Source organism: Anaerosalibacter massiliensis (genome assembly GCF_024623155.1).
Classification (GTDB): Bacteria; Bacillota; Clostridia; order Tissierellales; family Sporanaerobacteraceae; genus Anaerosalibacter; species Anaerosalibacter massiliensis.
Genome location: NZ_JANJZL010000013.1, coordinates 1 through 57,671 on the forward strand (window position 1 = coordinate 1; position 57,671 = coordinate 57,671).

55 protein-coding genes, 2 pseudogenes and 1 riboswitch (1 of these 58 running past the window's edge) are annotated in these 57,671 nt (G+C 28.0%); of the genes and pseudogenes, 47 read left to right on the top strand and 10 right to left on the bottom strand.

The genetic code is table 11. From position 1 onward, the window contains the following. Positions 1 to 259 precede the first annotated feature (259 nt). From nhaC to NSA23_RS13840, 4 genes are all read left to right on the top strand, one after another. The gene (gene nhaC / locus NSA23_RS13825; RefSeq protein ID WP_042683178.1) at positions 260 to 1,693 is read left to right on the top strand and encodes a Na+/H+ antiporter NhaC; all 1,434 of its coding nucleotides are present in this window, start codon (positions 260 to 262) and stop codon (positions 1,691 to 1,693) included. 27 nt (positions 1,694 to 1,720) lie between these two features. Then, complete coding sequence (locus tag NSA23_RS13830; protein ID WP_042683179.1) at positions 1,721 to 2,947, top strand: M20 family metallopeptidase; 1,227 nt, start codon at positions 1,721 to 1,723, stop codon at positions 2,945 to 2,947. A gap of 161 nt (positions 2,948 to 3,108) precedes the next feature. After that, a complete protein-coding gene (locus tag NSA23_RS13835) occupies positions 3,109 to 4,650 on the top strand; it encodes an amidohydrolase (protein ID WP_042683180.1) in 1,542 nt (513 codons plus the stop codon). Between the two features lie 14 nt (positions 4,651 to 4,664). Beyond that, entirely contained in the window at positions 4,665 to 5,966 is a 1,302-nt protein-coding gene (locus tag NSA23_RS13840; protein WP_042683181.1) for an AfsR/SARP family transcriptional regulator, read from the top strand. 41 nt (positions 5,967 to 6,007) lie between these two features. On the opposite strand, the gene NSA23_RS13845 is transcribed toward NSA23_RS13840, so the two are convergent. Together NSA23_RS13845 and NSA23_RS13850 are read right to left on the bottom strand one after the other, a co-directional pair. Further along, positions 6,008 to 6,253 carry a GIY-YIG nuclease family protein gene (locus NSA23_RS13845; RefSeq protein WP_042683182.1) on the bottom strand — a complete coding sequence of 82 codons (246 nt, stop codon included), beginning with the start codon at positions 6,251 to 6,253 and terminating at the stop codon, positions 6,008 to 6,010. Positions 6,254 to 6,303: 50 nt separating this feature from the next. Next, entirely contained in the window at positions 6,304 to 6,915 is a 612-nt protein-coding gene (locus NSA23_RS13850; RefSeq protein ID WP_042683183.1) for a YidC/Oxa1 family membrane protein insertase, read from the bottom strand. Positions 6,916 to 7,348: 433 nt separating this feature from the next. On the opposite strand from NSA23_RS13850, the gene NSA23_RS13855 reads away from it, so the two are divergent. The 3 genes from NSA23_RS13855 (at position 7,349) to NSA23_RS13865 (ending at position 8,610) form a co-directional block, all read left to right on the top strand. Beyond that, the gene (locus tag NSA23_RS13855) at positions 7,349 to 7,897 is read left to right on the top strand and encodes a hydrolase (protein WP_042683185.1); all 549 of its coding nucleotides are present in this window, start codon (positions 7,349 to 7,351) and stop codon (positions 7,895 to 7,897) included. 122 nt (positions 7,898 to 8,019) lie between these two features. Next, complete coding sequence (locus NSA23_RS13860) at positions 8,020 to 8,232, top strand: MBL fold metallo-hydrolase (protein ID WP_050069885.1); 213 nt, start codon at positions 8,020 to 8,022, stop codon at positions 8,230 to 8,232. 186 nt (positions 8,233 to 8,418) lie between these two features. Beyond that, the gene (locus NSA23_RS13865) at positions 8,419 to 8,610 is read left to right on the top strand and encodes a hypothetical protein (protein WP_050069886.1); all 192 of its coding nucleotides are present in this window, start codon (positions 8,419 to 8,421) and stop codon (positions 8,608 to 8,610) included. Between the two features lie 53 nt (positions 8,611 to 8,663). Here the strand turns inward: NSA23_RS13865 and NSA23_RS13870 are convergent, their stop codons facing one another. Both NSA23_RS13870 and brnQ read right to left on the bottom strand, forming a co-directional pair. Beyond that, positions 8,664 to 8,903, bottom strand: coding sequence for a hypothetical protein (locus tag NSA23_RS13870; protein WP_042683186.1), 240 nt, complete (start codon positions 8,901 to 8,903; stop codon positions 8,664 to 8,666). A 26-nt stretch (positions 8,904 to 8,929) separates the two neighbouring features. Beyond that, a complete protein-coding gene (gene brnQ / locus NSA23_RS13875) occupies positions 8,930 to 10,225 on the bottom strand; it encodes a branched-chain amino acid transport system II carrier protein (RefSeq protein WP_042683187.1) in 1,296 nt (431 codons plus the stop codon). A 201-nt stretch (positions 10,226 to 10,426) separates the two neighbouring features. On the opposite strand from brnQ, the gene NSA23_RS13880 reads away from it, so the two are divergent. After that, a complete protein-coding gene (locus NSA23_RS13880) occupies positions 10,427 to 11,143 on the top strand; it encodes a CPBP family intramembrane glutamic endopeptidase (protein ID WP_042683188.1) in 717 nt (238 codons plus the stop codon). Positions 11,144 to 11,278: 135 nt separating this feature from the next. Then, the gene (locus tag NSA23_RS13885; RefSeq protein ID WP_257490629.1) at positions 11,279 to 12,397 is read left to right on the top strand and encodes a DUF362 domain-containing protein; all 1,119 of its coding nucleotides are present in this window, start codon (positions 11,279 to 11,281) and stop codon (positions 12,395 to 12,397) included. A 240-nt stretch (positions 12,398 to 12,637) separates the two neighbouring features. Here NSA23_RS13885 and NSA23_RS13890 read toward each other — a convergent pair whose 3' ends face one another. Then, entirely contained in the window at positions 12,638 to 13,126 is a 489-nt protein-coding gene (locus tag NSA23_RS13890; RefSeq protein ID WP_257490630.1) for a superoxide dismutase family protein, read from the bottom strand. Between the two features lie 97 nt (positions 13,127 to 13,223). Here NSA23_RS13890 and NSA23_RS13895 point away from each other — a divergent pair, with 97 nt between their 5' ends. The 30 genes and pseudogenes from NSA23_RS13895 to nifJ all read left to right on the top strand — a co-directional run bounded on the left by NSA23_RS13895 (position 13,224) and on the right by nifJ (position 49,000). Next, entirely contained in the window at positions 13,224 to 13,988 is a 765-nt protein-coding gene (locus tag NSA23_RS13895) for a sugar phosphate isomerase/epimerase family protein (RefSeq protein ID WP_042683191.1), read from the top strand. Positions 13,989 to 14,003: 15 nt separating this feature from the next. Further along, positions 14,004 to 14,216 carry a hypothetical protein gene (locus NSA23_RS13900; protein WP_042683192.1) on the top strand — a complete coding sequence of 71 codons (213 nt, stop codon included), beginning with the start codon at positions 14,004 to 14,006 and terminating at the stop codon, positions 14,214 to 14,216. 205 nt (positions 14,217 to 14,421) lie between these two features. After that, entirely contained in the window at positions 14,422 to 14,883 is a 462-nt protein-coding gene (locus NSA23_RS13905) for a ribonuclease H-like YkuK family protein (protein ID WP_042683193.1), read from the top strand. Between the two features lie 120 nt (positions 14,884 to 15,003). Beyond that, the gene (locus NSA23_RS13910; protein ID WP_257490631.1) at positions 15,004 to 15,867 is read left to right on the top strand and encodes a patatin-like phospholipase family protein; all 864 of its coding nucleotides are present in this window, start codon (positions 15,004 to 15,006) and stop codon (positions 15,865 to 15,867) included. Positions 15,868 to 15,948: 81 nt separating this feature from the next. Then, entirely contained in the window at positions 15,949 to 16,887 is a 939-nt protein-coding gene (locus NSA23_RS13915; RefSeq protein WP_257490632.1) for a DUF5700 domain-containing putative Zn-dependent protease, read from the top strand. A 196-nt stretch (positions 16,888 to 17,083) separates the two neighbouring features. Further along, positions 17,084 to 17,572 carry a PTS sugar transporter subunit IIA gene (locus tag NSA23_RS13920; RefSeq protein ID WP_042683196.1) on the top strand — a complete coding sequence of 163 codons (489 nt, stop codon included), beginning with the start codon at positions 17,084 to 17,086 and terminating at the stop codon, positions 17,570 to 17,572. Between the two features lie 161 nt (positions 17,573 to 17,733). Continuing rightward, the gene (gene murQ / locus NSA23_RS13925) at positions 17,734 to 18,636 is read left to right on the top strand and encodes an N-acetylmuramic acid 6-phosphate etherase (protein ID WP_257490633.1); all 903 of its coding nucleotides are present in this window, start codon (positions 17,734 to 17,736) and stop codon (positions 18,634 to 18,636) included. 38 nt (positions 18,637 to 18,674) lie between these two features. After that, positions 18,675 to 20,027: a PTS transporter subunit EIIC gene (locus NSA23_RS13930; RefSeq protein ID WP_042683197.1), complete on the top strand. Its 1,353-nt coding sequence runs from the start codon at positions 18,675 to 18,677 to the stop codon at positions 20,025 to 20,027. Between the two features lie 101 nt (positions 20,028 to 20,128). After that, positions 20,129 to 21,175, top strand: a complete 1,047-nt coding sequence (locus NSA23_RS13935) for a MupG family TIM beta-alpha barrel fold protein (RefSeq protein ID WP_050069887.1) — start codon at positions 20,129 to 20,131, stop codon at positions 21,173 to 21,175. A 1-nt stretch (position 21,176) separates the two neighbouring features. Further along, the gene (locus tag NSA23_RS13940) at positions 21,177 to 22,031 is read left to right on the top strand and encodes a MurR/RpiR family transcriptional regulator (protein WP_042683198.1); all 855 of its coding nucleotides are present in this window, start codon (positions 21,177 to 21,179) and stop codon (positions 22,029 to 22,031) included. 113 nt (positions 22,032 to 22,144) lie between these two features. Then, positions 22,145 to 23,245: a metallophosphoesterase family protein gene (locus tag NSA23_RS13945; protein WP_257490634.1), complete on the top strand. Its 1,101-nt coding sequence runs from the start codon at positions 22,145 to 22,147 to the stop codon at positions 23,243 to 23,245. Then, positions 23,242 to 25,974, top strand: a complete 2,733-nt coding sequence (locus NSA23_RS13950; protein WP_257490635.1) for an ATP-binding protein — start codon at positions 23,242 to 23,244, stop codon at positions 25,972 to 25,974. Before NSA23_RS13945 ends, NSA23_RS13950 begins: the two co-directional genes overlap by 4 nt. Before the next feature lie 88 nt (positions 25,975 to 26,062). Next, a complete protein-coding gene (locus NSA23_RS13955; protein WP_042683201.1) occupies positions 26,063 to 26,746 on the top strand; it encodes a metallophosphoesterase in 684 nt (227 codons plus the stop codon). A gap of 28 nt (positions 26,747 to 26,774) precedes the next feature. Beyond that, complete coding sequence (nagB, locus tag NSA23_RS13960) at positions 26,775 to 27,509, top strand: glucosamine-6-phosphate deaminase (RefSeq protein WP_257490636.1); 735 nt, start codon at positions 26,775 to 26,777, stop codon at positions 27,507 to 27,509. 31 nt (positions 27,510 to 27,540) lie between these two features. Beyond that, complete coding sequence (nagA, locus tag NSA23_RS13965; protein ID WP_257490637.1) at positions 27,541 to 28,701, top strand: N-acetylglucosamine-6-phosphate deacetylase; 1,161 nt, start codon at positions 27,541 to 27,543, stop codon at positions 28,699 to 28,701. Next, positions 28,686 to 29,234: a class IV adenylate cyclase gene (locus NSA23_RS13970; RefSeq protein WP_257490638.1), complete on the top strand. Its 549-nt coding sequence runs from the start codon at positions 28,686 to 28,688 to the stop codon at positions 29,232 to 29,234. Before nagA ends, NSA23_RS13970 begins: the two co-directional genes overlap by 16 nt. Positions 29,235 to 29,327: 93 nt before the next feature. Continuing rightward, positions 29,328 to 29,483 (top strand): hypothetical protein, encoded by a 156-nt coding sequence (locus tag NSA23_RS13975; RefSeq protein WP_187116709.1) that lies wholly within the window; start codon positions 29,328 to 29,330, stop codon positions 29,481 to 29,483. A gap of 124 nt (positions 29,484 to 29,607) precedes the next feature. Then, a complete protein-coding gene (locus NSA23_RS13980) occupies positions 29,608 to 30,999 on the top strand; it encodes a TldD/PmbA family protein (RefSeq protein WP_257490639.1) in 1,392 nt (463 codons plus the stop codon). 1 nt (position 31,000) lies between these two features. Next, complete coding sequence (locus NSA23_RS13985) at positions 31,001 to 32,353, top strand: TldD/PmbA family protein (RefSeq protein WP_257490640.1); 1,353 nt, start codon at positions 31,001 to 31,003, stop codon at positions 32,351 to 32,353. A gap of 128 nt (positions 32,354 to 32,481) precedes the next feature. Next, the gene (locus NSA23_RS13990) at positions 32,482 to 33,870 is read left to right on the top strand and encodes a L,D-transpeptidase (protein WP_257490641.1); all 1,389 of its coding nucleotides are present in this window, start codon (positions 32,482 to 32,484) and stop codon (positions 33,868 to 33,870) included. 130 nt (positions 33,871 to 34,000) lie between these two features. Then, positions 34,001 to 36,361: a phosphoenolpyruvate synthase gene (gene ppsA / locus NSA23_RS13995; protein WP_257490642.1), complete on the top strand. Its 2,361-nt coding sequence runs from the start codon at positions 34,001 to 34,003 to the stop codon at positions 36,359 to 36,361. A 417-nt stretch (positions 36,362 to 36,778) separates the two neighbouring features. Then, a complete protein-coding gene (locus NSA23_RS14000) occupies positions 36,779 to 38,218 on the top strand; it encodes a radical SAM/SPASM domain-containing protein (protein ID WP_257490643.1) in 1,440 nt (479 codons plus the stop codon). Positions 38,219 to 38,275: 57 nt separating this feature from the next. Then, a complete protein-coding gene (locus tag NSA23_RS14005) occupies positions 38,276 to 38,485 on the top strand; it encodes a hypothetical protein (protein ID WP_257490644.1) in 210 nt (69 codons plus the stop codon). A gap of 99 nt (positions 38,486 to 38,584) precedes the next feature. Next, positions 38,585 to 39,751 carry a hypothetical protein gene (locus NSA23_RS14010; protein ID WP_257490645.1) on the top strand — a complete coding sequence of 389 codons (1,167 nt, stop codon included), beginning with the start codon at positions 38,585 to 38,587 and terminating at the stop codon, positions 39,749 to 39,751. Position 39,752: 1 nt separating this feature from the next. After that, positions 39,753 to 41,582: an ABC transporter ATP-binding protein gene (locus NSA23_RS14015; protein WP_257490646.1), complete on the top strand. Its 1,830-nt coding sequence runs from the start codon at positions 39,753 to 39,755 to the stop codon at positions 41,580 to 41,582. A 159-nt stretch (positions 41,583 to 41,741) separates the two neighbouring features. Continuing rightward, the gene (locus NSA23_RS14020) at positions 41,742 to 42,611 is read left to right on the top strand and encodes an ABC transporter ATP-binding protein (protein ID WP_042683216.1); all 870 of its coding nucleotides are present in this window, start codon (positions 41,742 to 41,744) and stop codon (positions 42,609 to 42,611) included. Next, positions 42,604 to 43,806, top strand: coding sequence for an ABC transporter permease subunit (locus tag NSA23_RS14025; protein ID WP_257490647.1), 1,203 nt, complete (start codon positions 42,604 to 42,606; stop codon positions 43,804 to 43,806). The genes NSA23_RS14020 and NSA23_RS14025 overlap by 8 nt, the downstream gene beginning before the upstream one ends. 21 nt (positions 43,807 to 43,827) lie before the next feature. Further along, positions 43,828 to 45,066, top strand: a complete 1,239-nt coding sequence (locus NSA23_RS14030; RefSeq protein WP_042683218.1) for an ABC transporter permease — start codon at positions 43,828 to 43,830, stop codon at positions 45,064 to 45,066. A gap of 56 nt (positions 45,067 to 45,122) precedes the next feature. Continuing rightward, positions 45,123 to 45,308: pseudogene (locus NSA23_RS14035) on the top strand (putative PEP-binding protein); the annotation flags it as partial. 161 nt (positions 45,309 to 45,469) lie between these two features. Then, complete coding sequence (gene nifJ / locus NSA23_RS14040; RefSeq protein ID WP_042683219.1) at positions 45,470 to 49,000, top strand: pyruvate:ferredoxin (flavodoxin) oxidoreductase; 3,531 nt, start codon at positions 45,470 to 45,472, stop codon at positions 48,998 to 49,000. A gap of 25 nt (positions 49,001 to 49,025) precedes the next feature. Here nifJ and NSA23_RS14045 read toward each other — a convergent pair whose 3' ends face one another. Beyond that, on the bottom strand, positions 49,026 to 49,223 hold the full coding sequence (locus NSA23_RS14045; protein ID WP_042683220.1) for a CDIF630_02480 family spore surface protein: 198 nt from the start codon (positions 49,221 to 49,223) through the stop codon (positions 49,026 to 49,028). Between the two features lie 144 nt (positions 49,224 to 49,367). Between NSA23_RS14045 and NSA23_RS14050 the strand changes: the two genes are divergently transcribed. Beyond that, complete coding sequence (locus tag NSA23_RS14050) at positions 49,368 to 49,964, top strand: HD domain-containing protein (RefSeq protein ID WP_042683221.1); 597 nt, start codon at positions 49,368 to 49,370, stop codon at positions 49,962 to 49,964. A gap of 26 nt (positions 49,965 to 49,990) precedes the next feature. Here the strand turns inward: NSA23_RS14050 and NSA23_RS14055 are convergent, their stop codons facing one another. From NSA23_RS14055 to NSA23_RS14070, 4 genes and pseudogenes are all read right to left on the bottom strand, one after another. Next, positions 49,991 to 50,791 (bottom strand): MetQ/NlpA family ABC transporter substrate-binding protein, encoded by an 801-nt coding sequence (locus NSA23_RS14055; protein WP_257490648.1) that lies wholly within the window; start codon positions 50,789 to 50,791, stop codon positions 49,991 to 49,993. A 13-nt stretch (positions 50,792 to 50,804) separates the two neighbouring features. Next, positions 50,805 to 51,370 (bottom strand): annotated as a pseudogene (locus tag NSA23_RS14060) (methionine ABC transporter permease). Beyond that, positions 51,371 to 52,375 carry a methionine ABC transporter ATP-binding protein gene (locus NSA23_RS14065; RefSeq protein WP_042683224.1) on the bottom strand — a complete coding sequence of 335 codons (1,005 nt, stop codon included), beginning with the start codon at positions 52,373 to 52,375 and terminating at the stop codon, positions 51,371 to 51,373. It lies immediately after the preceding pseudogene. Between the two features lie 118 nt (positions 52,376 to 52,493). After that, positions 52,494 to 52,592, bottom strand: a riboswitch (SAM riboswitch). A gap of 97 nt (positions 52,593 to 52,689) precedes the next feature. Further along, entirely contained in the window at positions 52,690 to 52,962 is a 273-nt protein-coding gene (locus NSA23_RS14070) for a YkuS family protein (protein ID WP_042683225.1), read from the bottom strand. Positions 52,963 to 53,064: 102 nt separating this feature from the next. Between NSA23_RS14070 and NSA23_RS14075 the strand changes: the two genes are divergently transcribed. The 7 genes from NSA23_RS14075 to NSA23_RS14105 form a co-directional block, all read left to right on the top strand. After that, positions 53,065 to 53,304, top strand: a complete 240-nt coding sequence (locus tag NSA23_RS14075) for a hypothetical protein (protein ID WP_257490649.1) — start codon at positions 53,065 to 53,067, stop codon at positions 53,302 to 53,304. 16 nt (positions 53,305 to 53,320) lie between these two features. Then, a complete protein-coding gene (locus tag NSA23_RS14080; RefSeq protein WP_042683227.1) occupies positions 53,321 to 53,584 on the top strand; it encodes a spore coat protein in 264 nt (87 codons plus the stop codon). A gap of 235 nt (positions 53,585 to 53,819) precedes the next feature. Beyond that, a complete protein-coding gene (pyrB, locus tag NSA23_RS14085; RefSeq protein WP_042683228.1) occupies positions 53,820 to 54,743 on the top strand; it encodes an aspartate carbamoyltransferase in 924 nt (307 codons plus the stop codon). Beyond that, positions 54,743 to 55,174 (top strand): aspartate carbamoyltransferase regulatory subunit, encoded by a 432-nt coding sequence (locus NSA23_RS14090; RefSeq protein ID WP_257490650.1) that lies wholly within the window; start codon positions 54,743 to 54,745, stop codon positions 55,172 to 55,174. Before pyrB ends, NSA23_RS14090 begins: the two co-directional genes overlap by 1 nt. Positions 55,175 to 55,176: 2 nt before the next feature. Further along, complete coding sequence (locus NSA23_RS14095; RefSeq protein WP_042683230.1) at positions 55,177 to 56,379, top strand: dihydroorotase; 1,203 nt, start codon at positions 55,177 to 55,179, stop codon at positions 56,377 to 56,379. After that, positions 56,366 to 57,235: an orotidine-5'-phosphate decarboxylase gene (gene pyrF, locus NSA23_RS14100; protein ID WP_042683231.1), complete on the top strand. Its 870-nt coding sequence runs from the start codon at positions 56,366 to 56,368 to the stop codon at positions 57,233 to 57,235. The genes NSA23_RS14095 and pyrF overlap by 14 nt, the downstream gene beginning before the upstream one ends. Continuing rightward, on the top strand, positions 57,216 to 57,671 hold the 5' portion of the coding sequence (locus NSA23_RS14105; protein ID WP_042683232.1) for a dihydroorotate dehydrogenase electron transfer subunit. Its footprint extends 279 nt past the window's final position; only the first 456 of its 735 coding nucleotides appear in the window; it begins with the start codon at positions 57,216 to 57,218; the stop codon falls past the right edge of the window. The genes pyrF and NSA23_RS14105 overlap by 20 nt, the downstream gene beginning before the upstream one ends.

Consider the following 57,671-nt stretch of genomic DNA (forward strand, 5'->3'; position numbering starts at 1 on the left):
TTTGCTTTATAATTAATTTTAGTATGTGATTTCATTGCAGATAAATTATACTAAAAAACAGGTCGAAGAGCTACCGCTCTTCGGCCTGTTTTACTTTTATGGGCTTTTTATTTTGAAACAGCCCCATTTTTATTTAATAAGCGTTTAAAAAATAATGAAAATATTCTCATTAAAATAAAAATAAACATTTTTTAAAACAAGAGTTACCACATTTAACTGATATTCTGTAGCTGAACATATAAATAAGGAGTGATAAATAATGGGTAATGAAAGAAACAATAAGGAAAAAAAACCTAGTTTTTTAGCTGCATTATCAGTTATAGTGTTTCTCTTTGTAATAATGGTTATACAAATCTTTGTATTGCATGAAGAATATGTAACACATATTACATTAATAATAGCGGCTGTATATGCGACTATTATAGCGTTTATATCTGGTTTTACTTGGGAAGATGTACAGAAAGCTATTCTTTATGGTTGTGAAATCGCAATGTTACCTATGCTAATCTTAATGCTTGTTGGTATTCTTATTGCTTCTTGGATACTAGCAGGAACTATCCCCACATTGATTTATTATGGACTTAAGGCTCTTTCTCCATCAGTTTTTTTAGTTACAGTTTGTTTTATATGTGCAGTTTCTTCAGTATCTACTGGAAGTTCTTGGACAACAGCGGCTACGTTTGGAGTAGCGTTTATGGGAATTGGATATGGACTTAACATTCCACCAGCTATGACTGCAGGTGCTATTATATCTGGAGCAATATTTGGAGATAAAATGTCTCCTTTATCAGATTCCACAAATTTAGCTGCAGGTGTAGCAGAGGCTAATTTGTTTGAACATATAAAATCAATGTTATATACAACAGGCCCAGCCTTTATAATTTCTCTTATACTTTACGCTATTTTAGGATTGAGATTTAAAGGTGGAATAATTGATACAAAAGAAATAGATATTATCTTAAATGGACTTAAGGAAAACTTTTTCATAAGCCCTGTAACTATAATACCAGCTATTGTTGTAGTGATTTTGGCAGTGAAAAAAGTTTCAGGTTTAGCAGTAATGGTTATAGCTTCTTTAGTTGGTGGGGTTTTTGCAATAGTTTTCCAAGGATATGGATTAGGAGAAATTCTTAGATTTATGAACGATGGATTTGTTTCAACTACAGGAATTGAACAAATAGATTCATTATTAAGTCGTGGTGGATTACAAAGCATGATGTGGACAATATCTCTTGGATTTATAGCATTAAGTTTCGGAGGGATTTTAGAGAAAACCAGAGTTTTAGAAGTATTATTAGAAAAGATGTCAGGATTAGTAAATAATGTTAGAGGGCTTATAACAACACATGTTTTATCAAGTATAGCAGTTAATCTATTTACTGCTAGTCAATTTATGGCTATACTTCTTCCAAGCCGCATGTTATTACCTGCTTATAAAAATTTAAATATACTTCCTCAGGTAAATTCTAGAACTTCAGAAGACTCTGCAACTGTTACATCACCATTAGTTCCCTGGGGACTATGTGGAGTGTTTTTTACTGGAGCATTAGGCGTACCTACAGTAGAATATATGCCTTATGTATTTCTCGCTTATATAACACCAATAATAGCTATTATATATGGAATAACAGATAAATTTATATTTAGAGAAGGAGATATAGAATCGTCTCAAACTTACAATGCTTTAGATTAATCAATGATGGAGGTGACATATTTAATTATGGATGTATCAACTATTTATAATATAAATAAATACATTAATCGTTTTAAGGTAGAAAAACTTTTAACTAAACTTATAGGGATATATAGTCCTTATCTTCAAGAACAGGAAGCTATGAACTATGTCTATAGTTGGCTTAAAGAAAAAGATATAGCTGTAAAATATCACAATTATACTGAAGATAAAATTCTTAATTATAAGGGTATCAATGTGATAGGAAGAATTAAAGGTCAAAAAAAAGGTCCAGTAGTTTTATTAAATGGACATTTAGATACAGTGAAAATATGTGAAGGTTGGACAAGAGAACCTTTAAAAGCAACAATTGAAGGAGATAGGCTATATGGATTGGGAGCTCTTGATATGAAATCTGGGGTAGTTGCTATAATGTTAGCTTTAGAAGCTTTTGTAAATACAGTAGGTGAATTTAATGGTGAAGTGTTATATACATTAGTATCTGATGAAGAAGGACCTTATGGTTTAGGAACAGATTCACTTATATTAGATGGAATTACAGATGATGTAGACGTAGCAATTGTTACAGAACCAAGTAGTGGATTTACAGGTATTGATTTTCCATGCTTATGTTTAGGGGCTAGAGGAGGCTGGAGTTATACAGTTGAATTTATTGGGAAATCTGCTCATGCAGCAAATCCAGAAGAAGGTATAAGTGCAATAAATGATGCGGCTAAAGTACTTTTGGAACTAGAAAAAGTTGAATTGAAAGAGGATGAAAAGCTTGGTAAAGGATCTAACTGTGTAATAGGAATATCTGGAGGAGGAGCTGCTTGTAGTGTTGCAGATAAGGCAGAATTTACTATTTTTAGGCATATAGTAAGACATGAAAATAAAGAATATATTATAAATGAAATCAATAAAGCAATAAAAAGAGCAAATATAAGGAGTAAAACTAATATAAAGTTTAGACAGTCACCTCATGAAGATAATGGTGGATTTCAGCCGTATATTGTAGACAAAGACAATCCATATACAAAAATTATTCAACAAAGTATAAAAGAGATTACTAATACTGAAGCTACAATTAGTTACTTTTCAAGTATAGGCGATTTTAATTACTTAGGTTCTAGGGTTAATGTACCTACTTTTGTATTTGGACCTTCTGGTGCCAATTATCACACAGCTGATGAATATGTATTACTAGACACAGTAGTTGAAACTTCACAAATAATATATGATTTTCTGGTTAAAACTCTAGTTAAAGATTTATAACTTCAATATATTTTAACCCTTTGTATTGCAATACAAAGGGCTAAAATATATTATTTTGAATATTATTGATCTTTATTTTTTCCTAAACGATGATAAAATAAAATATGTAATAATAATTTGATAAGTTTTTAGAGTTTAGTACTTAAGAAAGGGAGATATTGATGAAGGAAATGGATCTGCTTTTATATAACGGTACCATATTGACCATGGATGAGAAAAATACAGTTAAAGAATGGGTCGTAATTAAGAATGGTAGAATTTTTGATTTAGGAAATGGTGATGGATTTAAGAGATATATAGAAATTTCAAATGAAGTTATAGATTTATATGGAAAAACTCTATTACCAGGATTTTATGATAGTCATGTTCATTTGGTTCAAACGGGATTTAATCTTTTGTCGTTAGATGCAAGTAAAATAAAGTGTATACCTGAATTATTAGAGCTAATATGTAGTAAATCTAAAAAAACTGTAAATGGGGAACTAATAAGGGTAATTGGCTATGACGAATCTAAAGTTGCGGAAAAAAGGCTACCTACCAGGTATGAACTAGATAACTGTAGTCAAAATAATCCAGTTTGGGTGAATACAATTGAATACCATACTAGTGTTGTAAATTCTTTAGCTTTACATATGTTAAAGTTACCTTTTAATTTAGAAGGGGTAATGAGAGATGAAAGAAACCTTCCAGATGGTAGATTTATAAGCAAAGCTAGTTCAATGGTAAGAAATAATATATTTAATATGATTGATGATAATGTGAGAAAAGAAGGGGTTTCTAAAGCTTTAAATCTAGCTATAGAAAATGGAGTAACTTCCATCAATGCAATGGAAGGAGGATTTACATTTCATGATAAGGATGCAAAATTTATCTCTAGAAATAAAGATTTTTTTCCAATTGATATAATATTATTTTATCAAACAGTAGATGTAAAAAAAGTACTGAATGAAGGATTAAATAGGATAGGAGGTTGTATTTTTTTAGATGGATCATTTAATTCAAGAACAGCAGCTTTGTCTGAATCTTATTATGACGATAGTTCTACTAGTGGAATTCTTTATTTTAGTCAGGATGAGTTAAATAAATTTGTTTTAGAAGCTCATAAAAACAATATGCAAATAGCTATTCATGCCATTGGAGATAAAGCTATTGATCAAATTTTAAATGCTTATGAATATGCGTTATATTTATACCCTAAAAAAGACCATAGATATCGAATTGAACATTTTGAATTAGCAACAGAGAAACAGATTAACAGGGCAAAAAAATTAAATCTTATACTTTCAATGCAACCAGCTTATGAGTATTTTTGGGGAGGCGTTGGAGGAATGTATGATTTAAGATTAGGACCAAAAAGAAGTAAGACAACTAATCCTTTAAGAAAAATTGTTGACAAAGGTTTAATAATTGCAGGAGGTTCAGATAGTGATGTAACTCCTATAAGTCCAATATTAGGTATACACACTGCAGTTAATCATCCTACTGCTGAAAGCTCAGTTAGTGTTTTAGAAGCGATTAAAATGTTCACTATAAATGGAGCTAAATCAGTTTTTGAAGAAAATATAAAAGGTAGTATAGAGATAGGGAAATATGGAGATTTTGTTATTTTGGATAAAAATCCTTTGAACATTGAAAAAACTGACATTAAAGATATAAAGGTGGAAGGAACAATAAAGGAAGGTAATATACTTTTTATTGAGTAAAGGTGTGTTATAAAATGAAAAAATTAGAAATGTATATGCTTGGAAATTTAAAAATTATACTAGATGGAAAAGCAATAACTGATAATATAAGTTATAAAAGTGCAGGTCTTTTATCTTATCTTGCTGTAAATGAAGAAAGAACTTTTAGTAGGGACAAACTATCTTCACTATTTTGGGGAACCAGTAGTATGGAAGCTGCCAGGTATAATCTTAGATATAACCTCTGGTCTTTAAGAAAGATATTAGGTGATAATAAAAAGAAACTTAAGATTATAGATAGCCAGAAGGATACTTGTAAATTTAATTTACATAATAATATATATATTGATGTTTTCCATATGGAATCTATTTTAAAAAAATCATCAAAGCATGATATTAAAGAATATATAGAGAGTTTAGAAAAAGCTAAAAATATTTATAAAGGAGAATTTCTTGAAGGATTTTATATAAAAGATTGTCCAGAGTTTAATGATTGGATTTTTTTTGAGAGAGAGAGATTTCAAAGAACTTATTTTGATACCCTTTATAAGCTATCTGAGATATACAAAGAGAAAGGAAAATTTCTTAAAAGTATTGATAATTTAGAAGAGATGCTAACTATAAATCCATTACAAGAAGAAATATATGTAAAGTTAATTGAAATATATTTAGAAATGGGAGATCGAAGTACTGCATTATATCAATATGAAAGATGTTGTAGAATACTTAGAGAAGAGTTAAATATAAGTCCGATGGATGAGATAAAAGAAGTGTATAAAAGCATTAGAAATCATAGTGGACCAGCATTAGAATGTAAAAAGACAGAAGATAAAGAACTGTTAGAAGATGAAAATAAATGGATTATTTATAATGAGAACTTTACTGATAAGGATACTAAAATCCTCGCTATAGATTGTTATCCTATTAAAAATATTCAATACTATTGGATTTCCAATCTAGTAAAAGAAATAATAGATAATTATAATATTCAGGTTTTAGAAGGATTTCCAAAATACTATTGGAAAGATGTATATAGAATTGAAAGCTCTGTAGGTAGAATTACGGAAGGAATAGATTTGCAGGATAATTTAACAGTTATGACAGAAAAAAATAAAATTTTTTCTGCTGTTTTAGAATTATTATATAATATTACAAAAGAAAATTCTCTATCAATTTTTATAAAGAATATTCAATGGATGGATGAGATTTCATTTGATTTTTTTAAACTTATACTGTTTAAATATGAGAGGTTAAATTTACAGTTTACAATAACAGGAGATAAAAGTCATTACAGATTTAAAGAAATTAAAACATATTTTGATTTAAAAATGCTTTAATTATAGTATTTCAGTACCTTTTAATAGAAGTAAAGATATAATTAAGATAAACCATTTATTAAATCAAGCTTTTCTTTTCTAGTTAACTGTTTTATTTCATATTCTCTTTTTTGGGCAGAAATTTTGTCAGTATATTCCTCATAATATACAAGTTTTATAGGAAGCCTAGCTCTAGTATATTTAGCTCCTTTTCCTTTTGAATGGGTTTCTACTCTTTTATTTAGATTATTAGTCCAACCAGTATATAAAGTATCATCGGAACATTTAAGAATATATACATAGCACATTTTAATCACCAATAAAGATTATACCATAAAAGCCCCTTAAGGGGCTTTTATTAATTTGAAATAGGTATTAATTGTTCAACATTTGATATTATATTTGATATTATAAAGTATAAACCTAAAGCGGCAGGTGATTTAGTCAAAAACAATAGAGCAATTATAATACTAGGAATTAGCATTGATGCTGATAGTTTTGGTATTGTAGAATTTTTTATTGCTCCCATAGTAACTAATAAGCTAGGTAGTGCTTGACTTACTATATATATTATGGGAATTAAAAAATAAGGGTCTGGATGAGATAAATTATCTATCCAAGGTAATATAACTGTTGGAGCATTTACTATATTAGTAGAAAAAGCTCTATACATTGCTATGAATATAGGCATTTGTGCAAATAATAGTAAAAAGCCTATTCCACTACCAGGATTTTTCTTATATAAAGCTACCATTTCCTTATTAAGTGTTTCTTCATCATCTTTATATTTGGCTTTTAGTTCACTCATCTCTTTAGATAATTTTTGTTGTATTTTCATAGATTTTTTTTGTTTAATGCTGAAAGGCAATAGTGCTAGTTTAACTAAAATAGTAAAAACTATTATAGCAATACCATAGTCATTAGTAAAATTAAATATCATATTAAATAACTGGTTAAAAAGATTTGTCATAGTATTTTAAACCTCCCATTTAATTAATTAGTTTAGAGCTATAAATACTATGACTTAAGATTCAGACACAAATAGCCATATTAAGAATTTATTATATATGTTATAATTATCAACAGTAAGATTATTTATCCTTGTATATCTATTTAATACTTTATCAGCAGAATAATTTCTATATATAGGCCTATTAAAGCCTTTTAAAACAGTTTTAGAAATACATAAAAATAAAGTAAAAAATACAGAAAACAGAAATATTAATTGAATTATATCTACTTTAATCATAATATCACCAATCTATTATTTTTCATTATATATATTATACTAGATATAGAAGAATATTGGAATGGAATATTCAGTTTAAGATAGAGTTTAAATTAGTACTGTTTGGGTAGAAAAAATGTATTAAGTATTTAAATTCAGATAGGAGTGTGATACTTTGGATAAGTTTAAATTAAATAGTGAAGAAACTTTTTTACTTATTATTGATATTCAAGAAAGATTGGTTAATGCTATGAAATATGGAGAACAGGTAATAGATAAGACTGATATTTTAATATCTACTGCAGAAGAATTGAATATGCCAGTGATAGTTACAGAACAATATCCAAAAGGGTTAGGAAGTACAGTTCCACAATTAGAGTCTAAACTTAAAAGTGGGAAGAAGTTTGAAAAAATGAATTTTTCAGTTTATATAGATGAAATTAAAAATGCTATAGAAGAAACAGGTAGGAAGAAAGTTATAATTACAGGAATGGAAACACATGTATGTGTATTTCAAACAGCAAGGGATTTAATCAATAATGGCTATGAAGTATTTATAGCAAGTGACGGAGTTTGTTCAAGAACTAAACAAAATCATTTAAATGGTTTAGATTTAATAAAGTCCATGGGGGCTGTGATAACTAATACAGAAACAATTATATTTGATTTATTGGGGAAGGCTGGAACACCAGAGTTTAAAGTATTATCAAAACTTATAAAATAAATAAGAACTAAAATAAAACTACTAGACAAGGGTGTAAAATGCTAGAAAAGGATTTAATAGAAAAGAATGTAAAGAAGTTTTCATGGAAGGTATTGATTTAGAAAAGGAAAACGTATCTTTTAATGATCACCCAGGATATAAATACCCCTAAAGAATCTATTGATTTTATTCCTCTTGAAGAAGGGAATAAAATAGAAATAGGAGATTATTCTTTTGAAGTAGTTGATATACCTGGACATACTCCTGGTCATATTGGACTATATGAAAGAGATAAGAAAATATTTTTTTGTGGAGACTATGTATTAGATAGGATAACACCAAATATTGCATTTTAGGGATTTGAACAAGATATATTATCCACATACTTTGAAAGTTTAAAGAAATTATATGACTATGATATAGATTATCTTTTTACAGCCCATAGGAATATTATTAGAGATCATAAGAGAAGAGTTGATGAATTATTTAAACATCATAAAGAACGTCTTGATGAAATTAGAGAAATAATAAAATATGATAAAATGACTGTAAGAGATACAGCAGCTAAAATGCACTGGGATTTAAAAATTAATGAATGGAGTGAGTTTCCAAATCCACAAAAATGGTTTGCTTCAGGAGAAGCTATGTCCCATTTAGAACATCTTTACTCTATTGGAGATGCAGAAAGAACTAATAAAAATGGAGTTCTATATTACAAACTAAAGAAAGATTAGATAATTATAAATGTGATATTCTATTTAATAGAATATCACATTTATAATTATCTCTAAGAATTTTCAATTCCAAAGCCTATAAGACCACCCAATATTATTAACATAAGTATTATCAACATAAGAACTCTATCATATTGATTATTTCTTATATTGATTAGTAGAGATTTTATACACAGAAAATATATACTTCCTACAATGATGATAGTATAGCTAAGAAGACCATATTTATATATATACCACTTTAGTATTTCAGTAATAAAATTTAAACTAGGCGTTATTGAACTTAACCCCAATATATATTCCTCCTAAAAACCATTCCTTATGCAAAAACATTTTCTTTAATTTTTGTAATTAAATGGGCTAGTATAATTCCTAAAACTGCAGGGAACATCCAACCAAAACCACTATCAGCAAATGGAAGTGTTTGCACAATTTTTCCTATAAAAGAAGTATTAATGCCCATAGCAGATAGTCCATCTACTAGACTTACACAGAATGTTCCAATGGTTGCACCTAGATAAATCCTTTTATTTTCAATTAAATTATCAAATACATTTATAATTACTAATACAATTGCAATTGGATATACTATTTTTAATATAGGATCTGCAAATGTAATTATACTTTCAACACCTGTATTGGAAATTATTATGCTTATTATAGTCGATATAATGACAATAGTTTTATATTTCAATTTTCCTTTACTTACTTTGTTAAAGAAATGTCCCATAGTAGCAGTAAGACCAATAGATGTAGTAAGACAAGCAGAATAAACACATATACCTAATACTATTTCTCCTAAACTGCCCAATACTGTATTTGTTATATTAGTTGTTAGAGATACTTTTTCTATGCCTTGTGGGAAAACAGAACTACCTGTAGCTCCTAAGTATAAAAGTCCTCCATAAACAATTCCTAAACCAATGGCAGCAATAAATCCTGTTTTTGCAACTACTTTAAATTGTTCTTTTTTTGCAGTTATACCCCTATTTTTAATATCATCAACTATTATGCTGCCGAAGACTATTGCAGCAAGTAAATCCATAGTTTGATATCCTTCTCCAAAGCCTATAGAAAAGGGTTGGGACATTTTGGTGTTAATAGGTACTCCTATAGGGTTAGAAATTCCTTTGAAAATAATAGTTGATATCATAATTAAAAGTATAGGTGTTAAAAATTTTCCAATGACATCTACAATACTAGAAGGTTTTATTGTTAGAAATAGAGTAAGTCCAAAAAATATAATAGAACTTATAAATGGAGTTATTGAAGGAAATAATGGTTTTATTCCTAGTTCATAAGCAGTAGCTCCAGTTCTGGGTGTAGCTAGTAATGGTCCAATTAGTATTACTATTAATATACCGAAAACTATAGAAAATTTAGGACCAACTTTATTTAACAAGCTGTCAATAGACCCACCTGATATAGTTACAGACAGTACTCCAAGTATTGGAAGGCCTATGCCAGTTAGAGAAAAGCCTAGTAAGGCAGCTTTCCATTTTTCTCCTGCTCCTAAGCCAATAGATGGTGGAAAAATTAAATTTCCCGCACCAAAGAACATTGCAAATAATGCGAATCCAATAACTAGTATTTCTTTAGAGCTAAGTTTCTTCATCAACACATCCTCCTTAATTAAAGCCTTTTTCAATGCTATTTTTTATTATACCACAAATTGTTTTAAAATTCTAACATATGAATATTTTCAGACTATTGTTAAAAATATATCAATATTATGTAAAAAATATAGGATGAAATATCTATATATCTTTATGATAAAATAAAAGAATAAATAAATTGTTATAGGAAGGAGAAAAATATGGTTTTAGATAAAATTTATACAGGGGTTATTAACTTAGTTTTATTTTTTTCAATAATATTTTTTAGAAAAATAGTTCATAAGGAGGGAATTAAAAGCTTTTTGTTTCACTTTGACAAAAAGGGTAGAAAGTTTTTTTGGAAAGGATTTTTTAGTGGATTCTTGTTTTTTATCATATATTGCATTATAACGGTTATAACTAAACAGGGTAAAGTTCATGTATTTTATGGAGGTATAAAGGAAACATTAGTTATTATATTATCAGGATTATTTGCTTATTTAAGTGTTTCACTTTTAGAAGAATCATTTTTTAGAGGTTATGTTCTTGAAAAATTATCTAACGTTTTTCCAACGAATATTGCTGCAATCATTTCTTCAGTATTTTTTGGACTATTTCATATTCAAGCTTATTCAACAAGTAAAACTATCTTTATAGGAATTATAAATGCAGCTTTAATTGGGATAATATTGTCTACAGTTGTTATTAAGACAAAATCTATAATGTTACCTTTAGGATATCATTTATCCTGGAATTTAATACAAAGTATTTTATTTAATAATTATAAATATAATGTAAAAGGATTAATTGCTTTGGAAATAAAGGAAAACATATGGACAGGTTATTCTATTATACCTGAATCAGGCCTAATAATAACAAGTGTATGTATTATAATGCTTATTTATTTTAGATTTAGATTAAGAGATTATAGTAATTAATCCTATACTAAGTTTGAAATATGGACAAAAATAGAAAAAAGATATTTTATTTACACTATATATTATTTAATGTATTATAATCATAATATATATATTTTTAGTTTTATTGTGAAAGGATTGGTTTTGTTGGAAAAAGTGAGCATTGTAAAATGTGGTAATTATAGTTATAAAAAAGTAGAAAAAAAGGTTTTTCAATGTCTAGGTAATATTGAAGATTTAAATAAACAAATAAAAAGAGGAAGCAAAGTATTAGTAAAACCAGACTTGGCAAAAAAGAATTTTCTAGATGAGGCGGTGACAACTCATCCTTATATAGTAGAAGGAGTAGTTAGATATTTACAAAATTTAGGTTGCGAGGTGATTATAGGAGACAGTCCAGAAGGGCCTTTTGATGAAAAAACTCTTAGAACTACATATAAAGCTACAGGCATGTTTGAAGTACAAAAAAGGACTGGTTGTCAACTTAATTTTGACACTTCCTATGTAGAAGTGAAAAATAATAATGGGAAATTTTTAAAAAGCATGAAAATTGTTAAAAGTTTCAATGAAGTGGATCTTATTATATCTGTTGCTAAACTAAAAACTCATACTATGATGATTTATACTGGAGGTGTAAAAAATTTATTTGGAATAATACCAGGATTAACTAAAGCTGATTACCGTTTAAGAATGAATAGTATCGATGATTTTTCAAATGCATTGGTAGATGTATCTGAATATATAAAACCCATTTTTTCTATAATAGATGCTATTGAAGGAATGGAAGGAGATGGACCATTCTTAGGTGATAAAAGATCTGTAGGGCTTATTATGGCTTCACAAAATATCTATGCTTTAGATATGGTAGCATCATATATAATGGGCATAGAGCCATCATCCATACCTACTATAAATACAGCAAAGGAAAGAGAAATATTTAATGGAGACATTGATAGTATAGAAATATTAGGAGAAGAACTTAAGGATATAGTTGTAAAACCTTTCAAATCTTCAACTGTATCTAGTGTATATTCTATTAGAGGAAAAACTCCTAAATTTCTTGAAAAATGGATTTTAAATAATTTAGTACCAAGACCTATATTCAATCATGATATTTGTATTTCTTGTAAAACATGTGCTAACAATTGTCCATCTAAATCTATAGATATATCAAGTGGATATCCAGATGTAGATCTAAAACAATGTATTAGATGTTTTTCCTGCTATGAACTATGTCCTAAAGGAACAGTAGAGATTAAGAAAAGTAAGAAATAGCTGTAGAAGGTCAGAAAATAAATAATAAATTTAGTCAGTATATATGAAGATTATGACAAATTGTGTTTAGTAATATAAGAATGTTGTGAAGAGAATAATATAGAGTTTAAGTTATGATATGAATAATTCGAGATAAAAGATAATCACCCTGTGGGGGTTTACAGGGTGATTATAGCAACTTAATCACCTAGTGGTAGGGGCATTTATGTGGATCTGATTATCTTTATTTTTATCATATCATTAAAGTCTATATATTACTCCACAGGCAAGTCGTTTTCCAGAGTTTCCAGCTGGCTGGGTTCTGTAATCATCAGGATTTTCATGAATTATAATAGATTTTCCTATGACATCATCAGGTTTAAATTTATTCGTAAAAAAGCTCATTCTTGCATAGCCATCGTTGGAAAAAAGAACAGGAAAATCTCCAGCATGGTTTCCGTGAGGTTGATTTGTTGGATTCCAATGTTCTCCAGCAGATTCAAATGGGTTCTCAGGATCTTCTACATTACAAAATCCAAATTCATGTATATGGAATCCATGAGGTCCTATAGGAGATTGGCTATTTTCAGCTGGTTTATAGGGTGGAAGTCCCCAAACTTCCACAAATACTTCTGTTCCACCTGGCACATCAGAAAATGTTACTGCACCATGTATATAGGGAGCCAATGGACCACCCTTTATTTCAGCTATAGCAGCATTAGGTACGTGGTTAATATTATTATAGTACATATAAAAAACCTCCTTTTTAACTATATTATGAAGAATTATTTAAAAAGTGAGTTAAGTTATAAAATGTGTATATATTAATAAGAAAGGGGAGAATTGTATGAATTATAAAATTGTTAAATGCATTAACAATCCTAAAGATTTTTCTAAGAAACTTTTCGAAGATTTAGGTATAGGAATTGAAATACAAGACTTTGCTAGTCCTAATTTACTAGATAATGGTTGGGAAAATAGATTAATGGAATATAAAGACTTGACTAAAAATTTTAAAGGTGTTATATCTTTACATGGCAGTTTCTTAGATTTGAACCCATCAAGTCCAGATAATAAAATTAGAGAAATTACTTGGGATAGATATATACATTCATTAAATATAGCAAAAAAATTAGAAGCAAAATATATAGTTTTTCATAGTCAAATAAATCCTTGGCTTAAAGATCCTGAAATAAAAATAATTAAAGATAAAAGAGCTGGTATATTTTGGAGAAAAGTTATAAATAATTATGATATTAAAATTTTAATAGAAAATGTTTTTGAGGATGATCCAAAAGAATTAGCAAATCTAATAGATGAAATAGATCATCCAAATATTAAAATTTGCTTAGATATAGGTCATGCTAATCTTAGTAAAGAAACTCAAATTAAAGATTGGTTTGATATATTAGGTGATAGAATAGAATATATCCACCTACATTGGAATAATGAAGTTTATGATGAACATAATATGCCAACAAATTTTAATTTAAAATATTTCAATAAACTATTGAAAGAATATGAAATATCTCCTATTATTGCTTTAGAATATGAGGTAGAAGATGTAGCAAGAGAAGTTGATAGAGTAAGAGAATTTTCAAATAAAAATTAGAAAGGAGGATTTTAAATGAATCAAATTGGAATGGGAACATTTGGATTTCTAAGTATTATTGTATTTATCATTCAATTTGCAAAGGAAATATTACTCATTTTTTTAATGTACAAAGGTATAAAAGTTTTAAATATCTATATTAACAAAAATAGAAGTCAAAAAAAAGATGATGCTAAGGAAATAAATAAGAGAAATTTAGAAAATGAAGAAGAAAAAAGAATTCAATAAATTTTCATATGGTTTATTAATAAAAACTGTTATTAAATTAATAGCAGTTTTTTTATTTAACATGAGGACTTTTAATATATAAGTTTTAAAAATTTGTATAGAATATATAATAAGTATATAATAAAGACATAAATAAGATTAAAAAAATTCAAATAATTATTAATAGATAGAAAAGGAATTTTAACTCTGGAAAGTAGGGGAGAAAATGCATAGTCCAACATATGGGGAAGTTTCTTATAGTAAAATGATTCAAATCATTAAAAATTTTATATCTAAATCACCAGATAGTATGTATAATATTTCTGTTGGAACTGATAGCCAAAATTTTGGCTATACAAAAACAGTAGTAGTGGTAGCTATTCATAGAGTAGGAAATGGGGGAATATTTTTTTATGATGTAAAAAAGGTAAAGAAAATAACTAATATTACTCAAAAATTATTCTTTGAAACAAGTATGAGTTTAGAAATAGCTATAGCTTTATCAAAGGCATTGGAACAAGAAAAAATAGACTTTGGTATAAGTATACATGTAGATGCAGGTGAAAATGGTAAAACATCTAAGATAATTCCAGAGATAGTAGGTTGGATAAAAGCTTGTGGGTTCAATTGTGAAACTAAGCCTAATTCTTATGCTGCTTCTTCTATAGCAGATAAATATTCTAAATAATAAAAATTGCTAGTGGAAAATCACTAGCAATTTTTATTTATTTGACTAAGGCATTGATTTTAATAGATAGATTTGAGAAAATAAAGAAGAAGGATAGAGGACAGAAAGGTGATATATATGATGGATAAAAATATAGGTCTTATATTAGAAGGTGGAGGAATGAGAGGAGCTTATACATCGGGAGTATTGGCCGCTTTCATGGATGAATCTATAAAATTTCCTTATGTAATAGGGGTTTCAGCAGGAGCAAGTAATGGGGCAAATTACGTGTCTGAACAGAGGGAAAGAAATAAAAAAGTTTTTATTGATCATGTAAAGGATAAAGAGTATTCAGGGTTTAAACATTGGATTAAAGAGAAAAGTTATTTCAATATGGACTTTTTATATGACAAGCTTCCAAATAAAATAGTTCCCTTTGATTATGAAACTTTTGAAAAGTCAGAGGTAGTATTTAAAACTTGTGTAACTCATTGTAAAACTGGCAAACCAGTTTACTTTGAAAAAAATGATTTTGATGCAAAATATTATGGAGAAGTTATACTTAGAGCATCAAGTAGTTTACCTATTATATCACAGCCAGTAGAAATCAATGGTGAGTTATATTATGATGGTGGAATAACAGATTCTATACCTATAGAAAAATCTATTGAAGATAAAAATGAGTATAATGTAGTTATACTCACAAGAAATAAAGGATACAGAAAGAATGCTCAGAAATTAGGATTAATAACTAAAAGAAGATTAAAAAAGTATCCTCAACTTTTTCAAGCCATTAATACTAGGCATATTAGATATAATAAAGTATTAGATAAAATAGATAGATTGGAAAGTGAAAACAAGGTTTTCATATTTAGGCCTATTAAAGAAATAAAAGTAGATAGATTGGAAAGGAATACTTCTAAGTTAAATGATTTATATGAACAAGGCTATAAAGAAACTATAAGACAAATGGATAGTCTTAAAGAGTGGATCAATAATATTTAATTATAGAGATTAAATATTATAAAAGTCTTTAGCATACCTTCTTTCTATATTTAGTATATATTTATAGGAAGGAGGTATATTTTGAATATAATTACTGATGGTATGGATATTGTTATAGATTTCTTAAAAGAATCTAATTTTAATGAAAAAAAATTCAAACAATATATTTCTTCACCTCAAATGAAGATTTTTCTGAGGCATGAAAAAAGGCTAAAAAGACAGACGAATAAAGAAACAGTAAAAAAGGAACTAAAAAGGGTCTTTTTAAATGAAGGCTATGAAGATAATTATGGATTTTATGTATTAAGGAGAAATATTATTCAATTAGAAAAAGATGTTAAATATGTTAAAGAAAATGAAAAGGAAATTATTAAAAGAGTATCTACACATGTATATAAGTATTTACCAGATAAAATGGAGATAAATCCTAATATAGTTATATATATAGGAGGTTTAGATGGAGGGTTTGCTACCTTTACTAGAGATGTATATATAAATATAGGTAGATATATTGGAAACTTAAAAGAATTTGAAAAAGTTTTAGCTCATGAGTTTTATCATGCAAGGCATATTTCTATTAAGAAAAAAGCTGTTTTATTTTTTAAAATAAATTTTCATCCTGAAAAGGTTATGTATGATAGTTTAGGAAGAATATTGGAGGAAGGTATAGCTTGTCTTGTACAGCATGGAAGTAGTTTTCACATTGATGATCCTATAGGAACTTTGACAAATAGGGATATGCTTCTAAGTAAGGATTATTTTGAAATTTTAAATAGAGCACTTCAATCAATAAAGGATGAAAAGCCAGATTATAGATTAATATGTAGAATAAATCCTTATGTATTAGGATATATAATATCAAAAACTATTTATAAAGATAAAGGCCTCCCTATTTTAGATGAGTGGACGTTAAATTTTAACTATAAAAAACCTATAAAAACCTATATAAATATATGTAGAAAGAAAGGTAAACCTTCAGGTTTTAACAGTGAAATTGAAGAATGGATAATTAATTTGTAAAATTATAGAGAAAACTAATATTATAAGATTTACATATTAATGGTATAATTTTCATAAATATTATAATAAGAAAGTATTAATATAAAATATCAAGAAAATTTTTTACTTGACTTTAGATATCTAGCCATTAAATAGAAAATATGATAAAATTATAACGAAAACAAAAATATTTATAAAATTTTATAAGGGTGATGTCATGTTAGGTTTTTTCAAAAAAAATAAAATAATAGAAATTATATCCCCAGCAACTGGTAGAATAATACCAATTGAGGAAGTAGAAGATGAAACTTTTGCTAAAAAAAGAACTGGAGACGGTATAGCAGTAGAGTTGACAGATGGAAAGATTATAGCTCCTTTTGATGGTGAAATAATCAGTATGTATAATGCTAACCATTGTTTAGTTATAAGGTCAGAAGATGGAATAGAGCTTTTAATACATATTGGTATAGATACTATAAAGCTTAAAGGAGAAGGTTTTAAAAAATATGTGGAGTTAAATGATAAGGTAAACAAAGGTGATACTATATTAGAAGCAGATATAGATTTATTAAAATCTAAAAATAAATCTGTTGTTACTCCTATAATTATAACTAATAGAAGAAGAATAGATTCCATAGAAAAGATGAAAGGAAATGTGGAAAAAGGGAAAGATAAAATAATGAACATAAAAGTGAAAAAAGAATAGTAAAATTAAATAACCTACTATTAATTGTAGGTTATTTTTAAACCTAATATTGAAATGATTTTTCATATAGTGTAAAGAATATTGAAAAAATATTCCGAATATGTTATCATTTATATATAGAAAATTATTAATCACTATGTGAAAGAAAGGTGATACCAAATATGGATCTAAATGAACTAGTAACAGAAAGTATAAATGAAGATACTAAAAATATAGATAAGGTGTCTACCTTAGAAATGCTAAGAATGATGAATGAAGAAGATAAAAAAGTGGCATTGGCTGTAGAAAAAGAACTTCCAAGTATTGCAGAAGCAATTGATATAATATCTAAAAAAGTTTATGAAGGTGGAAGACTTATTTATATTGGAGCAGGAACTAGTGGGAGAATAGGCATATTAGATGCTTCAGAATGTCCACCTACTTTTGGTGTAGAACCTACACTTGTACAGGGAATAATAGCAGGAGGACATAAGGCTATATTTCAAGCTATAGAAGGTGCAGAAGATAGTAAAGAATTGGCAGTAAAAGATTTGAAAAAAATAGAATTTACTTCAAAAGATACATTAGTGGGTTTAGCAGCAAGCGGGAAAACCCCCTATACAATTGGTGGGTTAGAATATGCTAATGAAATAGGCGGCTTTACTGTAGGTATTACATGTAATCCAGCTTCAGATTTATTAAAGGTAGCACAAGTACCAATAAATCCAGTTGTAGGTCCAGAAGTAATATCAGGTTCTACGAGATTAAAAGCAGGTACTGCACAGAAAATGGTGCTCAATATGATATCTACAGGAATAATGGTAAAATTAGGTAAGGTTTATGGCAATTTAATGGTGGATGTAAGGGCACAAAATGCTAAATTAATTGAAAGAACAAAAAGATTAGTTATTGAAGCAACAGGGGTTTCAAAAGAAGAGGCAACAAAAGTTTTAGAAGATACTGATTATGATGTGAAGTTAGCAATAATGGCAATAGAAACAAAATTAGATTTAGATGAGGCAAAGAAAGTATTAATAAAAAATAAAGGATATTTGAGTAAGTCTATTAAAGAGGGGATTTCTTAGTAAAGCCTCAAAATAAAAGATTAAAAGGGGGAGTAGAAATGAGTACAAAGATTTCAAATTTAGGTAATGAAATCCTTAAGTATATTGGAGGAGAGGAAAACATTATCAGTTTTGAAAATTGTATGACTAGATTGAGGATTAGACTAAAAGATAGTTCATTGCTTAAAAAGGAAGAATTAGAAAATGCAGATGGAGTAATGGGTGTGTTGCAATCAGGGCAAGAAGTTCAAATAATAGTTGGGCCTGGTACAGCTTCAAAAGTATCAGATTATGTAAAAGAAGCTACATCAATTATAGTAACAGACAATCCAGAATTTGGTCAGGCAGATGAAATGAAAAAACGAGTTAAGGAGCAGTATAAAGCACCAGGAAGTGGATTTTTAAATAAAATAGCGCAAATATTTATTCCATTAATTCCAGCATTTATAGGTTCAGGACTTATAATGGGTATTAATAATATTTTAAGTGTAAAGGAAATCGCAAGCCCAAATGTTATTGGATTATTGGGAGCTTTCTCAGGGGCGGTATTTGGCTATTTAGCAATAATGGTAGGTATGAATGCAGCAAAAGTATTTGGAGCTTCAACTGCAATAGGTGGATTAATGGGTGGTATTACAATTTCACCAGTGTTAGAAGGAGTAGAGTTATTTGGTAGACAGTTAGTACCAGGACGTGGAGGAATTATTTCAGTAATATTAGTAGTTTGGTTTGCATCAATAGTTGAAAAGAATTTAAGAAAAGTTCTTCCAAGTGTAGTAGAACTAATTCTTACACCTTTATTGACAATATTGATTTCTGGATTTGCTGCAGTATTAGTTTTACAACCAATAGGTGGAGCAATTTCTGATGGGATAGGTGTAGGAGTATCAGGTGCTATTGAAAAAGGTGGAGCATTTACAGGTGCAATACTTGGTGGTACATTCTTACCCTTAGTAATGACTGGGTTGCATCAAGGATTGACTCCAATTCATGCAGACTTAATAGACACAACAGGAGTAACTACTTTACTTCCTATATTAGCCATGGCTGGAGCAGGGCAAGTAGGGGCAAGTTTTGCAGTATTGGCCAGAACTAAAAATAAGAGATTGAAAAAGACAATAAGTAGTGCTTTGCCAGTTGGAATACTTGGTATTGGTGAACCGCTAATATATGGTGTAACATTACCATTAGGTAAACCTTTCATAGGAGCTTGTATTGGTGGAGCAGTAGGAGGGGCTATAGTTGCACCAGCTAAAGTAGGTGCAATGAGTATGGGTATATCAGGACTGCCTCTAGCAATGCTTATTAAACCAGGTGGTGTAGGCATATTTATATTAGGAATATTAGGTGCTTATGTAGGCGGATTTATAGCTACATTGTTATTAGGTTTTGATGATCCAGTTGAAGAATAATTATTAAAAGAAATTGACTTTGAAATAAGTAGATAGTATTTCATACAAGGTACTCGAAAGAGTACCTTGTATACTAAAAAATATAATTAGGAGTGATTGATTTGCTTGGTATATCTGTTTATGCAGGAATGGACAATTCTATAGAAGAAATTATTGAATATTTAAATAAGGCTCATAAATTTGGTATACAAACATTATTTACTTCAGCCCATATACCGGAGACCAATGAGAATTTTTTAAATGATTTAAGAATCCTTTTAGAAGAATCATCAAGATTAGGATTTACAACTATTATTGATATATCTAAAAATTACTTTGAAAAATTGGATATGAATAAGTATAAAATAGATTATTTAAGATTAGACTATGGTTTTACATTGGAAGAAGCAGCTAAAATGACTAATGAATGTGATTTTGGAATCACAGTAAATGCTACGACTTTTACTACAGAAGATATAGAAAAGTTTATAGGTTTTGGAGGGAAAATAGAAAAGATAAATGCTTGCCACAATTTTTATCCTAGAAAAGACACAGGAATATCTGAAGAGTTATTCATAAAAAGAAATAAAATATTTAAGAAATATGGTATAAAGACTATGGCGTTTGTACCATCACAGGATGGAAAGCGAGGGCCAGTATATGAAGGGCTTCCAACTTTAGAGAAGCATAGAGATCTTCCTCCTATAGTTAGTTCCCAGCATTTGCTTAAACTTGGAATAGATTTTGTAGTTATAGGGGATGCTATAGCTTCAGATGAAGAATTAAAAAGTTTAAATGTTATAGAAAATGATATAAATATTATACCTATTAAACTAAATGAGAATTTATCAGAAGTAGAGCTAAAACTCTTAAATAGCGTTCATACAAATCGCATGGATCCAGGAGAATATGCAATACGTTCACAAGAGTCTAGGCTTATAAAGGAGGGACAGATTATCCCGAACAATAATCTATTCCCAAGGAGTAAATATTCTGTTACAATAGATAATGAAAGATATAAAAGATATGAAGGAGAGCTCCAGATATTGAAAAAAGATCTTCCAGTAGATGAAAGGGTAAATGTAGTTGGAGATGTAAAATTTGGAGATGTTATTATAGACTTATTGAGACCAGGAGAAAAATTCAAATTTTATACAATGGGGGATTAAAATGAGTTTGTTTTTAAAAATGAACGAAGTAAGAGATCAGCTAACTAATTCAGAACAGAAAATTGTAGGCTGTATATTAGACAATAATGAAGAAGTTTATAATTTATCTATTCAAGAATTAGCAAAAAAATGCAATACAAGCCCTTCAAGTGTAGTTAGATTTTGTCAAAAAATGGGCTTTGAAGGTTTTCAAGATTTTAAAATAGAATTAGCTAAAGAAAAATCTGATTTAAATAAAAATCATAGCATAGTTTATGAAGATGTTAGAGTAGATGATACAATAGATGATATAGTTGGAAAAATTTCAGCAGGAAATATTAAATCAATAGAAAACACTGTAGAATTATTAGATCGTAGTGAAGTTGAAAAGGCTGTGAGAGTACTAAATAATGCAAATAATATACTTCTATATGGAGTAGGAGCATCAGGATTGGTAGCCATGGATTTTCAATATAAGCTTATGCGTATCAATAGAAATGCTTTTTGCTATTTAGATAGTCATACTCAACTTTCTACAGCAGTAAATATACAGGAAAATGATGTAGCAGTAGGTATATCCCATAGTGGCAAAACTCTTGAAGTTTTTAAAGCAATAGAAATGGCAAATAAAAAAGGAGCAAAGACTATATCTATTACAAGATATGGGGACAATCCATTAAGTAGTATATCTAATATAAAACTATGGTCTGGAGGGAAAGAAAAAAATTTAAGAGTAGGGGCTATAGCCTCTAGAATTGCTCAATTAACTGTGGTTGACATATTATTCGTAGGTCTAGCTCAAAAAGATTTCAATACAGTTTCAGAATATTTAAAGGGAACTAGAATGATGGTGGATGATTTTAAAATAAAAAAGTAGCTTTTAACAGTATAATCCCCTAGTATTAAAATAGGGGTATTTTCATGCTTTTAAATATTTTGTGATATACTTTTATATATTATAATGAAGTATAGCGTATTGGAGGATAATAAATGATAAAGTGTATACATACTGGTGACTTGCATTTAGGTTCTCAATTTAGGAATACAAGTTTTGATGGAATACATGCTAAACAGAGGCGTTTAGAGATATGGGAAACTTTTGAGAAAATAGTAGATAGGACAGTAGAGAATAATGTAGATTTTTTATTTATTGCTGGAGATTTGTATGAGGAAAAATATTTTACTATAGGAGATATTAAAAGAGTTAGGGATAAATTAAAAGAAGCAAAGAATGTTAACATAATAATATCAACTGGAAATCATGATCCTATAGGTGAGAATAGTCTATACAGAAAAATTGATTGGCCTAAAAATGTATATATATTTGACGGAAAAGGCATATCTTCCATAGAATTTAAAAAAGAGAATACAGTTGTATGGGGATACAGTTGGGATAAAAAAGAGGAAAATGAAGACTTGTTATCCCAAATAAAAATAGAACAAAATGAAAAAATAAATATATTATTAATTCATGGAGATGTATTAAATAAGAATTCAGTTTATTTACCTATAAACAAGCAATTGTTAGAATCAAAAGGTTTTGATTATATAGGACTAGGGCATATACATAAACCACAATTTATAACGGATAAGATTTGTTACTGTGGAAGCCCAGAGCCTTTAGATTTTGGAGAAACGGGAATACATGGAATAATTGAAGGGACTATTGAAAAGGAAAGTGTAACTATGAGCCTTCTTCCATTTTCTAAAAGATCTTTTATAATTAAAGAAATAAATATTACTGAGATCATGACTTATAATGATATATTAAATAAAATAAAAGAATCTGACAATCTTTTTATGAGAGAGAGCAATTTATATAGAATAGTTTTAAAAGGAATAAAGGATAGGGATATTAATTTAAATATAGAAGACCTACAGGAAATATTATCTAATGAATTTTATTATGTAGAACTTATAGATGAAACTATACCTGACTATGATTTAGAAAAACTAAGAGCAGAAAATGAAAACAATATTATTGGACTTTTTATTGAGGAAATGAGTAAAAGGGATTTAGAAGATGAAGTCAATAAAAATGCACTTTATATTGGACTAGAAACCCTTTTTAAAGAAAAGGTGATAAAATGATTATTAAACAATTAAATATCATTTCCTTTGGAAAATTCAAAGAAAAAAATTTGAAATTAAGTAGTGGGATGAATATTATTTACGGAAATAATGAGTCTGGAAAAACTACAATACATAAATTCATTGAAGGAATGTTTTTTGGCTTTTTTAAACCTTATTCAAGAAGAAAGATATATACTAAAGATTATGAAAAATATTTTCCTTGGAATGAAACAAACTACAGGGGAGTTTTAAAGTTTATTCACAAAGGAGAAGTTTATAGGATAGAGAGAAACTTTGCTAAAAAATTTGATAATGTAAAAATATTTGATGATAAAACTGGTGAAGATATATCCTATTTATTTGATTATGATCCGGTTTTAAGATTATATTCTCCTGGTTCGGTTTTTGGCTTTAATAATATAGTATACAATAATACAATAAATATTAAACAATTAGGGAGTAAGACAGATAAAGCATTAGCAAAAGAAATAAAAGATAGTTTAATTAATATTGGTGGAAGTTTAGATGACAATATTTCTGTTAAAAATGCTGTGGAGGATTTAACAAAAAGAATAAATGCTATAGGTACTGAAGATCAGCGGAAAACTTCTCCTTATGGAAAAATTGTAGAAGAGCTAGAAAAACTATATAATGAAAGAAAAACTGGGCTAAAATATAATGAAAAAATAAAAAAAGAAGAGGAACAATTAAATAATTTGAAAAAAGAATTATCCTACTTAAAAAGTGAAGAAGATTCTTTAAAAGAAAAGGTAAAAGATATAGAAAGATTAGAAGTGAAGGAAAAATATGAAGAAGCATTGAAAGTTATTGGAGAAATAGATAATTTATCTAAAGCAATAAAAAAATTAAGAGAGTATTCAAATCTTGATATGAATGATTATACTTTATTAGTTAGCTTGCAAAAAGAAGAGGATAATTTAGAAAATAGTATAATTCAATGGAATGAAGAGCTAAAAAGAGTAAATAAAGGCTTAAATGAGCTAATAGTAGATTTAAATATTCTACAAAAATATAGTATTATAAAAAAATCAGAATTTCAAAATCTTATTAGAAGCTGTGAAGAATATTGTGATAGGAAAGAAAAATTAAGTAATTTGCAAAGTAAAGTAAGAGATATTGAAATAGAGAAAAAAGAATTAAATTATAATAATATACAGGATTTAATAGATGATATGTATTCATATGAAGATATGGAAGAGAGAAGAAATTCTATATTTTATAAAAATGAATATGCAAATGTAATTTTTTTAAGGACAAGATTAGAAGAAAAATTGAAAGAACTGAAAAATAAGAAAAAGTTTACTTTAGTATTTACTTCACTAATATTGGTTTCCATTATATTAGGATTTAAAAATATTTTATTTTTCCTATTTATATTGCCATCCTCATTATTTCTTTTTTATAATTTTCGTTCTAGTAAGGAGATTAAAGTTTATGTAGAAAGTTTAAATAGGCAAATAGCGGACATTACAGAAAAAGAAAGAGAAAAAAATGAAATCTCAGATAAACTGGAAGATGAGATGGATGCTATTTTGAAAAAATATAATTGTACTACAAAAATAGAGCTAAAAAGGCTCTTTGATAAAAGCTATGAAACTAGTTTAAATATTAGAAATAGAGATAAATTTTTTGAATCATTAAAACAAGAAGAAAATATTTTAATTGAAGATATATATGAACTTGAAAATAGACTAAGGTATTTTGGTAATATATTAGAATTAAAAGAAGATTTTTCTATTGAGCATGTAAAAAACATTGAAAGAGAATATTTCGAATTTATAACTAAAAAAGATAAGGAAGAAGAATTATTAAATAAACAGAAATATTTAAGAGATAAAATAAATACTTGTCAAGTGGAACTAAATAAAATCTCAAAGCAAATAGAAGAAATCTTTTCTAAAACTTATTCTACTAGTATAGAAGAGTTTAAGAATGGTCTTGAGAAAAAAGAAAAATACAATAGTTATTTAAAAGATATGGAAAATAAGGAATTATTGCTAAGTAAAATTTTGGGTAATAATAGTTTAGAATACTTAAAGAATGAATCTATAAAAGTAAGTGGAGAGTTTGAAGACAACTGTAAAATATTAGATAAGGATAGACTAATAAATGATTTAAATAGTGTGGAAAATGAAATATCTGAAAAACAGAAATATATAACTAGAATAGAAGAAAGAATTAGTAATTTATATAAAAACTTTAGACCATTAGTAGAAATAGATGATGATATTTTTAAAAAAGAACAAGTCAAAAAAGATTATGAAAACAAACTAAAATCTCTTAGAATAGCAAAGAATACTATTGAAAATATTTCTAAAAATATACAAAGAAATTTCGCACCTACTCTAAACAAAAAAGTAAGTGATACAATATCTATTGTTACTGGAGAAAAATATAGAGAAGTTAAAATAAATGATAAAATGAATATTTCTGTAGTAGACTCTGAAAACAATAAATTGGTAGATATTGGGAAATTAAGTGGTGGCACTATGGATCAATTATATTTTGCTACAAGATTTGGCATAGCAAATATATTAAAAGAAGAAAAAACTCCCTTAATACTAGATGATTGTTTTGTTCAATATGATATAAATAGACTCGAAAATATTTTAAGATTTCTAAGTTATGAAAGTAAAAAAAGGCAGATTATTTTATTTACTTGTCATAGAAGAGAAAAAGAAATATTAGAGAAATATGGTACTGATTTTAACTATATAAACTTATAAGTTAAAGTATTACATTAACCTATAAAAACTGTAAGAATAGCTATTTATAGGCTAATGTTAAACTTTAAGATTAACTGAGGTGAAATAAATGATATATGGCATAGGAGATTTACATTTAGACTATTCAAAGAAAAAACCTATGGACATATTTGGAGAAAATTGGTTAGATCATGAAGAGAAAATATTTGAAAATTGGAAGAGTAAAATAAAATCTGAAGACTTAGTACTCATGCCAGGAGATATATCTTGGGCGTTAAAGTTAGAAGATGCTTATAATGATTTGAAAAAAATTGATGAACTTCCAGGTAAAAAAATTATAACTAAGGGAAATCACGATTATTGGTGGGAAAGTAAGAAAAAAATGAACTCACTAGGACTTGAAACTATATTTTTTCTTCAAAACGATAGTTATAAATATGAGAATATAACTGTAGTTGGCACTAGAGGGTGGAAAGCTAAAGATAGTGAAGACTTTACAGAACATGATGAAAAGATGTACAATAGAGAAGTTAATAGACTTAAACTATCATTAGATTCTATTGAAAATAGAGGAGATAAAATAATATCAATGCTTCATTATCCACCTTTTAATTTAGATTCGTCTCCAAATGAATTTGTCAATTTGATGAGAGAATATGATGTAGATATTTGTATATATGGGCATCTTCATTCAGAAGGACATAAATATGTAGTTGAAGATATTATTGAGAATATAGAGTTTTTATGTGTATCTAGCGATTATATAGATTTTAATCCTTTTAAAATCTATTAAATATATTTAAAATAAGGAGGAATTTAATATGAAAATTTTCATTGAAAAAAATTATACAGATTTAAGTAAAAGGGTAGCAGATATTATAGAAAGTGAAATGAAAGAAAAATCAAATTTAGTACTAGGCCTAGCTACAGGAAGTACACCTATAGGAACATATGAAGAACTTATTAAAAGACATAAAGAAGAAGGATTAGATTTTTCTAAAATCACTACATTTAATTTAGATGAATATTTAGGAATTCCTCATGATCATGTAAATAGTTATCATTATTTCATGGAAGAAAATTTTTTTAAGAGTATTAATATAGATAATGACAAAATTAATATTCCAAATGGAAATCCAGAAAATGCAGAAGAATATTGTAAAGCCTATGATGAAAAAATAGAAAATCAAGGTGGAATAGATGTACAAATATTAGGTATTGGTGAAAATGGACATATAGCATTTAATGAACCAGATGATAAATTATATCTTGGAACTCATGTAACAGATTTGACAGAATCTACAATAAAAGCTAATTCAAGATTTTTTGATTCTATAGATGATGTGCCTAAAAAAGCTATAACTATGGGATTAGGAAGTATTATGAAATCTAAAAAAATACTTCTTTTAGCTAGTGGTAAGAATAAGGCCAATACAATTAAAAAATTATTGAAAGATGGAGTAGTATCTACTCACAATCCAGCTTCATTATTATTATTACATCCAGATGTAACCATAATATTAGATGAAGAAGCAGCAGAAGAATATATGAAATAAAAAATGTATATAGGGTAAGGGAGAGAGTCAAGTGGAAATACTTATTAAAAATGTAAATATAGTAACACCTTATGAAATAGTACATGGATATGGAGTTTTAATCAAGGATAATATTATTAAAGAAATTGAAAAAGAAGAAAATTTTAAAGAAGAAAATTTAGATAATATAATTGATGGTAAAAATGGTTTTTTAGCACCAGGTTTCATTGACATACACAATCATGGAAATTCAGGATATGATTTTATGGATTCAACAGAAGAAGCTATAGACAATATTGGAAAATTCCACTTAAAAAATGGAGTTACATCATTTTTAGGGACTATAATCACATCATCTTATGAGGATATGAAAAATGCTATTAAAAATATTGCAGATTATGAGAACAAGAAGGATAATTCCCAAATAATTGGAATTCATTTAGAAGGACCTTTTTTTGCAATGGAAAAGAAAGGTGCGCAACCTCCAGAACATATTAAAGGACCTAATTTAGAAGAAATAAAAGAATTAGAGATGCTATCAAAAGGAATGCTTAAAGTAGTTTCTTTGGCACCAGAATTAGAAGGAGCAAGCCCTGTTATAAGATATCTAAAATCTAAAAATGTAGTTCCAGCTATGGCTCATAGTAATGGAACTTTTGAAGAAGCAAAAAAAGGTGTAAATGAAGGAATTACATTAGCTAATCACTTATATAATGGTATGAGGAGTTTTTCTCATAGAGAACCAGGTATAATAGGAGTATCCTTGACAGATGATAGAGTATATTGTGAAATTATCTATGATGGGATTCATCTTCATGATGCAAGTGTAGAAGTAGCCTTAAGAACTAAGGGAATTGGAAAAGTTATATTAGTATCAGATGCTATGAGAGCTGCGGGACTTCAAGATGGAGAGTACGAGCTTGGAGGACAGAAAGTATTTGTTGAAAATGGTGCAGCAAGACTTGAAAGTGGAGCATTAGCTGGATCAACTCTTAATTTAAGAGATGCAGTTTATAATATGGTATATAAGAAAAATACAACTATTCATGAAGCGGTAAGAATGGCTAGTTTAAATCCAGCTAAGGCAATTGGTGTAGATGATAGAAAAGGTAGTATAGAAGTTGGTAAAGATGCAGATTTAATATTATTTGATAAAGATATAAATATGTTGGCCTCTATAGTAGGAGGAAATACTATATGGCTAAAGAATTAGAAGTAAAGATATTAAATATTGATATTGAAGAAATGGAAGAAAAGCTAATTAATCTTGGTGCATCCCTCATAAGCGAGGAAGACCAGATTAATTATATATTAGACTCGAAAGAAAATAAAATTCAAAAAGAATATGATAGCTATTTGAGACTTAGAGAAAAGAGAGACTTAAATAGTGGAAAGGTAGATTATATATTTACTCTTAAAGAAAATATTCCAAGAGATGGTATTAGGGAAAATATTGAGAGAAATACTAAAGTAGAAGACAAAGACGCTCTAATATATATACTAGATGTACTAGGAGTCTATGTAATAAATAAAGGATTTAAAAAAAGAATATCTTATGAATATGATGGAATAAGATTTGATATCGATACTTGGGATGAAGATACCTATCCACATAGCTATATGGAAATTGAAGTAAAAAAAGAAGAAGATTTAAAAAAGGCTATTAAACTTTTAAATATAGACAAGGAGAACATATCAACTAAATCTATAGTTGAGCTGAGAAAAGACCTAGGTTTAAACAACTAGGTCTTTTCTTAGTTTAAAATAAGAAAATTAGTAACAAAAAAACATTATTTGAATAGTATATAATGAGCAGCTAAAAATAAGGAGGTATTGTTTATGCTTCAAGATATTTTTAAAAATAGTGACGAAAGTTTGTTACTTCTTTTCTTAATTTTACTATTATGCTTTGGAGATTTAGGTGGATTTCATGGAGGATTCGATGAGACATTTATCTTTATTTTCCTAATATTCTTCCTGTTCTCTGGTTTTTAAAATGTACTTAAAATTTATACTTGTTTAAACACAGTAGAAAATCTACTGTGTTAATTTTTTATTTTAAAGGAAAAAAACTTTCAGTATAGAAATATACTATAATAGAGTTTAAGGAGGGATTTATTTGCTAAATAAAAATATTATAGAAAATGTATTATATGCTGCATTGTCTACTGGAGGAGACTTTGCTGAAATTTTTGTAGAAGACAAATATATTACTAATATGAAAATGGTAGGAGGATTACTTGAAAATAGTATTTCAGGAAGAGATTATGGTGTAGGTATAAGGATATTCAATGGATTTAATAGTGTCTATGCCTATACTAATGATTCTTCAGAAGAGAATTTAATGAAAGTAGCTAAAGAAGCTGCATTGGCTATAAATTTAGAAAAAAAGGATATTATTTTAAATCTAATGAAATCTGATATTAAAAATAATAATAAGGTAATAGTTTTACCTAAATCTGTAGAGAAAAGTAAAAAGATAGAGATCATGAAAAGAGGACATTTTGGTGCTAAAAACTATGATGAATCCATAAGTCAGGTTACAGTTAGCTATTTAGATGAAGAGCAAAATGTTCTCATAGCCAATTCAGAAGGATTATTGGCAGAAGATCAAAGAGTAAGAACAAGATTGGCAATCCAATCTGTAGCTACAAAGAGAGGAGAAATGCAAATTGGTTATTCAGCTCCAGGAGCTTCTATGGGATTTGAATTTTATGACAATATAAATGCAGAGGAACATGGGAAAGAAGCTTCTAGAATAGCAAAAACTATGATTAATGCAGATCTTTGTCCAAGCGGTAAAATGCCTGTAGTTATACACAATGGTTTTGGAGGAGTCTTATTTCATGAGGCTTGTGGGCATGGATTAGAGGCAACTTCTGTGGCTAAGGAAACATCTGTTTTTTCTGATAAATTAAATAAAAAAGTAGCTTCTCCCGTAGTTACAGCTATAGATGATGGGACTATTCCTAATGAATGGGGAACTACTAATATAGATGATGAGGGTATCCCAACTAAGAAGAATTTACTCATAGAAAATGGAATATTAAAAGGATATTTAGTAGATAAATTAAATGGTAGGAGAATGAACTATGAACCTACAGGTTCATCAAGAAGGCAATCTTATAAACTGCCACCTACTTCTAGAATGAATAATACTTATATTGCAGAAGGAAAATCTACATTTGAAGAGATAGTTTCAAATACAGAAAGTGGGTTATTTGCAAAGAAATTAGGAGGAGGAAGTGTAAATCCAGCAACAGGAGATTTTAATTTTGCAGTAATGGAAGGCTATTTAATAGAAAATGGCAAAATAACAAAACCTGTAAGGGGAGCTACCCTCATAGGAAATGGTTCAGAAGTATTAGAAAAGATAGATATGGTAGGAAATAATCTAAAACTATCTCAAGGAATGTGTGGTTCGGTAAGTGGCCTTGTACCAGTTAATGTAGGACAACCAACAATAAGAGTCAAAAGTCTAACAGTAGGTGGAAGAAAGGGGGATGAATAATATGGATTATAAAAATACGGTAGAAAAGATATTTGAAAGTGGAAAAGATTCTTTGGATGATATGGAGGTATTTATTGAACAAGAAAAAGAAATAGAAATAGATGTATTTGAAGGAGAAATAGATAAATATAATATTTCTGAAAGTGGAGGTCTTTCTTTTAGAGGAGTTTCAAACGGGAAAATAGGTTATTCCTATACTGAAAAAATAGATGAAAGTTCAGTTAACTTAATTATTAAGGATGCTGTAGAAAATGGAAAGTATATAGATTCTTTAGATAAAGAAGAAATTTTTTCCGGTCCTAAAGAATATGAAGAATTGAATTTATATAATGAAGAGCTTAGCAAAACACCTTTAGATAAAAAGATGGAATTTGTTAAATCCTTAGAAAAAGAAGCTTTATCTTTAGATAATAGAGTAGTATCAATAGATGGATGTAGTTATGGAGAAGTGGAAAGTTATAGAATATTACAAAATACAAAAGGTATAAATTTAGAAGAAAAGAAAAATACTGCTTATTGTTATTTATCAGTAGTAGTAAAAGAAAATGAAGATATAAAAACTGGTTCTAGCTATATAGTTTCTAATGATTTTTCAAAATTTGATTATAAAAGCTTAGCAAAAGAGGCAGTAGAAGAAGGTTTATCTATGTTAGGTGCTAAATCAATTAAATCAGGAAATTATCCAATTATATTTGAAAACCATATATTTGCAAATATTTTAGAAACTTTTGTTCCTATTTTCCTAGCTGAAAATGTACAGAAAGGATTATCTCTATTAAAGAGTAAAATAGATAATGAAATAGCAGCACCTATTTTTACATTAATAGATAACCCATTTATGGAAGATGGAGTAGGATCTAGAGCCTTTGATGATGAAGGAATGGCAACGAAGTACAAAAAAATAATAGATGGGGGAATTTTAAAGACTTATTTTCATAATTGGAAAACTGCCAATAAAGATGGTATTAGCTCTACAGGAAATGGTTATAGAGGTTCTTATAAATCACCACTATCTATTGCACCAACTAATCTATATGTAGAAAATGGAGATAGTTCATTTGAGGATTTGATAAAAAGTACAGATCATGGATTATTAATAATAGATGTACAAGGTTTACATTCAGGTGCCAATCCAGTGTCAGGAGACTATTCTTTATCTGCTTATGGTTATGAAATAGAAAATGGAAATATAAAAAGGCCAGTAAACCAAATTACTATAGCAGGTAATTTCTATGATACATTAAAAGATATAGAAAAAATAGGTAATGATTTAAAGTTTGCATTACCTGGAATGGGCGGACAAATAGGTTCACCATCTATAAAAATTAAGAAATTATCCGTATCAGGAGAATAGTAAGATATTAAAAAAGATTCGTTTTAAAACGAATCTTTTTTTATGAATTTAATTGTTATTTAAGCGGAATAATATAATTAAATGATTAAAAAATTGCATGAAAATATTACTTAAGGAGGTGTTCAATAATGAAAAAAATTAGGGTGTATCTAATTCTTATTCTATTATCAAGTATTTTTGTAACATCTTGTTCTCCAAAGCAAAATTTAAAACCTGATATTCAAAATTCTCCAGTAGAATATGAAGAAAAAGCTCATGAAAGTTCAGAATATAATGAAGATGATATAGAACCTCATATTAATTATTTTAGTATAAAAGATGACAATAAAATAACTAATATGGCTCTGAAAGAAAGAAATATTGATTATTTATTAAGTGAAGATAATTTATTATCAAATAAAGAATCAATTGCCAATTTTAGTGCAGGAAATTTAAAGATAAATAAAACTTTTAATACTGTAGTACCTCAAGAATTAGATGTAGATTTAGCATATAGAAAATATTTAATGCCTTATGATTATTTTTTGATCAATAAAGATAAAGTTAAAATATATAACACTCCCTCTTTTAGTGGAAAAGTAATAGATGAAGCAAATACTTTTGATAAACTAAAACTTGTGAATGAGGTAAAGGGTGAAATAATAAAAGATATTAATTCTGACAAATGGTTTGGAGTATCTTGGTACAACAAAGATGGAAAAATGCTTTATGGTTTCATACCTGAAAATGTTGGCCAAATAAGAAGCTTTAGATTTAGTGATATGTACAATTCTCTAAAGGAATTAGAAAGTGAATTAAAGAAATACAAACATGGTTATATATCAAATTATAAAGATGTAAATGGCCCGCCACCTTTAACTGATGGAAAGGCCATGGATAAATATGGTATGCAGGCATATCAAAGTGCCCCTGCATATTTTGACTTAAATAATGAAGAAAATTTTAGGTACATTCCTGATGGTATGATAGTCTTTATTTTAGGAGAAGAGAATGGATATTTTAAAGTGAAAAGTTTAGATTATGAGGGAGAATACTGGATTCCAAAAAAATATATATCTTTTGATAATAATTTAGATACACTTTCAAAAGTTATAGTGGTAGATACAACAAATCAAAATCAAAGTGTATTTGAAAAAAGAGGAGATAGATGGACATTAATATCCTATACATTAGCTACTACAGGAGTTAAAGATAAACGTAAATTTGAAACACCAATAGGAAGATTTAAAATATTAGAAAAAAAGGATAGATTCTTTTACCTAGATGATAAATCTAGGGAAATTGCAGGATATGCACCATATGCATCTAGATTTGCTCAGGGGGCTTATATACATGGAGTCCCTGTAGACTTTATAAAAAAGGATGGTAAAGATGTAGATCCAGGTATAAAAGAGTATTTATTTACTATAGGAACTATGCCTAGATCTCACAAATGTGTTAGAAATTATACTAGCCATGCCCAGTTTCTATATAATTGGGTAGATCCTAATGATACTGCAGTTATTACAATTAAATAACTATATAAGCCCTAATATATAATGTATTAGGGCTATTTTTTAAAAGAAAATAGAAAAATATCTAAAATAGTATAGCATATTTAATGATATATGATATAATATATATATAATTATTTCAGGAGGTGCCCTTATGGGAGAATATAAATACATTAAATGGTTTAATGAAATTGACAAAAATGATATACCAATAGTAGGAGGAAAAGGTGCTAACTTAGGAGAACTTACTCAGAGGGGAGTAGACGTACCCCCAGGATTTTGTATAACAGCAGGGGCTTATGCAGATTTTATTAAACTATCTAAATTGGAGGATAAAATAAAAGAAAAAATAGATGGATTAGATGTAGAAGATTCTTCAGAACTTCAAAAAAGAGCGGCAGAAGTTAGAAAACTCATAAATAATTCTGAAATTCCAAAAGAAATAAAAGACGAAATAGTAAATGCTTATAAAGAATTTAGTGAAAAATTGAAAATAGAAAATCCAAATGTTGCTATTAGAAGTTCAGCAACAGCAGAAGATTTACCAGAAGCATCTTTTGCAGGACAACAGGACACTTATCTACATATAAGTGGAGAGGAAGAAGTTCTTAATTTTGCAAGAAAATGTTGGGCTTCACTTTGGACAGCAAGAGCTATATATTATAGAGAAGAACAAGGGTTTAATCATTTTGAAGTTGCATTAAGTGTAGTTGTTCAAAAAATGATTAATAGTGAAAAATCAGGAGTAATGTTTACAGCTAATCCTGTAAATAGCAACAAAGATGAAATGATGATAAATGCAAGTTGGGGACTTGGAGAAGCAGTAGTTTCAGGATCAGTAACTCCAGATGAATATATAGTCGATAAAAATAATAATAAGATATTAGAGAAACATATTGCTGAAAAGACTACAATGATTATAAAAAGTAAAGATGAAGTGGGAACAGTAGAGGTTAGAGTAGGAGAACATTTGGGATTTGAAAAGATTAATGGACAATGTTTAACTGATAAAGAAATTTTAAAACTTACTGACAATGGAATGAAAATAGAGAATATGTATGGCTCTAATCAAGATATTGAATGGGCGTTTGATGAGGAGACTAAAGAGCTTTATATATTGCAATCAAGACCTATAACTACATTAAATAATGGAGGGGAGTCAAAATCTATGGTTGAGAAAGAAGAATTGAAGTCATTAGTAAGAGGATTAGCAGCTTCACCTGGTATAGCCAGTGGAAAAGTGAAGAATATAAAAAGTATAGATGAAATTTCTAGAGTAGAAGATGGAGATGTACTAGTAACTATTATGACAAATCCTGATATGGTACCAGCTATGAGAAGGGCTAGTGCCGTAGTAACTGATGAAGGCGGAAGAACTTGTCATGCAGCTATTGTATCAAGAGAGCTTGGAATACCATGTATAGTAGGAGCAAAAACAGCTAGTGAAGTATTAAAAGAAGAAATGGAAATAACAGTAGATGCAACTAGAGGAGTAGTTTATGAAGGGATAGTTCTTCAAGAAGAACAAAAAGAAGAAAGTGAAACTAATTCTGAATCTGCAGTTATTAGCGAAGATTTAATACATGAGTTAGCACCTATAACTGCTACTAAGATATATATGAATCTTGGGGAACCTTCTATCATAGGAAGATATAAAAATTTACCTTTTGATGGAATTGGACTTATGAGAACGGAATTTATATTTACAAATATGGTAGGAGCTCATCCTATGTATCTAGTAAAAACAGGTCAAGGAGATTTATTAATAGATAAAATGGCAGAGGGAATTACAGCTGTAGCACAAGAAATATATCCAAAGCCAATAGTTGTTAGACTTAGTGATTTTAGAACTAATGAATTTAGAGGTCTTAAAGGTGGAGATGAGGTAGAACCTATTGAAAACAATCCAATGATTGGTTGGAGAGGTGTATCAAGATATATTTCACCGGAATATGAAGAAGGATTTAGACTTGAGTGTAGAGCAATGAAAAAAGTAAGAGAAGAATATGGCTTGACAAATGTATGGGCAATGCTTCCCTTTGTTAGAACTACATGGGAGCTTAAAAAGGTAAAAGAAATAATGGCAGAAGAAGGATTAGTCCAAGACAATAGCTTTAAACTATGGATAATGGCAGAAGTACCATCTGTAGTATTTGAAGCAGAAGAATTTGCACAGCTCGTAGATGGATTTAGTATAGGAAGCAATGATTTAACTCAACTTGTAATGGGAGCAGATAGGGATTCAGGTATACTTAATAATATGGGATATTTTGATGAGAGAAATGAAGCAGTGAAAAGGGCTATATCAATATTGATTAAAGCAGCACATAAATATGGAAAGACTATCTCAATATGTGGTCAAGGTCCATCCCAATACCCAGAATTTGCTGAATTCTTAGTTCAAGAAGGGATAGATAGTATGAGTGTAAATCCTGACACTGTAGCTTATACAAGAAGGTTAGTAGCTGGAGTAGAGCAAAGAATGATTTTAAAGAAATTAAGAGAAAATAGATAGAATTTAATAAAATAGTTTTAAAAAAAGGGGGACTGTCTCAAAATAAAATTTTGAGACAGTTCTTTTTTGTATAAATAAAAAGGGAAAAAAGTTTGAAAAAACTTACTAATGCTTTATTTATCATAGCATTTCATTTTGTCCTTAGTTTTTAGGGAAACTCTAATAAGCAGTCAAATTTTGACAATGGATTTTAATATGATATAGTAGGTATTAAAGGAAGAAGTATTATGAAAATATTAAATTTTTTGTAGGAGGGTACTTAAAATTTGCTCGAAAAGATGTGTTTACTTTATTGAGATAAGTCCTAGGGAGGGGTTATAGCATGAAAGAAACAAAAGATATATTTTCAAAATTGGAGTGTATTTTAAAAAGGTTAGAATGTATTAGAAATAAAAAAATATAGAATCTTTAGGAACAATGTTTGAGTCTGATGGTTATCTATATTATTATGATACAGGTACTGGAAAAGTTATTAATGTAGATTATGATATAAATAAAATTATTAAAAGACTATTTACATATGAAGATAATGTAGATTCTTTTATAAAATATATGAAAGATGAAGGTATAAGTAATGAAAAGCTTAGAGAATTTATAGAATTTGTATATGAAGAAGATTTACTAAAGGGTGTAGATATAAATAATTTATATACGGTTGAGTATTTACAATATGTTAAAAATCAAGTAAACAATAATTGTGGACAGTTAATTTTAGAGCTTACTGGACGATGCAACTTAAGATGTAAATATTGTATTTATAATGATTCATATGAGAATATGAGAAATTTTAATTGTAATGATATGACTACTGATGTAATAAGGAAAGCAATAGATTATGTAAAAGAGCATTCTAAAGATGAGGTTGATATAACATTTTATGGAGGAGAGCCACTACTTAGATTTGAAGAAATGAAGTATGCAATAGAATATGCTAAAGAAACTATAAGAGATAAAGTTATAAGCTATGGCTTTACAACTAATTTAACACTTCTTAATGAAAAAATAGCTAAATATCTTGCAAGTGTTGGAAATATGCACATTCTTTGTAGTATAGATGGTCCAGAAGATGTTCATGATAGATGTAGAGTTTTTAAAAATGGAGAAGGGACTCACAAGCAAGTAATGAAAAATTTTGATATATTAGTGAATGCTTTTAAAAATGCGAAAAATAGTACTGTAAAAGTCAATAGTGTATTAACACCACCATTTACTTTTGAAAAAATGAATTACATAAATAATTATTTTAATAAATTTAAAAATAAAATTAAAGATTTTTCAGTAGAGATAACATACCCTGTAGATGGATCATTACCTGAAGAGTTTTATGATGAAACATTACAAGTATCTAATGTAATAGATAGATGGAATAAAGACTCTTTTTATAAGAAATATGATATATGTATAAATGAGGAAATGGTCTGGAAAGATTTATTTAGAATACATAATCGTCTTATAACACAACAAGCATCAAATTGGGTACCATTTAATGCTTGTTGTATACCAGGAGCGAGAAGGATATATGTAGATACTGAAGGATATATTTATCCTTGCGAAAGAATAGGGAAAGCTCCTATACTTGGTCATGTAGACTATGGAATTAAATTAGATGAGTTGTTAAAAAACTATATTATTGATTATTCTAAAAAATCTATTGATAGTTGTAAAAATTGTTGGGCTGTAAAAATGTGTCCTATATGCTATGTAAATAGAATGACTGAAAAAGAAATATCAGGAAGAGCTCATTTAAATTGTGAACTTTATAGACAAGCAATAAAATCTGATTTGAGTTTTTATCATAGTATGTTAAATAAAAAACCAGAACGTTTAAAAAAGATAAATGAAATATCATACTATTAATAAGATTTTAATTTTCAAAATTAAAATAAATATCAAAAGAAAAGGGAGGAATATTTAATGATTAAAGTTGTTAATCCATTTGAAAGAAAAATAGCTAAGGCGGATGATATTTCAGCAAACAAATGTTGTTGTATTTGTAATAGTGGAAGTGCAACATCAAAAGCTAGGGCTTTATTACCAGTTACATTTAATTGTGCTTGTAACTGTAATTCTTCAAGTGCAAATAAGAATGCTAATCATACGAAAGCTTATAGTAAATGCTATTAATTGAAAAACTAAATAATTAGGATAGTTATATAACTATCCTAATTATTTGATTACATAAAAAAAGTGTATACTGACATTATATTGAAATTAGGTGGGAATATGGAGAATAATATTGAGGTTATATATGATTCTGATTTAAAGGGTTATCATTTTATTTATGTAGTTGATAAAGGTAAGAACAATGAAAAATTGAAATATAGCGGAATTTCTCATTTGATAGAACACGTAATACTAATTTTTTTAGAAGAAAAGGAATATAAAGCTATTTTAAGAGGTAGGACAGGCTTTTATTATTGTTTATATAATTGGATGACATATTCATATGAAGAAGGTATAAAAATATTAAATGAGATTAATCAAATGATAGAAAAAATTGAAACAAATGAATTGAATTTTGATAAACAATTAGAAAAAGCTAAAAAAGAAGTTATAGAAGAATGTATAGATTATAATAAGAAAAAATTAAGCGTAAAAAAAATAGTTAAATCTATTAAGGGAAAAAATTATACCGGTTTTCCAGTGGGGAATGTTGTAAATATATCAAAAATAAATCAAAAAGATATAGTTGATTTTATAAAAAATAATTATACAGGTATTAGTGTAGCTATTGTATCATCAGATAAAAATATAGGCTATAATAGTTTTGATGTTGAAATAGATAAAATAGATACTTATAAAGAGGATATAGTTAATATTGAAGATATAGTTAATATTAATGATGGAATTAATTTTAATATTGAGAATATGAATTTTATAGGAAATAAAATTACTCTATTAATTAAAAGTAAGATAAGCCAAACTTTTTTAGAATCCATACTTGAAATGTTTATAATGACATATTTATGTATAGGATTGAGTAAAAATTTAGATGATTTGATTACAATAGAATATGAAAAACTTATATTAGGAAAAAATGAAAAATATTTATTGATATATTTAAATAGCAAAAGTGCAATAAAATTTTTGGTTAATAACAAAAGAATAAATAATGAATGTATATTTTCGCATATTTTTAATAGAAAGAATTTCGATATAACAAAAAAAACAATACTAAATATGTATAAATATGAGAATCAAATAAGAGATTTTGATGAAAAATATTTGAAAGATATATGTAATTTATTGACAATTAATGAGCATGAATACCATATAATTAATAACACTAGTAGATTAGTTAGGATATTACAACAGTTAACTTATGAAAAAGTTGTGATAATTATATTTCAAATTATAAAATTAAATTATGAAATGAAGGTATATGATTAATATGGATATAAAAAATGCATTAAAGATTTTTAAACATACATTAATAATTTTATGGAACTCATCAAAGAGTAGTTTTATTTTATTATTTATTTTTTCAATGTTATCTGGACTTCCTGCAATTTTTAATGCGTATTTAGGGAAACAGTTAATAGATACTATTGTCAATATTATACAAAATAGAAATATGGTTATTACTCCTTTAATTACAATAGGCGTTATGTATTTAGCTGTATATTTAATTGAAAATCTAATTGTAAGTATAACTCAATATGTAAATGAGATATATTCATCTTATATAAATAAATATATTTCTATAGAATTACTTGAAGCGTTAAATAGTATGGAGATGGAAGATGTAGAAAACACTAAAATACATAATGAATTAGAAAAAGCTAATAATGAATCTACAATAAGGAGTATGAATATATTAAATCAATTAATACAGTTACTAAAAAATTCAACAACATTATTGGGTATGATTACAATGTTGTTGTCTTTTAATATATTAATTGTTATTATTTTAATTTTTTCAACAATTCCTCTTATAATGTTAAACTATAAAAATATGAATAAGCTTTATGAAGTTTATAATAAAAGATTTGAAAAAGTTAGATTTGCTACTTATATTAGGAGTCTTTCTGTTGAAACTGAAAACTTCAAGGAAATAAAGATATTTAACAATTTAAGGTATTTAAAAAGTATCATATTAAATATTTTAAATAAAAACATAAGAGAAGATAAGAGAATAAAAAGAGTTTTAATTGTAAAAAGTTTTATTATTGAAAGTATAGATATTATAATTTCTTTTGTTATAAAAGGCTATATTATAATAAAAGGTATATTACATTATAATAGTGTAGGTAAAATTACGATGAACATAAAAATAGTTACAAATATAAAAGATAGTTTAGGTAATATTTTATCAATTGCATCATCAATGTATGAAGATTGTTTATATTTACAAGGGTTAAATAATATAAAACAAATTAAAAATAAACGTGAGCAACAAAATAAAGGAAAAATTTATTTGGGCGAAAAAGATACAATTAGTAGAATAGAACTAATTAATGTATCTTTTAAATATCCTGGAAGTAATGAATATGTATTAAAAGATATAAATATTTGTTTTAAAAAAGGGGTTACATATTCTTTGGTAGGTTTAAACGGTTCTGGAAAAACAACTTTGGTAAAGTTGATATTAGGACTTTATGCACCACAAGAAGGAAAAATTTTAATAAATGGCATTGAAATTAATGAATATGATAAAATTTCATTATTTAAAAAAATGAGTGTAGTATTTCAAGATTATGTAAAGTATCCCTTAACAATACGAGAAAATATTGGATTAGGAGATATAAGTAAGGTAAATGACATTAATAGCATAGTAGAATCAGCAAAGTTAACAGGAGCTCATAAATTTATTCATAAATTACCTAATGAATATGAAGAAACACTGAGAAAAGGTTGGAAAGACAATATAGATTTATCTGAAGGGCAATGGCAAAAAATAGCTATTTCAAGGGCGACTCTTAGAAAATGCGAAATATTAGTATTAGATGAACCAACATCTTCTTTAGATCCAGAGTCTGAATATGAAATATTTAACACGATTAAATCATTTAGAGGAAATGGAATAAATATATTGATAACACATAGATTTACAAACATTAGTTTAGCAGATATAATTATAGTTTTAGAGGATGGTTTAGTAAAAGAAAAAGGAACTCATAAAGAATTATTAGAAGAAAATGGGGTTTACAGTAAACTATATAATATACAACAGGAAATGTTATTAAATCCGCAAAAATTAGTAAGTGATCAAAGTATATAATCTATATAATGTTTTATTTAATAAATTGGTTTGTTGAATAACTATATATAGAATTATTCTATGAAGATATGTTTAAAAATTTCTAACATATTATTTGTGATTAGAAAAAATTTATTAGTTGAAAATATTTTAATTTAATAGTTGGAGGAGGGAATATAAATGGAACTTAAATTAGAAAATGTTAATAAAAAGTATAAGAATAAACACGCAATCAAAGATGTAAATTTAAATCTAGGTTATGGTGTTTATGGATTGCTTGGTGAAAATGGAGCAGGGAAGTCTACTCTTATGAGAATATTGTGTACTGTGGATCGTCAAACATCAGGGGAAATCTTATTTAATAATGAAGATATTTTTAAACTTGGCGATAAGTACAGAGAGCTAATAGGTTATATGCCTCAAGAGTATGGAGTTTTTCCTAGTTTCACAGCAAGGGATTATTTAGAATATATAGGATATCTAAAAGGTTTAACATTGAAAGAATTAAGTAGGAAAGTACCAGAAGTTTTAGAATTTGTAAATTTATTAGATGTAGAGAACAATAAAGTGAAGACATTTTCGGGTGGTATGAAAAGAAGACTTGGCATAGCACAAGCTATAATAAATGATCCTAAAATTCTTATACTAGATGAGCCAACAGCAGGACTTGATCCAAAGGAAAGAATAAGATTTTCAAATATTATAAGTGATATGTCAAAAGATAAGCTAGTCATTTTGTCAACCCATATAGTTTCAGATATTGAATCTATAGCTACAAATTTAATTATTTTAACAAAAGGAAAAATTAAGGAAGTGGAAAAGATAGATAAATTAGTAAACAAATTGAACAATATTGTGTGGGAAGTTTTAGTAGATCAACAAAAATTTTCTTATATAGAGAAGAACTATACAGTGGTTAGAATTAAACAACAAAATGGAAAAATATTGGTACGTTGTGTAGGAAAAAATGTAGAAGTTGAAGACAAGAAAAAAGTAAAGCCTACTCTTGAAGATTACTATATGTACATAGGGGGCAGGACTAATGGATAAATTATTTTTATGGGAATGGAAAAAAACTAAAAAATTAACATTATGTTTTACATGTTTGATTTTTTTATTTATTATGTTTATGATTATTAATGTGGAAACTAATAGAATTAGTTGGACTGATAGTAATGGGAAGTCACTAAGTGGAAAAGCTGCTGTAGAAGCTAAGATTGCAACTGTATCTAAAATTGAAGGAAAAGTTGCACCTGAAAAACTAATTAATTGTGTAAATGAATATAAGAAAGTTTATAAAAAGGGGAAGATAGAAGATACAAAAGAATATGGAAAATATATTGAACCTTATCAAGATTATATTTATAGAATGATACTCCGAATATATGATGATGGAAATTCAGCATTTGACCAAGTATTAATTAACCTATCTGATAATCAATTGAATAATTTTTATTCTAATTGGAGTAAAGCTGCAATTAGAGAAAGTGGAGTAAATAAAAATAGCAAATTACATACCACATTAGAAAACAAAGCTAAAAAAGTAGATAAACCTTTTATTTATGAATATAATGATGGATTGTATTATTTAATTTTACAATTTAAAGATATAATTATGTGGGTATTTATTATAATTGCAATTGCACTTAGTTCGATTTTTAGCAAAGATGATTTAAGAGGGTTAGAAGAAGTTTCTATGTCTACTAAATATGGTAGGGAAAAGTTAACTGTTGGGAAATTAAAATATGGAATATTTTTATCGATTATAATATATATACTATCTTTATTAGTTATAAATATAGTAGTTGGAAGTATATATACTTTTAAAGGTGGTAATGCCTCTATTCAATTGGTATATTCTAGAACACTGTGGAATACTTCCATAGGAAAGGGGTATTTATTGTTAATATTACTTGGACTGCTAGCTACAATAACTACGGCTTTATTTGTTATGTATATTTCTGTTAAATCACGTAAATCTAAATTATCTTTATTACTCTCAATTGGATTAACTTTTATACCTAATATTTTTCTAACCAATATTAAAAACACTTTTTTAACCCCAATACTAGGTATTATTCCTGTTAATCTAATTGATTCATCAATGGTTTTTGGCTCTAATATATTTTATGAGTTAGGATCATTCCAGTTTTCATATTTAATTATATCTGTAATATTATCTGTAGTTATGATATTTGTAACGATAAAAGGTATAAAAAAAGAAGTTATGAATTATAAATTATAAAGGATAAAAGGTGTAAAGCATATGAAGATAATTGATTTAGAGCGAAAAAGAATATTAGGAATGAAAAATATATGTATAGTTACTTTAGTTTTAATTTTTATATTATTATTTTTAATATATATTATACTTTCAGATTATAAAGAGAATAATAAGCAAAGTTTACTTCAGGTGTATGAAAACATTAAAGAAGATAGAAAGAGTACAAAAACCGACTTATTGACTATAGATAAGGTTAGAGATATAAAGGATAAATATAAAAAGGTTTATAAAAGCAAAAAACTTACCGATGATAATGGAAATGAAAGAAAAGATGTTCTTAATTCTGAATTAAAGGAAGATAAATATATTTTTAGGACAATAGTTGCAAATTATTCACCTATATCTGAATATGATCCTTCGCATATATTGGATATATCGAATCAACAAACAAATGATTTTTATAAAATAAGGTTGGATAAAATTGAACAGTTAATAGAAGATGAAAGTAGATCAAACAATTTAGAAGTACCTCCGAAAGAAAAAACTAGAATATTAGAAGATGTATCTAAAATGCAAAAGCCTCTTAAATATGGTTATGCAGAAGGATATGAAGTAGCAGGAAGCATTATAGGTCCTTTTACTAAAATTATAATTATAATCGTAGGTATAATCATAGCTCCTCTATTTTCTGAAGATAAACAGACAAAAATGAATGAAATAATTTTATCAACTAAATTTGGAAAAAATAAATTAACTTTTTATAGAATACTAACTGGATTATTAGCTACAACTATTATTTATCTGACAGGTGTAACAATTTTTTCAATAATTACTTTTTCCATATTTGGTATACAAGGTGGAAATTTGCATATACAAGGTGGTGCTGGATATTGGTTTTCTCCATATAATATAACGTATTTGCAACAATTTATTATCAATATTGTGATAGGATATATAGCTTGTATTTTGATGGCGTTTATAACTATGTTTATAACTACATTTGCTAAGAAAGTAACACATGGTGTTATTTTTACCATTATATTTACTATATTGATGGTTGTTATGGAATTGCAAAAAATTCATTATTTAAATTATTATTTTTTAAACTTTTTACCGTGGAATTTGATAAATTATTTTAATATGTATAAAACTTATTATAGTTATAATTTATTTGGAGTACAGATAGATAAAATTATATTCCAGCCAGTTGTAGCTTTGATTATAATATTAGTAGCTTTCGTTGGTATATTGTGTAGAAAAAAGAAGACTAGATATTTGTAAGAATAGTTTTTGGCTTTTTATTTAAATCTAATACAGTATTAGATTTATGAAATACCAAATATGGAAAGACTATTTCAATATGTGGTCAAGGTCCATCCCAATACCCAGAATTTGCTGAATTCTTAGTTCAAGAAGGGATAGATAGTATGAGTGTAAATCCTGACACTGTAGCTTATACAAGAAGGTTAGTAGCTGGAGTAGAGCAAAGAATGATTTTAAAGAAATTAAGAGAAAATAGATAGAATTTAATAATATACTTTTATAAAAATAGCTGTCTTAAAATAGTTTAAACTATTTTGACAGCTATTTTTAATTTATGATAATACCTTTTTCCATTTAAAATGTATTATTGTCCATTAAATGTTGAATAATAAGTATAGAAAAATGGAATGGAGGTATTTATATGACGAGAAGAATGAAAACTATGGATGGAAATGAAGCAGCTGCTTATATTTCCTATGCATTTACGGAATTAGCAGCTATTTATCCAATTACTCCTTCTTCACCAATGGCTGAGTTAGTTGATTTATGGTCTAGCAAGGGAAAGAAAAATATATTTAATCAAAGGATTAAAGTAGTAGAAATGCAATCGGAAGCAGGAGCAGCAGGGGCCGTTCATGGTTCGCTACAAGGGGGAGCTTTGACAACAACTTATACTGCTTCACAAGGGTTATTACTTATGATTCCTAATATGTATAAAATGGCTGGGGAACTCCTTCCAGGAGTGTTTCATGTAAGTGCCAGAGCAATAGCAACCCATGCTCTAAGTATTTTTGGAGATCATCAAGATGTAATGGCAACAAGACAAACTGGATTTGCATTACTATGTTCTAGTAGTGTTCAAGAAGTTATGGATTTGTCAGGAGTAGCCCACTTAAGTGCAATAAGTGGAAGAGTTCCTTTTTTACATTTTTTTGATGGGTTTAGGACTAGTCATGAAATACAGAAGATTGAAGTTATAGAATATGATGAATTAAAGAATTTAATAGATTATGAAGCGATCGAGGAGTTTAAAAATAGATCTTTAAATCCAGAAAGACCTGTAGTCAGAGGTACTGCACAAAATCCAGATATATATTTTCAAGGTAGAGAAATTTCTAATCCTTACTATGAAAAATTGCCAGAAATAGTAGAAAATTATATGAATGAGATAAATAATATTACAGGAAGGGACTATAAGCTTTTCAATTATTACGGTCATGAAGAAGCAGAAAGAATCATAGTAGCTATGGGTTCTGTTTGTGAAACTATAGAGGAAACTATAGACTATTTAATAGATAAAGGAGAAAAAGTAGGACTTGTAAAGGTTAGATTATATAGACCTTTTTCAGTAAAACATTTCCATAATGTTTTGCCAAAGACAGTAAAAAGCATAGCGGTTTTAGATAGAACAAAAGAGCCAGGAGCTTTAGGAGAACCTTTATATTTAGATATAAGATCTGCTTTTTATAATTCGGATATAAAACCTATAGTAGTAGGAGGTAGATATGGACTAGGCTCAAAAGATACTGTGCCAGCTGATATTATAGCTGTATATGAAAATCTAAAAAAAGATACGCCAAAAGATAGATTTACTATATGTATAGATGATGATGTATCTCATACATCATTAGAAGTGGAAGATTTTATTGATACATCACCAAAGGAAACTATCAAATGTAAGTTTTGGGGATTAGGATCAGATGGCACTGTAGGGGCAAATAAGATGGCAATAAAAATAATAGGAGATAATACACCGTTATATGCTCAAGGATATTTTTCATATGATAGCAAAAAATCAGGAGGAACAACCATATCCCATTTAAGATTTGGGAAAACACCTATAAAGTCTACTTATTCAGTCCATGAAGCAGATTTTATTTCTTGCCACAACAAATCCTATATATATCATTACGATATATTAAAAGGTCTGAAAGATGGAGGAATCTTTGTTTTAAATTGTCCTTGGGAAGAATATGAATTAGGAGAAAAACTCCCTAATTATGTTAAAAAATATTTAAAAGATCACAATATAAATTTTTATATAATAGATGCAGAAAATATTGCTCAAGAAATTGGGTTAGGTACAAGGATTAATATGATAATGCAATCTGCCTTTTTTAAATTAGCAAATATAATTCCAGTAGAAGATGCAGTAAAGTATTTAAAACAATTTATAGAAAAAACCTACGGAAAAAAGGGAGAAAAAGTAGTAGAAATGAATAATAAGGCAGTAGATGAGGGAATTAATAGTATTGTAAAAGTAAGTATACCAGAAAGTTGGGCTAATATAGATATAGTGAAAGAAACAGAAGAAGTAAAAGACGAACCAGATTTTGTAAAGAGAATTCAAAGGCCTATGGCCAAATTAGAGGGAGATAATTTACCAGTTAGCTCATTTAGGTATATGGAAGATGGAACATTTCCTATGGGAACTGCTGCATATGAAAAAAGAGGTATAGCAGTACTTATTCCTCAATGGCAGACAGAAAAATGTATTCAATGTAATCAATGCTCATTTATCTGTCCTCATTCAGTAATAAGACCTTTCCTATTAGATGAAGAAGAGATAAAAAATAAGCCAAATACCTTTGAAACTAAAAAAGCTGTTGGGAAAGGATTAGAAGGTTTGGAATACAGGATACAAGTGAGTCCTCTTGATTGTACTGGATGTGGAAACTGTGCAGATATTTGTCCAGCACCAGGAAAAGCTTTAGTAATGGTTAAAGCAGAAAAAGAAATTGAAAGACAGGTGGATAATTGGGAATATGCTGCTAATAATATAAAATATAAAGATAATTTAATGAGTAAAACTATGTTAAAAGGAAGCCAATTTTCTAAGCCTCTTCTTGAATTTAATGGAGCATGTGCAGGATGTGGAGAAACTGCTTATTTGAAACTAGCAACTCAACTTTTTGGGGATAGAATGATGATAGCCAATGCTACAGGTTGTTCATCCATCTGGGGAGCTAGTGCACCGTCTATACCCTATACAACAAATAGAGAAGGAAAAGGACCAAGTTGGGCAAATTCATTATTTGAAGATAATGCAGAGTTTGGATTAGGTATGTATTTAGCTGTAAAGCAGATAAGAGATAAACTTGCTAATCTAATAGAAATTGGAATAGAAGAAAATATTAGTAATGAATGTACAAATATATTTAAAGAATGGTTAAACTATATGGATGATGGTGAAAAATCAAAAGAAGTATCTAATAAATTATTAGAAATTATTAGCAAGAATGAATACAACAAAAATTCGACTATTAAGGAAATACTTAAATTAAAAGATTTTCTAGTTAAAAAATCTCAATGGATAGTTGGAGGAGATGGATGGGCATATGACATAGGTTACGGAGGATTAGATCATGTTATTGCTACAGGTGAAGATGTAAATATTTTAGTATTTGATACAGAAGTATATTCAAATACAGGAGGGCAAGCATCTAAAGCTACTCCAACAGCTTCAGCAGCTAAGTTTGCTTCTTCAGGAAAAGTAACAAAGAAAAAAGATCTAGGAAGAATGGCTATGACCTATGGATATGTTTATGTAGCACAAGTTTCGATGGGAGCAAATATGAATCAAACCCTAAAAGCCATAACTGAAGCAGAAAGCTATAAAGGTCCATCACTTATAATATGCTATGCTCCTTGTGTTGCACATGGTATCAAGGTAGGTATGGGCAAAACAGTTGAAGAGGAAAAAAAGGCTGTGGAGTCAGGGTATTGGCATCTATATAGATACGATCCAAGATTAGAGATGGAGGGAAAGAACCCATTTATATTAGATTCTAAAAAGCCAGAAAAACCTTTTAAAGATTTCATACTTGGTGAAGTGAGATATTCTCAAATAGAAAAAACATTCCCTGATTTAGCAGAAGAGTTATATGAAAAGGCTGAAAAGGATGCATCTGAAAGATATGAAATATATAAGGGGCTTTCAGAAAAAGAATAAGAGCAAGGATATCCTTGCTCTTATTCTACTTCTGGTTTTGTTCAACCCATTCTTTTGCTTTCATTACTCCTTCTAAGGTAGGAATTGGTACTCTTGATTCTGGCTTTAATCCCTTAATGTCATAATAAGCTGCTGTTGTTTGATTTTCTATAGGGATAGACATTTTTTTCTCTTTAAACTTATTAATATTAATATTTAAATTTTTATCATTATTTTTAGTCATTCTATCCCTCCTCATTATTTATTATTTGTATATGTAGAAAAAATAAACTATAAATTTAAAAATATATTTTATATAATATAAATATACTAGGGTCAAGATATAAAAGCTAAGATTTAGTAAAATCATAGGAAGGAGATAAGTAAAATGAATAATGATAGAGATTTGGCAAAAGAGATAAAGTTTATAATAGAATTAGATAAAATGAAAAGTATATTTAGAGAAACTAGCCTTATAAATAAGTCTAAGAGGGAAAATGATGCCGAACATTCTTGGCATATAGCAGTGATGTCTATGATACTTTCTGATTATGCAGATGAAGATATAAATGTACATAAAGTTATGAAAATGTTATTAGTTCATGATCTTGTAGAAATATATGCAGGTGATACTTTCTGTTATGATGAAATTGGAAATATGGATAAAACTAAAAGAGAAAAAGAAGCCGCAGATAAACTTTTTAGCATGTTGCCAAAAGATAAAGAAAAAGAAATAAGAAAGCTTTGGGATGAATTTGAAGAAATGGAAACAGAAGAATCTTTATTTGCCAATTGTATGGATCGGTTTCAACCTTTCTTAATGAATTATTATTCTGGTGGAGGAACTTGGAAAAAGTATAATATTTCAAAAGAACAGGTTCTAAAAAGAGGTGAACCTATAAAGAAAAGTTCAAAAAAACTTTGGGATTTTGTGGAAAGCTTAATAGAGGATTCTGTTGAAAAGGGATACATTAAAAAACTTTAGGGTATTTCACCTAAAGTTTTTTAATGTTAAAATCCAGGAATAACTGCACCATTATATTTTTCTTCAATGAATTTTTTGATTTTTTCACTTTGAAGAGTTTTTATTAATTTTTGAAATTTTTCTTCTTTTTCTTCACCTGCTCTTATAGCAATAATATTTGCATAAGGTGAATCCTTATCTTCTAAAATTAGAGCATCCTTTGTTGGAGTAAGACCTGCTTCAATAGCATAGTTTCCATTTATTACAGCACCATCAATATCTTTTAGTACTCTTGGCAATTGAGCAGCTTCCATTGGTTTAAATGAAATATTTTTAGGATTTTCTTCTATATCTTTTTCTGTAGCTGCAAGGCCAGAATCTTTATTTAATTTAATTAAACCATTTTTTTCAAGAAGTAAAAGAGCTCGTCCTCCATTTGTAGGATCATTTGGTATAGCAATAGTACTACCTTCTTTAAGTTCATCAATAGATTTGTAACTTGATGAATATAATCCTAAAGGTTCTACATGAATTTTTCCTAGAGATGCAATATCAATATTTCTTTCTTTTTTAAAATCATTCATATAAGGTTCATGTTGGAAGAAATTAGCGTCAATTTCTTTGTCAGCTAAAGCTAAGTTTGGTTTCACATAATCTATAAATTCTATTATCTCCAAATTTATTCCTTCACTTTTTAAATCATCTTTAATATTTTCCACAATTTCTTTATGTGGTACAGGAGATACTCCTATTTTTATAGTGTTTTCTTCTTTATTACTTTTTCCACATCCAGTAAGTATTGAAAAACTAAGAATTAAAATTAGAAATAATAATATATTCTTTTTCAAAATAACTCCTCCTTTATTTTTTGTCTATAGATATAGCTAATTTATTTCCAAGTATCTGTATTCCTTGTACTAAAATTATAATAATTATTACAGAAGTTATCATAATATTTGTTTCAAACCTGTATAATCCATATCTTATAGCTAGATCTCCTAATCCTCCTCCACCTATTGCACCAGCCATAGCTGAATAACCAATTAGATTAATAATAGTTAAAGTAACTCCCATAATTAAAGAAGGCATAGCCTCTGGAATAAGTACTTTAAAAACTATCTGAGGTACTGTAGCTCCCATAGATAAACTAGCTTCAATTATTCCACCATCAACTTCTTTTAAGGCAGTTTCAATGACTCTAGCTACAAAAGGAGCAGCAGCAATTGAAAGAGGTACTATAGTGGCAGTAGTACCGATAGTACTCCCTACTATTAGCTTAGAAAGTGGAAATACTAATATCATTAAAATAATAAATGGAAAAGATCTAATAATATTCCTAATGGAAAACCTATAGTTAGAGAAAAAATAGTAGAGAAAAATACCATGTATAATGTTTCAAGTAAAGATGGAATTAAAAGCTCTAACATCTAAATCACCTCCAGTTTTATATCTTCATCTTTTAGCCAGTCTATAGCCTTTTCAATTTCTTCAGATTTACCTGATATTTCTAATATTAAATTTCCTATACTTGTACTCATTAGTTCATTTATATTTCCTGAAAGGATATTTACATCTATATCAAAATATTTCACCATTTTAGAAACTATAGGTTTTTTAGAATTTTCTCCTAAGAAACTAAGTCTTAAAATTTTGCTCCCAGGTTTTCTTTCATAGTCTATTTCTTCTTCAGTATTTAATTTTAAATTAGAAATAAATTCAGTGGCAGTTTTAGTTTTAGGATTAGTAAAAATTTCTTCTACTGTACTAAGTTCAATTATCCTTCCATCTTCTATAATAGCTACTCTATCGCAGATATCTTTTATAACTTCCATCTGGTGAGTTATAAGTACAATAGTAAGTCCAAATTCTTTTCTAATTTTATCTAATAAATCTAATATAGATTTAGTTGTTTTGGGATCAAGGGCAGATGTTCCTTCATCACTAAGAAGTATTTTAGGATTGTTGGCTAAAGATCGTGCAATAGCTACCCTTTGTTTTTGTCCTCCACTTAGTTGAGAAGGATAAGCAAGTTTTTTATCTTCTAGCTCAACATATTTTAGAAGAGTATTAACTCTTTTATCTATTTCTTCTTTACTTAATCCTTTTAGCTCTAAAGGGAAAGCAATATTCTTATAAACATTTTTTGAAGATAAAAGATTAAAATGTTGAAAGATCATTCCTATTTCTTTTCTTGTTTCTCTTAAGCTTGTATTATCAATATTAGTTATTTCACTTCCATCAATAAAAATCTTTCCATTACTAGGTTCTTCAAGCCTATTTAAACACCTAATTAAGGTAGATTTTCCTGCACCACTTAAACCAATTATTCCAAATATTTCTCCTTTTTTTATTTGAAGATTAATATCCTTTAAAGCATATATTTCTTCATTATTATTTTTATATATTTTAGATAGATTTTCTACTTTTATCAATGAGACCCACTCCTTTAAGCAATTAACGCATTAAATCATATTATATATGAAAAACCTCTTTCCACAGGTTTTTTTAAAAATAAAAAAACCTCTTTAAGAAGAAAGAGGTTAAAATCCTCTCTCATCTTTCGGTTACACCGTAGGAATTAGCACCTTGCAAATAAATGCAGGCTGCCGGGTTTCATCGGGCCAGTCCCTCCACCACTCTAGATAAGAGTTTATCATTATTTTTATATATTGAAGTTCGGATACAACTTTAGATTACATTCTATTATTAAAATTATGTTTTGTCAAGAGAGAGTATGAATTTTATTTTACTTTAAATTATTATATTTGTTTTCTAAAAGATCATATATTTCTTCAGGAGTTTTGCCTTTAGCCTCAATTATTGGAACTTGTGGGTTTTCATAATTTGCTCCACTAGTACTTAAAACATCAATTCCAGAAACAACTATAGCACTATATTCAGGAGAATTTATTTTTTCTAAATTTTTATTTTTATAAAGTGTATAAACATCATATCCAGAGTCTTTCAAGAAATCTATATAGGGAGTTAAATTGTTTTCAACTACTACTTTTTTTTCCACTAAATCACCTCCATTAAAATTATTATTGCCACTTTTCTATTTTAATATTTAAGTCTTTTTTGCCATGAATAAATCTATAAGAATGAAGCAAAATATTAAAGGATGAAAAATAAAAAGAATAGAAAGGAGAATTTTATGGCTTTAAAAAATACCTTAAATCTAGGTAATATAAATCAACAAGAACTACAAAGTATAAGGGAGATTGCTAGTAGTCATCAAACTATGGCTACAAAATTTGATTTTTATTCTAATCAATGTCAAGATCAACAAATAAAACAAATGTTTAAACAATCAAGTCAAGACGCTAAAACTACTGCTACAAATTTAATAAATTCATTATAAAAATAGGAGGTATATTATGCAAGAAAAAGAAATGGTAGATGATATATTATCTGGTACTAAGGCCAGTATAGATTATTATTCTAGAGCCATAACAGAATGTGCTAATCAACAACTTAGAAGCACATTACAACAATTGAGAAATGAAGCAGAACAATTCCAATATCAATTATTTCAAATAGCAGAACAAAAAGGTTATTATAAACCAGCACCAACAGCTGATCAGCAATCTATTCAAGAAGTTAAAAGTGGACTAAGTGGCGGTTCTACAGGAATGGAATAAAGTAAAAGGACTCCAGATGGAGTCCTTTTAAATTTCTATAGCCTATTGACAAATATCTTTAACTATGATATTGTAAATAAAAATAATAGGGCCTTTAAACTGATACTGTGAGATCAGAAAGGGAAGCATAAAAAATAGCCTCGCTACATCTATGCCTTCCTTTAGGAAGGTTTTTTTATGCTCTGGTCCTTTTCTTTTAAATTAGTCCTGAGAGACTAAAAAAGGAGGTAATAAAATGTTAAAAGGTAGACATTTAATTGGTTCAGAAGATTTTACTAAAAGTGAATTAGAAGAAATATTTATTTTAGCAGATGAAATAATATCAAATCAAGATAGTTTTATAGATTCTTGTCATGGAAAAATACTGGGAACCCTTTTCTACGAGCCTAGTACTAGAACTAGATTGAGTTTTGAATCTGCTATGTTAAGACTTGGAGGTAATGTAATAGGTTTTTCAGAAGCTGCTTCAAGCTCTGTAAAAAAAGGTGAAAGCATTCCAGATACAGTGAGAACTATAGGCTCATATGCAGATATTATAGCTATGAGACATCCAAAAGAAGGTGCCCCTAAATTAGCTTCATTTTATTCACCTATTCCTATTATAAATGCAGGAGATGGAGGACATCAGCATCCAACTCAAACACTTGCGGATCTTTTAACTATAAGAAATACAAAAGGCAAATTTTCAAATTTAACCATTGGACTTTGTGGAGATTTAAAATTTGGAAGAACTGTCCATTCACTTATAAAAGCCCTTTCAAAATATGAAAATAATTCATTTGTGTTGATTTCACCTCAGGAATTAAAAATACCCAATTATATAAAAACTGAAGTATTAGATAAAAATAATATAAAATATATGGAAGTTGAACGATTAGAGGACATTATATCTAGTCTAGATATACTATATATGACTAGAGTTCAAAAAGAACGTTTCTTTAATGAGGCAGATTATATAAGACTTAAAGATAGTTATATTTTAGATTCTAAAAAAATGAATATGGGAAGAAAAGATTTAACAGTATTGCATCCATTGCCAAGAGTTAATGAAATTAGTTATGAAGTAGATAACGATCCTAGAGCTTGTTATTTTAAGCAAGTTAAATTTGGTATGTACGTGAGAATGGCCTTAATATTAAAACTTTTAGGGGTGATGTAATGCTTTATATAGATAGTATTGTAAATGGCATTGTGATTGATCATATAAAGGTAGGATATGGTTTTAAAATATTTAATTATTTAGGATTAAACAATGCAGATTGTAGAGTAGCACTTATTATGAATTCTCCTAGTAAAAAGCATGGGAAAAAAGATATGATAAAAATCGAAAATGTCATGGATTTAGATTTAACTATGTTAGGTTTTATAGTTCCTAATATAACAGTAAATATTATTGAAAATGAAAAAATAAAAGAAAAGATTAGTCTTTCCCTACCAGACAGAATAGAAGGAGTAATAAAATGTAAAAATCCTAGATGTGTAACTTCTACAGAAAGAAATATAAAGGATATATTTATTCTTACAGATGAAGACAAAGGAATATATAGATGTGAGTATTGTGATCATATTTATGATACTTGGGAGGAATAAAATTGAATTTACTCATAAAAGGAGCTAGAATTGTAGATTTTAATAAAGATTTTAAAGGTGATATTTATATTGAAAAAGGTAAGATAAAAGATTTTGGCTCAAATTTAAATTATGATTGTAAGACTATACATTGTGATAATTTAGTGGTTATGCCTTCTTTTATAGATATGCATACCCACTTTAGAGATCCAGGATTTACTTATAAGGAAGATTTAAACTCAGGGAGTAAAGCGGCGTTAAAAGGAGGATATACTTTTGTAAATCTTATGGCTAATACAAATCCTATATGTTCTAGTATGGAAGTGGTGGATTATGTACTTAAAAAATCAGAGGAATTAAATTTAATAGATATTCATCAAACTGTTTCTATAACTAAAGACTTTGATGGAAAAACTTTAGAACATATAGATAGCCTAGGAAAAGAAATTAGGTTTTTATCTGATGATGGAAAAGGTGTTCAGGAAAGTGGAGTAATGTATGAAGCATTTAAAAAAGCTAAAGAAAAAGGACTTATTATTATAGCTCATGAAGAAGATGCTAGTTTAGCTAGTATTGATAGTAGACTTTCGGAAAATATAATGACCTTTAGAGATATAGAACTTGTAAGAACAACAAAAGGAAGACTCCATTTAGCCCATGTAAGCACAAAAGAATCTATTGAAGAAATAATTAAAGGGAAAAAGGAAGGATTGAATATTACCTGTGAGGTAACTCCACATCATATATCATTATATGATAATTCTTATAAGGTGAACCCACCAATAAGAAATAAAGAAGATGTACTAGCATTAATTGAAGCCATAAAGGCTGGATATGTAGATGCAATTGGAACAGATCATGCTCCTCATAGTGCAGAAGATAAAAGAGGAGGAGCTTGTGGTATATCAGGATTAGAAACAGCTTTTTCAATATCATATACTGCATTAGTTAGAAATGGACATATTTCTTTAAATAAACTATCTCAAATTATGTCATCTAATCCTGGAAATATAGTAGATATAAATAAGGGAAAAATAGAAATAGGATATGATGGAGATTTAGTAGTATTAGATTTAAACAAAGAGATTGAAATAAATAGTAAAGAATTTGTCTCCAAAGGGAAAAACACTCCTTTCCACGGCAAAAAATTCTGGGGAGAAGTAGTAGCCACTATAAAAAATGGGAACTTAAAATATAATGGGGGGATAGAAATTGATAATAGATAGATTATATGAAGAAGTAGAAAAGAAAGGAAATGTATGCGTAGGCTTAGATACTGCTTTAGAATATATTCCATCAACAATTTTAAATAATTATCATTCAATAGATGATATATTATTTTATTTTAATAAGAGGATAATAGATGCAACCATAGATATTGTACCTTGTTACAAAGTTCAAATTGCTTTTTATGAAGCTCATGGATTAAATGGTATGCTAGCGTATAAAAAAACTTTAGAATATATAAGGAATAAAGGTTCTGTAGTTGTAGCAGATATTAAAAGAGCAGATATTTCGTCAACAGCTAAAGCCTATGCTAGAGCCCATTTTGAAGGTGATTTTGAAAGTGATTTTATTACTCTAAATCCTTATATGGGTTTTGATAGTATAACACCTTATCTTGATTATGTAGAAAATAAAAATAAAGGGTTATTCATACTCCTTAGGACTTCAAATGATGGAGCAAAAGATATTCAATATTTAGATATTAATGGTAATGGCAAAGTATATAACTACATAGGAGATAAGATTAAGGATATATCTTATAAATATATGGGAAAATGCGGATACAGTTCTATAGGAGCAGTAGTTGGAGGGACTCATTTAGAAGAGTCAGATGAAATTAGAAATAGATTAGGAAAAGTTTTTTTTCTGATACCAGGATATGGAGCTCAAGGTGGAAAAGGCAAGGATGTAGTTTCTTATTTGAAAAATGGAAATGGGGGAATAGTTAATTCGTCTAGAGGGATAATTACATCTTATAAAAAATATGATGATGGAGTAGAAAAGTTTGATTCTTATGCTAGAGATGCGGTCTTAGATATGAAGGAGGATATATCTAGTGAAACCAAAACAATATAAAGGAATAGTATTATCAAATATTAATATAGTGGATAATATATATGAATTAAAAATAATTGGAAAATTCAAGGGAAATCCAGGCCAATTTTATATGTTAAGAAGTTGGGATTTAGAGCCTTTCTTATCAAGACCTTTAAGCATTTGTAATATAGAGGAAGATGCATTGACTTTCTTATATGAGGTAAGAGGAAAGGGAACGAATATACTTTCAAACCTTAGAAATGGAGATAGTATTTATTTGTTAGGGCCACTAGGGAGAGGATTTCCATTAGACAATAGGAGGAAAGTTGGTATAGTAGCTGGAGGAATAGGTATAGCTCCGATGATTTATTTATGTAAAAGTTTAAATGGAAATATAGATTTTTATGGAGGATTTAAAGAAAAGCCTTTTTATATGGACAAGATAGAGAAATATATAGACAAATTATATATTTCA

Excerpts from the sequence above, each read along its gene's own strand:
- nhaC (WP_042683178.1), top strand. The coding sequence starts at position 260 with ATGGGTAATGAAAGAAACAATAAGGAAAAAAAACCTAGTTTTTTAGCT.
- NSA23_RS13830 (WP_042683179.1), top strand. The coding sequence starts at position 1,721 with ATGGATGTATCAACTATTTATAATATAAATAAATACATTAATCGTTTT.
- NSA23_RS13835 (WP_042683180.1), top strand. The coding sequence starts at position 3,109 with ATGAAGGAAATGGATCTGCTTTTATATAACGGTACCATATTGACCATG.
- NSA23_RS13840 (WP_042683181.1), top strand. The coding sequence starts at position 4,665 with ATGAAAAAATTAGAAATGTATATGCTTGGAAATTTAAAAATTATACTA.
- NSA23_RS13845 (WP_042683182.1), bottom strand. The coding sequence starts at position 6,253 with ATGTGCTATGTATATATTCTTAAATGTTCCGATGATACTTTATATACT.
- NSA23_RS13850 (WP_042683183.1), bottom strand. The coding sequence starts at position 6,915 with ATGACAAATCTTTTTAACCAGTTATTTAATATGATATTTAATTTTACT.
- NSA23_RS13860 (WP_050069885.1), top strand. The coding sequence starts at position 8,020 with ATGATCACCCAGGATATAAATACCCCTAAAGAATCTATTGATTTTATT.
- NSA23_RS13865 (WP_050069886.1), top strand. The coding sequence starts at position 8,419 with ATGACTGTAAGAGATACAGCAGCTAAAATGCACTGGGATTTAAAAATT.
- brnQ (WP_042683187.1), bottom strand. The coding sequence starts at position 10,225 with ATGAAGAAACTTAGCTCTAAAGAAATACTAGTTATTGGATTCGCATTA.
- NSA23_RS13880 (WP_042683188.1), top strand. The coding sequence starts at position 10,427 with ATGGTTTTAGATAAAATTTATACAGGGGTTATTAACTTAGTTTTATTT.
- NSA23_RS13890 (WP_257490630.1), bottom strand. The coding sequence starts at position 13,126 with ATGTACTATAATAATATTAACCACGTACCTAATGCTGCTATAGCTGAA.
- NSA23_RS13895 (WP_042683191.1), top strand. The coding sequence starts at position 13,224 with ATGAATTATAAAATTGTTAAATGCATTAACAATCCTAAAGATTTTTCT.
- NSA23_RS13900 (WP_042683192.1), top strand. The coding sequence starts at position 14,004 with ATGAATCAAATTGGAATGGGAACATTTGGATTTCTAAGTATTATTGTA.
- NSA23_RS13905 (WP_042683193.1), top strand. The coding sequence starts at position 14,422 with ATGCATAGTCCAACATATGGGGAAGTTTCTTATAGTAAAATGATTCAA.
- NSA23_RS13910 (WP_257490631.1), top strand. The coding sequence starts at position 15,004 with ATGGATAAAAATATAGGTCTTATATTAGAAGGTGGAGGAATGAGAGGA.
- NSA23_RS13920 (WP_042683196.1), top strand. The coding sequence starts at position 17,084 with ATGTTAGGTTTTTTCAAAAAAAATAAAATAATAGAAATTATATCCCCA.
- murQ (WP_257490633.1), top strand. The coding sequence starts at position 17,734 with ATGGATCTAAATGAACTAGTAACAGAAAGTATAAATGAAGATACTAAA.
- NSA23_RS13930 (WP_042683197.1), top strand. The coding sequence starts at position 18,675 with ATGAGTACAAAGATTTCAAATTTAGGTAATGAAATCCTTAAGTATATT.
- NSA23_RS13940 (WP_042683198.1), top strand. The coding sequence starts at position 21,177 with ATGAGTTTGTTTTTAAAAATGAACGAAGTAAGAGATCAGCTAACTAAT.
- NSA23_RS13945 (WP_257490634.1), top strand. The coding sequence starts at position 22,145 with ATGATAAAGTGTATACATACTGGTGACTTGCATTTAGGTTCTCAATTT.
- NSA23_RS13950 (WP_257490635.1), top strand. The coding sequence starts at position 23,242 with ATGATTATTAAACAATTAAATATCATTTCCTTTGGAAAATTCAAAGAA.
- NSA23_RS13955 (WP_042683201.1), top strand. The coding sequence starts at position 26,063 with ATGATATATGGCATAGGAGATTTACATTTAGACTATTCAAAGAAAAAA.
- nagB (WP_257490636.1), top strand. The coding sequence starts at position 26,775 with ATGAAAATTTTCATTGAAAAAAATTATACAGATTTAAGTAAAAGGGTA.
- NSA23_RS13970 (WP_257490638.1), top strand. The coding sequence starts at position 28,686 with ATGGCTAAAGAATTAGAAGTAAAGATATTAAATATTGATATTGAAGAA.
- NSA23_RS13975 (WP_187116709.1), top strand. The coding sequence starts at position 29,328 with ATGCTTCAAGATATTTTTAAAAATAGTGACGAAAGTTTGTTACTTCTT.
- NSA23_RS13985 (WP_257490640.1), top strand. The coding sequence starts at position 31,001 with ATGGATTATAAAAATACGGTAGAAAAGATATTTGAAAGTGGAAAAGAT.
- NSA23_RS13990 (WP_257490641.1), top strand. The coding sequence starts at position 32,482 with ATGAAAAAAATTAGGGTGTATCTAATTCTTATTCTATTATCAAGTATT.
- ppsA (WP_257490642.1), top strand. The coding sequence starts at position 34,001 with ATGGGAGAATATAAATACATTAAATGGTTTAATGAAATTGACAAAAAT.
- NSA23_RS14000 (WP_257490643.1), top strand. The coding sequence starts at position 36,779 with ATGTTTGAGTCTGATGGTTATCTATATTATTATGATACAGGTACTGGA.
- NSA23_RS14005 (WP_257490644.1), top strand. The coding sequence starts at position 38,276 with ATGATTAAAGTTGTTAATCCATTTGAAAGAAAAATAGCTAAGGCGGAT.
- NSA23_RS14010 (WP_257490645.1), top strand. The coding sequence starts at position 38,585 with ATGGAGAATAATATTGAGGTTATATATGATTCTGATTTAAAGGGTTAT.
- NSA23_RS14015 (WP_257490646.1), top strand. The coding sequence starts at position 39,753 with ATGGATATAAAAAATGCATTAAAGATTTTTAAACATACATTAATAATT.
- NSA23_RS14020 (WP_042683216.1), top strand. The coding sequence starts at position 41,742 with ATGGAACTTAAATTAGAAAATGTTAATAAAAAGTATAAGAATAAACAC.
- NSA23_RS14025 (WP_257490647.1), top strand. The coding sequence starts at position 42,604 with ATGGATAAATTATTTTTATGGGAATGGAAAAAAACTAAAAAATTAACA.
- NSA23_RS14030 (WP_042683218.1), top strand. The coding sequence starts at position 43,828 with ATGAAGATAATTGATTTAGAGCGAAAAAGAATATTAGGAATGAAAAAT.
- nifJ (WP_042683219.1), top strand. The coding sequence starts at position 45,470 with ATGACGAGAAGAATGAAAACTATGGATGGAAATGAAGCAGCTGCTTAT.
- NSA23_RS14045 (WP_042683220.1), bottom strand. The coding sequence starts at position 49,223 with ATGACTAAAAATAATGATAAAAATTTAAATATTAATATTAATAAGTTT.
- NSA23_RS14050 (WP_042683221.1), top strand. The coding sequence starts at position 49,368 with ATGAATAATGATAGAGATTTGGCAAAAGAGATAAAGTTTATAATAGAA.
- NSA23_RS14075 (WP_257490649.1), top strand. The coding sequence starts at position 53,065 with ATGAAAAATAAAAAGAATAGAAAGGAGAATTTTATGGCTTTAAAAAAT.
- NSA23_RS14080 (WP_042683227.1), top strand. The coding sequence starts at position 53,321 with ATGCAAGAAAAAGAAATGGTAGATGATATATTATCTGGTACTAAGGCC.
- pyrB (WP_042683228.1), top strand. The coding sequence starts at position 53,820 with ATGTTAAAAGGTAGACATTTAATTGGTTCAGAAGATTTTACTAAAAGT.
- NSA23_RS14090 (WP_257490650.1), top strand. The coding sequence starts at position 54,743 with ATGCTTTATATAGATAGTATTGTAAATGGCATTGTGATTGATCATATA.